Genomic DNA, 52,770 nt, shown 5'->3' on the forward strand with positions numbered 1-52,770 from the left:
GTCACGAAGCCCGCGCACGGGCTCCCCGCCTCGGCCGGTATCCGGGCTGGCGGCGTTCCGGCTCGCCTTCCCGCGCGAGACATGCGCAGTGGCCTGCGCCCGCGTGCGAACCGCACACGCCGAGCGCACCCGAGCCGGCCTGCATCGTCCGATGCGGCCGCTTACCGTTGCGGGGGCAGCGCAGGTTGGCGGCTCCTGGCGGAGCCCGCGCCCTGCTTCCCGTTTAACCGCGCGTCGCACGCGCGAGCACCGAGGCGGCGCCAAGTTTAGGAGCGGGCAGCGAGAGCGTCAAGAAAGCGGTCCGCGCGATGCGCGACCGACATATTCGCGGCAAGAAGCGGGGGTGTTACGACTGGAAACGTTACATATGTCGGAATGTGCGTTATTCCGCGCTAAAATGCTGGGTCTTTAGAGGACGCAGCAGATGCTCAACGAACTCGAAACCTTATCTCAAAATATTGGCCGACTGATTGCGCTGAACCAGCGCTATCACTCGGAACGGCTCGCGCTCGAGGAGCAGGTCGCGCAACTGCGCGCGGAAGCGGACACGGTGCGTAGCGAGCTCACGCAGCTGCGCGAGGAACGCAACGCGCTCGCGGAGGAACGCGACACGCTGTCGGCGAAGATCGACGACGCGCAGGTCAAGCTGAACGCGATTCTCGAGAAGCTGCCGCGCACGAAGAGCGCGGCGGAAGCCGACAACCAGCTCGACCTGCTGGATGCGCAGTCGCGCACCGATAGCGACGACGCAGCCAGCCACGGAGAACATGCATGAGCACCAAGCAGATCGAAGTCTCGATTCTCGGCCAGGCCTACCGGCTCGCCTGTTCGGCCGAGACCGAAGCCGCGCTGCTGGAAGCCGTCGCGCGCGTCGACGCGGAAATGACGAAGATCCGCTCGAACAGCTCGGTGCGCGGCACCGACCGCATCGCCGTGATGGCGGCGCTGTCGCTCGCGTCGGAACTGCTGCGGCTGCAGCAGAGCGTGCGTCACGGTGAAGCATTTCCCGCGGAAGAAATCCGGCGTACAATGCGCCAGATGAATGAACAGCTCGGTGCGGTGCTCGCACAGCACGAGACGCAGTAACCCGAATCGATGCGTCGATTTCCCTTGATCTCCACGGGCAACGGTGGTCAAATTGGACGCAGAGATTCACAGTTTCACAGTTTTGTCAGCTTCCCTGCCTGGTTCGCCAAGGTCATATATTCCTTGAACCAATGCCATGTGCACGGTTGCGGAAATTTGTAGCACGGGCGCGCGCGTCACTCTGTCTGATGTACCCGAAGTGCTGCTAACTGCGACCAATTCTGAACCCCAGGTTCAGGATGCCGGCCTAGCGGCCAAGGCGGGGGCCTATCCAACGGCATCGGGTGATCCCGATGCCGTTTCCTTTTCCAGGGTCTGTTTCTGCATCGATCACGATCCATGCAATACTGGCTGATGAAGTCCGAACCGGACGAAGCGAGCATCGACGATCTCGCTCACGCGCCGCAGCGCACGCTGCCGTGGACCGGCGTGCGCAACTATCAGGCGCGCAATTTCATGCGCGACACGATGCAGATCGGCGACGGCGTGCTGTTCTATCACTCGAGCTGCCCCGAGCCCGGCATCGCGGGCCTCGCCGAAGTGTCGTCGACGCCCTACCCCGATCCCACGCAGTTCGATCCGAAGAGCCCCTATTACGATCCGAAGTCGACGCAGGAAACGCCGCGCTGGCTGCTCGTTGACGTGCGCTTCGTGAAGAAGGCGGCGCTCGTGCCGCTCGCCGCGCTGCGCGAATACGACGAGCTCGCCGACATGCGCGTGCTCGCCAAAGGCAACCGGCTGTCGATCACGCCCGTCACGCGTGCCGAATGGCGCTTCATCACCGAACGGCTGATGAAGTGAGCGCGAACGGGCGAACGTCAAATTTGGTCAACGCACGACCGCCCGTCCGGAACTCGCGGCGCGGTCGCGCAGCCTAAGCAACCGCTGCCGGCCAATCGGGCCGGCTGTCGTTTTTTCGTCGCGCGGCCCGCCCGCGTCGCGCACGCGCGATCCGCGTGCGCGCCCTCGCACAAGGAGTCCAACAATGACCAAGAAATCCGCACTCGCGCTGTCGCTCGTTCTCGCCGCCGCCGTTCCCGTCGCGCTGACGCTCGCGTCGCCCGCGGCGCGCGCGCAGGCCGTCAACCCGCACTTTCCGGAGCCGTCGGGCGTGCTGTCGCTGTCGTCGCAGGCCAGCGCCGAGGTGCCGCAGGACATCATCCACATCACGCTGTTCTACGAGCAGCAGGCAAAGGACCCGGGCAGCCTGACGTCCGCGCTGAACCAGCGCGCCGACGCCGCGCTCGCGCAGGCGAAGGGCGTGCCGGGCGTCACTGCGCACACGGGCGCGTTCTCAGTCTATCCGAGCACTGACCGCGACGGCAGGATCTCCGCATGGCGCGGCCGCACCGAGGTCGTGCTCGAATCGCGCGATTTCGCCGCAGCGTCGAAGCTCGCGGGCCAGTTGTCGAACCTGATGCAGGTCGCGAACGTCGAGTTCTCGCTGTCGCCGGAAGCGCAGCGCGCGGCCGAGCAGAAGCTCACGACCGAAGCGATCAAGTCGTTCCGCGTGCGCGCGGACGAAGCCGCGAAGGCGTTCGGCTACAACAACTATTCGATTCGCGACGTCAACGTCGGCAGCGGCCGCAACGTGCAGCCGTATCCGCGCATGATGGCGATGGCGGCAGCACCGATGGACAGCGCGAAGATGAGCGCGCCGATCGCGGTCGAAGGCGGCAAGGCGACCGTGTCGGTCACGGTCAACGGCTCGGTGCAGATGAAGTAACGCAAGACGCTCGAGCACATCGGATGCGAAAACGCCGGCCCAGTGGCCGGCGTTTTTCGTTGGTGCGTCAGTCGCGCGATCGCATCACGCGGCCGCGGCCGCCGCACGGCGGCGGTATGCCCAGACCATCAGCGCGACGCCCGCGAGGATCATCGGCAGCGACAGCCATTGCCCCATCGACAGGCCGAGCGCAAGCAGCCCGAGGAAGTCGTCCGGTTCGCGCGCGAACTCGACCGTGAAGCGCGCGAGACCGTAGCCGATCAGGAACAGCGCGGATATCGCGCCCATCGGCCGCGACTTGCGCGAGAAGAAGAACAGCGCGAAGAACAGCACGACGCCTTCGAGCGCGATTTCATAGAGCTGCGAAGGATGGCGCGGCAGCATCTGGTACTGCATGAACACGTCGGCCAGATGCCACTTCGCGACGAGCTCCGGATGCGCGGGCAGCCAGGCCGCATCGTCGCGCATCGCGCCCGGGAACAGCATCGCCCACGGCGAATTCGGATCGGTCACGCGGCCCCACAGCTCGCCGTTGATGAAGTTGCCGAGCCGGCCCGCCGCCAGCCCCGTCGGCACCATCGGCGCGACGAAGTCGGTGACCTGCAGCCAGTGGCGCTTGCGCTGCCATGCGAACAGCATCATCGCGAGCGTCACGCCGAGAAAGCCGCCGTGAAACGACATTCCGCCTTCCCATACCTTGAAGACGTCGAGCGGATGTGCGAGGTAGTAGCCCGCCTTGTAGAACAGCACGTAGCCGAGCCGGCCGCCGAGCACCGTGCCCAGCACGCCGTAGAACATCATGTCGTCGATGTCCTTCACGGTCCAGCCCTGCGCGGCCACATGCGGCGGCTTCAGGCGCAGCCGGCCGACGACGATCGCCGCGATGAACGCGACGAGATACATGAGCCCGTACCAGCGCACGGCCAGCGGCCCGAGATGGATCGCAACGGGGTCGAAATTCGGGTGAATGATCATGGGTTAGCGGTGAAGTTTTCGAATTCGGCGCGGCGCGCGCATCTGCGTCGCGTCGCGCATTGGACGGCGCCGGCGCGCCATCGTTCGCGTCATGCGCGGACGAACGCCCGCGCGCGCACGATGTCGATGAAGCCGGCCAGCACGGGGCTGACGTCGCCGGTGCGCCACACGAGGCCCGTCTCGACGACGGGCGCGCCGTTCGCGAGCGGCCGGTAGACCACGCCGGTGCGCCGCAGGTTACGCAGCGATTGCGGCACCAGTGCGACGCCCATGCCGGCCGACACGAGGCTCACGATCGTCTGCATCTGGATCGCTTCCTGGCCGATGCGCGGGGTTGCCCCCGCCGCGCCGTAGCAGCCCGTAATGATGTCATAAAAGCCGGGCGCCAAACGGCGCGGAAAGATCACGAGCGGCAGCGCGGCGACGTCGGCGAGCCGCACCGGCTCATCCTCGGGCGCGTCGGCCAGTGCTTCGGCGGCCGGCATCGCCAGCACGAGCAGCTCGCGCACGACCGGCAGGTACGACAGCTCGGCCGCATGACGCGGCGGCACCGGCGGAATGATCAGCCCGGCGTCGATCCGGCCGGCGGCAAGCTCCTCGATCTGCACGTCGCTGGTCGCCTCCTCGAGCTGCAGCCGCACCTGCGGATAGCGCGCGCCGAACGCGCGCAGCAGCGACGGCAAGAGCCCGTAGTCGGCGGTCGACACGAACGCGAGCGCAAGCGAGCCGGTCTCGCCGCGCGCGAGACTCTGCGCGCGCGGCGGCAGCGCATCGGCCGCCTCCAGCAGCCTGCGCACGTCCGGCAGCAGCGCCGCGCCGACCGCGGTCAGCGCGACCGAGCGCTTGGTACGGACGAACAGCGCGACGCCGAGCAGGTCCTCGAGCGCGCGGATCGCCTGCGACAGCGGCGGCTGCGTCATCGACAGGCGTGCCGCCGCTCGGCCGAAATGGCGCTCCTCGGCGACGGTCACGAAATAGCGCCACTGGCGCAGATCGGGGGTCAGGTCAGGCATCGGACAGTGATATGAAAATCGACCTAATAGGCTATGAATAATATATTGGACACGCGCAAACGGACATTGCATTCTTGCCTCAGCGAGTCGATGCGTCGCATCCGGATGCACCCGCCGACGTCCCCACCAACAAGGATGGAGTCCCCCATGTCATACAACCGCCGCTCGAGGAACATCACGCAGGGCGTGGCCCGTTCGCCGAACCGCTCGATGTATTACGCGCTCGGCTACCGGAAGGAAGATTTCGACAAGCCGATGATCGGCATCGCCAACGGCCATTCGACGATCACGCCGTGCAACGCGGGCCTGCAGCGCCTGTCGGACGCGGCGGTCGCGGCCGTGAAGGACGCCGGCGCGAATCCGCAGATCTTCGGCACGCCGACGATCTCGGACGGCATGTCGATGGGCACGGAGGGGATGAAGTATTCGCTCGTGTCGCGCGAAGTGATCGCCGACTGCATCGAAACCTGCGCGCAGGGCCAGTGGATGGACGGCGTGGTCGTCGTCGGCGGCTGCGACAAGAACATGCCGGGCGGGATGATCGCGCTCGCGCGCCTGAACGTGCCGGGCATCTACGTGTACGGCGGCACGATCCGCCCGGGCCACTGGAAGGGTCGCGACCTGACGATCGTGTCGTCGTTCGAGGCGGTCGGCGAGTTCACCGCGGGCCGGATGTCGCAGGAGGATTTCGAAGGGGTCGAGCAGAACGCGTGCCCGACGACGGGCTCGTGCGGCGGCATGTACACCGCGAACACGATGAGCTCGTCGTTCGAGGCGCTCGGCATGTCGCTGCTGTACTCGTCGACGATGGCGAACCCGGACCAGGAAAAGGTCGACTCCGCGGCCGAATCGGCGCGCGTGCTGGTCGAAGCGGTCAAGCAGGACCTGAAGCCGCGCGACATCATCACGAAGCAGTCGATCGAGAACGCGGTGTCGCTGATCATGGCGACGGGCGGCTCGACCAACGCGGTGCTGCACTATCTGGCGATCGCGCACGCGGCCGAGGTCGACTGGACGATCGACGATTTCGAGCGCATCCGCAAGCGCGTGCCGGTGATCTGCGACCTGAAGCCGTCGGGCCAGTACGTCGCGACCGACCTGCACCAGGCCGGCGGCATTCCGCAGGTGCTGAGGATCCTGCTCGACGCCGGCCTGCTGCACGGCGACTGCATGACGATCACGGGCCGCACGCTCGCCGAGGAGCTGAAGGACGTGCCGAGCGCGCCGCGCGCGGACCAGAAGGTGATCTTCCCGATCGCGCAGGCGCTGTACAAGGAGGGCCACCTCGCGATCCTGAAGGGCAATCTCGCGGAAGACGGCGCGGTCGCGAAGATCACCGGCCTGAAGAACCCGGTCATCACGGGCCCGGCTCGCGTGTTCGACGACGAGCAGAGCGCGCTGGAAGCGATCCTCGGCGACCGGATCCACGCGGGCGACATCCTCGTGCTGCGCTACCTCGGCCCGCAAGGCGGCCCGGGGATGCCGGAAATGCTCGCGCCGACCTCGGCGATCATCGGCAAGGGCCTCGGCGAATCGGTCGGCTTCATCACCGACGGCCGCTTCTCGGGCGGCACCTGGGGGATGGTGGTCGGCCACGTCGCGCCGGAAGCATTCGTCGGCGGCACGATCGCGCTCGTGCAGGAAGGCGATTCGATCACGATCGACGCGCACAAGCTGCTGCTGCAGCTGAATGTCGACGACGCCGAACTGGCGCGCCGCCGCGCCGCGTGGAAGCAGCCGGCGCCGCGCTACACGCGCGGCGTGCTCGCGAAGTTCGCCGCGCTCGCCCGCCCGGCGAACCAGGGCGCCGTCACCGGCTGACGTCCGGCCGGGCCGAGATGCGGCCCTGATTGATCGCACGCAAAGGGAGCACGAAAAACGCGTGCTCCCTTTGCTTTTATAATGCCCGGGAGTCAAGCCGGCGGTGCCTGCCGGCGGAGAACGGCATGAAACAGATGATTTTGCGTGCGACGCTCCTGGCCCTGCTGCTCGGCAGCACGGCTGCACACGCCGCAGAAGCGGACGGCCTCGCGCTCGCACAGCGCAAGAACTGCATGGCCTGCCATGCGGTCAGCAAGCCGCTGATGGGCCCGTCATTCCACGATATCGCGGGCAAGTACGCGCCGCGCAGCGACGCGAGCGACTACCTCGCGCAGGTGATCGTGAAAGGCAGCGTCGGCGTGTGGGGCAGCGTACCGATGCCCGCCAATACCCAGCTGACGGGCGCCGAAGCGCACGCCCTCGCGAACTGGGTGATGTCGCTGAGATAAGGCCGGCCGGCCCGGTCAGCCCAAATGTCCGGTGCGGCGGCGCGCGATCTCGTCGTCGACCGCGTCCCGCACCCAATCCATCACTTCGGTCTCGAGCGCCAGCGCCACTTCGCGCGTGATCTGGCTGACGAGCCACGCCGTATGGTCGTGCAGCGCATCGCGGCAGCGCGCCTCGATCGCGTCCCGCCCTTCCCCGGTCAGGTAATTCGTCAGACGATCGCGCAGCCGCTCGGCGATGTGCTGCGCGTCTTCCGGCGTCAACGCTGCCGCGATCGCGGCAGCCTGCGTCGCCATCTCGGGCACGCCCGCCTGCGGGACCGGCGCCAGTTCGACGACCGGCACCTCCGGCGTCGGCACCGGCTGGACCACGACCGTCGCGGGGTCGGCTTCGATGTCGGCAGGCGCGGCCGCCTCGGCCGGTCGCACCGTCTCCGCCGCAGCCTCCGGCGCCGCCGCGACCGGATTGCCCGGCGCGATCACGTCGGTGAGCACCGGAATCGCCGCGTCGTCCTGCGGCAACCCGGCCTCAGGCCGGCGCGCGGGCGCCGGATGGCCCGGCACCAGCACGTCCGTCAGCATCGGGATGGAGGAGGTTTCGGCTTGTCCCACGGTGATACTCCGTCGACTGCCGGGCTAGCTGCCCTGCTTGTAGTTGTTCAGCGCATAACCGCGATCGCGATAGAAGCGGTAGCGCTCGCGGCCCGCGGCCAGTTCGGCCGGCTCGTTGCCGACCACCTCGAGCAGCCGCTCGAAGCGCGCGAACTGCGCGGGCACCGCCGCGCCGAGATTCAGCAGCACCTGGTGATGCGGCACCTTGTCGAGATCGGCGGCCAGCACGATCGGCGTGTCGGCCGCATGCTGGCTGTCGATCCCGCAATGCGGGATGAAATCGAGCGGCGAGAACGTCCAAAGCCGCTCGTCGAGCGCGCGCAGCCGCGCGGGCTCCGCGAGCACGACGACCGACTGCCCGGCCTGGTAGGCCTTGCGCAGCAGCCGGCACGCGTAAGCGAGCGAATCGCCGACGTTCGTGTGGAAATCGATCCGCGTCATCGCCCGCCCGCCCGCATTGTCGACCACGCTGCCATCACTGGCCGGCGCGGTCGATCAGGAATTGCGCGAGCAGCGGCACCGGACGGCCGGTCGCGCCCTTCGCCGCGCCGCCCTTCCACGCGGTGCCCGCGATGTCGAGGTGCGCCCACGGGTAGCTGTCGGTGAAGCGCGACAGGAAGCACGCGGCCGTCACGGCGCCGGCCGGACGCCCGCCGATGTTCGCGAGATCCGCGAAGTTCGACTTCAGCTGGTCCTGGTATTCGTCGTCGAGCGGCATGCGCCATGCCGGATCGTTCGCCTCGCGCGACGCGTCGAGCAGTTCGCCCGCGAGCGCGTCGTCCTTCGAGAACAGGCCGCTGTTGTGGCCGCCGAGCGCGATCACGCAGGCGCCCGTCAGCGTCGCGACGTCGATCACCGCGGCCGGCTTGAAGCGCTCCGCGTAGGTCAGCGCGTCGCACAGGATCAGGCGGCCCTCGGCGTCGGTGTTCAGCACCTCGATCGTCAGCCCCTTCATGCTGGTGACGATGTCGCCCGGCTTCGTCGCGTTGCCGCCCGGCATGTTCTCGCAGGTCGGGACGATCGCGACGACATTGATCTTCAGGCCCATCTCCGCAACCGCGCGGATCGTGCCGAGCACCGAGCCAGCGCCGCACATGTCGTACTTCATCTCGTCCATGCCCTCGCCCGGCTTCAGCGAGATGCCGCCCGTGTCGAACGTGATGCCCTTGCCGACCAGCACGACCGGCTTGGCCTTCGCCGCGGCGCCCTGGTAGTGCAGCACGATGAACTGCGCCGGCTCGACCGACGCGCGCGCGACTGACAGGAACGAGCCCATCTTGAGCGCCTGGACCTGCTTGAGCCCGAGCACCTCGGCCTTCAGGCCCCAGTCCTTCGCGAGCTGCTTCGCGGTGTTCGCGAGATAGGTCGGCGTGCAGACGTTGCCCGGCAGGTTGCCGAGATCGCGGGTCAGATCCATCCCGTTCGCGAGCGCGACGGCCTGCTTGACCGCGACCTTTGCGGCCTTCTCGTCGGCCGGATCGACGCTGAACACGATGCGCTTCAGCGCATGCGACGCCGGTTCCGGCTTGCTCTTCAGCTGCGTGAAGCGATACGTTTCGTTGCGCAGCGCGAGGATCGCCGCGCGCACGCCCCAGTCGGAGCCGCGCTCGTCGACCGGCAGCTGGGCCAGCGTGAAGGTGACCTGAACGACCTTGGTCGCGAGCAGCGCGCGCCATGCGGCGGTGACCGCGTCGTTATAGGCTTTCTGATTGAAAGCATCCTGCTTGCCGAGGCCGACCAGCAGCACGCGCGACGCGCCGATGCCTTGCACCTCGTGCAGGAACAGCGTCTTGCCGCGCTTGCCGTCCATGTCGCCGGCCTTCACGACGCGGGAGATCAGCCCCTTGGTCGCCGTATCGATGTCGAGCGCGGCGCCCGACAGCGTCTGCGCCTCGAAGATGCCGAGCACGATGCAGTCCGACTTGCCGGTCAGGAACCCCTTCGACTCACCTTTGCTCCAATCACAGCCTTTTATGCTAAAGTCCATCGCGCTTGTCCTCGGATAAAATCTGGGCTAAGGATGAAAGCCGCAATTATCCGCTATTTTTCCCGTGGCGGCGCGAGCGCCTGCCCACGCGTGCGCAGCTTCCCGCCCTCTTCTCTTCAAGAATGATCTTCGAACGCTCCCTCCAGCGCGAGCTTGCGTATACGGCTGGCGCCGTGTTCATGGTGCTGCTCACGATCATGCTCACGACGATGATGATCCGCATCGTCGGCTACGCCGCGTCCGGTGAAATCGACCCGAAGGACGTGCTCGTGCTGATCGGCCTCACCGTGATCGGCTACCTCGCCGTGATGCTCGTCGTCACGCTGTTCGTGTCGATCCTGTTCGTGCTGACCCGGTGGTACCGGGACTCCGAAATGGTCGTCTGGCTCGCGTCCGGCGTGAGCCTGACCCGCCTCATCAAGCCGATCGGCGTGTTCGCGACGCCGATCATCCTGCTGATCGCGTTCTTCGCGTTCGTCGGCTGGCCGTGGTCGAACCAGCAGAGCAAGATGATCAGGGCGCGCTTCCAGCAGCGCGACGAGATCTCGCTGCTCGCGCCCGGCCAGTTCCGCGAATCGGCGGCGAGCCACCGCGTGTTCTTCATCGAGAAGATGTCGCCTGACCAGAGCAAGGTGCAGAACGTGTTCGTCACGTCGACCGAGAACGGCAAGGTCAACGTCGTCGTGTCGCAGACGGGCCACACCGAGACCACGAAGAACGGCGACCGCTTCGTCGTGCTCGAGGACGGCCGCCGCTACGACGGCTCGCCCGGCCAGCCGAACTTCAAGATCATGGAGTTCGAGCGCTACGGCGTGAAGATCATGAGCAAGCCGGTCGTCAACGTGCAGACGACCAACAGCACGCCGACGCTCGAGCTGCTGCGCAACCCGACGCGCGAAAAGCTCGCGGAATTCGCATGGCGCGCGGGGCTGCCGCTGATCGCGATCAATCTGATGGTGCTCGGCATCCCGCTCGCGTACCAGAACCCGCGCCGCAGCCGCACGATCAACCTCGTGATGGCCGTGCTGATCTACCTGACCTACTCGAACCTGCTGAACGTCGTGCAGGCGCAGATCGAGCAGGGCAAGCTGTCGTTCGGCGTCGGCCTCGTCGGCCTGCACGTGATCGTCGCGGCGCTCGTCGGCTTCATCTTCTGGCTGCGGGTGCGCAACCGCCCGCTGTTCACACGCGCGCTGTTCAGCCGCTCGACGGGAGCATGATCGATGCGGCTCTTTGAAAAGTACTTCGCGCGGCAGATCTACGTCACGTTCGTCTTCATCCTGTTCGCGTTCTCGGGCCTGTTCTTTTTCTTCGACCTGATCAGCGAGCTGAACTCGGTCGGGCACGGCAACTACAAGTTCGGCTACGCGGTGCTGCGCGTCGCGCTGCAGACGCCGTCGCGCTTCTACGAGATCATCCCGGTCGCCGCGCTGATCAGCGCGATCTACGTGTTCGCGCAGATGGCCGCGAACTCGGAATTCACGATCTTCCGCGTGTCGGGCCTCGCGACCAACCAGGCGCTGCGCTCGCTGCTGAAGATCGGCGTGCCGCTCGTGATCGTCACCTACCTGATCGGCGAATTCGTCGGCCCCTACGCCGACCAGCTGTCCGAGCGCGTGCGGCTGCAAGCGCTCGGCGCGTCGGTGTCGTCGAACTTTCAGTCCGGCGTGTGGGTGAAGGACACGCTCACCGCGCGCGACAATGGCGAGCAGGTCACGCGCTTCGTCAACGTCGGCAGCCTGTCGCCGGATTCGACGATCAGCAACGTGCGGATCTACGAATTCGATTCGAAATTCCAGCTGCAGAACGTGCGCATCGCGCAGACGGGCCGCTACGAGGCGCCCGGCCACTGGCTGCTGACGGGCGTCACCGAGACCGAGCTCACGCCGATCAAGCCGATCAGCGGCCAGCCCGCCGACGCGCTGAACCCCGTGTACCGGTCGCAGCAGGTCACGCTGCCCGAGTTCCGGCTGCGCTCGGACCTGACGCCGCAGATCCTGTCGGTGCTGCTCGTGTCGCCGGAACGGATGTCGCTGATCAACCTGTTCCGCTACATCCAGCACCTGAAGGAGAACCAGCAGGACACGCAGCGCTACGACATCGCGCTGTGGCGCAAGCTGCTGTATCCGTTCGCGGTGTTCGTGATGCTGGTGCTGTCGCTGCCGTTCGCGTACCTGCATACGCGCGCGGGCGTGGTCGGCGTGAAGGTGTTCGGCGGCATCATGCTCGGCATGAGCTTCCAGCTGCTCAACACGCTGTTCTCGCACATGGGCACGCTGAACACATGGCCCGCGCCGCTGACGGCGGCGCTCCCCGGCCTGCTCTATCTGGGGCTCGGCCTGTTCGCGCTCAAATGGGTCGACCGGCACTGAGCGCCGGCCTCGCGACGGAGTTCGACATGGATTCGCACGGCATCGTCCTGTTCGCTCACGGCGCCCGCGATCCGCGCTGGGCGGAGCCGTTCGAGCGGCTCGCCGCGCGGCTGCGCGCCGCGCGCGGCGCGCCCGCTTCTTCCGTGTCGCTCGCGTTCCTGGAGCTGATGACGCCGTCGCTCGACACCGCGGTCGCCGCGCAAGTGGCGGCCGGCTGCACGCGCATCACCGTGGTGCCGGTGTTCCTCGGCCAGGGCGGCCACATCCGGCGCGACCTGCCGCAGCTCGTCGATGCATGCCGCGCCGCGCATCCGGGCATCGAGATCCGCTGCGCGACCGCGGTCGGCGAGGACGACGGCGTGCTCGATGCGATCGCGCGCTATTGCCTCGATCAGCTGGACGACGGCGCGTAAGCGCTGCGCATGCCCCACATGCCGCACAAGAAAAAAGCGCTGGCCAACAAAGCCAGCGCTTTTTCGTTTCGGACGCCCTGCTCCGCTCAGGCCGCGTCGCGCATCCTGCCGGCCCGTTTCGCGTGCTCTCCGCGGTCGGCAAACGCATCGCCGATCATCAGCAGGCTCGGCTGCGCCGGATCGAGCCACGCCTGCGCCGCGCCCGCCGCCATCTCGGCGAGCGTCAGCGTCAGGGTGCGCTCGCGCGCGGTGCTGCACGCTTCGACGATCGCGACCGGCGTCGCAGGCGCGCGGCCCGCGTCGATCAGCTCCTGCGCGATGCCCGGCGCGCTGTCGCGGCCCATGTAGTAGACGATCGAATCGGCGCGCGCCGCTTCGCGGATCTCGTCGCTGCCGGCCGCGCGGCTGTGCGTCGCAAACGCGACGCTGCGCGCGACGCCGCGCAGCGTCAGCGAGCGCTTCAGCGTCGCCGCGCCGGCCAGCGCTGCGGTGATGCCCGGCACGATCTCGTAGTCGATGCCGGCCGCTTCCAGCGCACGCATCTCTTCGTCCGCGCGGCCGAACAGCATCGGGTCGCCGCCCTTCAGCCGCACGACGCATGCATGCTCGCGCGCCGCATCGACGATCTGCTTGTTGATGAACTGCTGCGCGGTCGAGCGCTGCCCGCAGCGCTTGCCGACCGCGATCCTGCGGGCGTTCGGCGCGTAGTCGAGCATCGCGGGCTCGACGAGCGCGTCGTGCAGCACGACGTCGGCCTGCGCGAGCAGCCGGGCGCCGCGCACCGTGATGAGGTCCGCCGCGCCCGGCCCGGCTCCGATCAGATATACCTTGCCCATATTTATCGCTTCGCTTGTCCGCGAGCGCCGGCATCGGCCCGCGCCGCCCGACAGGCGGCGCGGCTCGCCGCGCAGTTTACCGATTACGCCGAGAACGCCCGGATCATGCCCGCGGCGACCGTGTGATGCGTCGCCTCGTCGATCAGCACGAACGCGCCCGTGCCCGGATGCGCGTCGTACGTGTCGCACACGATCGGCTTCTGCAGCGTCAGCGCGACGCGGCCGATATCGTTCATCTTCAGCTCGTGACGGTCGGTCGCGTGCGACAGCGTGTGCACGTCGAGCACCTGCTTGACCGCGCCGATCTTCGCGAACACCGTGCTCGTGGTCTGCTTCAGCAGGTACTTGCGCTGCGGCGACAGCGGCGCTTCGTCGAACCAGCACAGGTCCGCCTCGAGCTTCTTCGCCGGCGCGACCGCTTCGCCCGTCGCGACGAACATGTCGCCGCGCGACACGTCGACGTCTTCCGCGAGGCGGATCGTCACCGTCTGTCCAGCGAACGCCTGTTCGACGGCCGCGGTGCCGCCCGGCACCGGCGCGATGATCTCGGCGACCGTCGCGGTGCGGTTCGACGGCAGCACGACGATCTCGTCGCCGACCTTCACTTCGCCCGACTCGATGCGGCCCATGTAGCCGCGGAAATCGTCGGCCGAGCTGCCGTCCTGGCGCGCGACCCACTGCACCGGGAAGCGCAGCGCATCATGCGCCTGCGTCTCGACGGGCAGCGACTCGAGCACGTCGAGCAGCGGCTCGCCCGCGTACCACGGCATGCGCTCGCTCGCGCCGACGATGTTGTCGCCCTTGAGCGCCGACACCGGCACGAAGCGCACGTCGGCGATGCCGAGCTGCTGCGCGAGCGCGACGTACGCGTCGCGGATCTCGTTGAAGCGCGCTTCGCTGTAGTCGACGAGGTCCATCTTGTTGATCGCGACGATCACGTGCTGCAGGCCGAGCAGCTTGACGATCGCGCTATGGCGCTTGGTCTGCGGCAGCAACTGCACGACGCCGTTCTCGACCGTGATGCGCGTCGCGTCGATCAGGACGATCGCCGCGTGCGCGGTCGACGCGCCCGTCACCATGTTGCGCGTGTACTGCTCGTGGCCCGGCGTGTCGGCGATGATGAACTTGCGCTTCGCGGTCGCGAAATAGCGGTACGCGACGTCGATCGTGATGCCTTGCTCGCGCTCGGCTTCGAGGCCGTCGGTCAGCAGCGCGAGGTCGAGCTCGTCGCCGACCGTGCGCTTGTTCTTCGCGCGCGACAGCGCGGACAGCTGGTCGGACAGCACGGCCTTGCTGTCGTACAGCAGGCGGCCGATCAGCGTGCTCTTGCCGTCGTCGACGCTGCCCGCGGTGATGAAGCGCAGCACGCCGAGGTCTTCGTTGTTCTCGATGATGCTCATGATGTGAATGTCCTCGTGTGCTTCAGAAATAACCTTGCTTCTTGCGCGTTTCCATCGCGGCCTCGGACGCCTGATCGTCCATCCGGGTCGCGCCGCGCTCGGTGATCTCGGTCACCGCCGTCTCGGCGATGATCTTCTCGACGTCGTCCGCGTCGCTCTCGACCGGGCACGTGCAGCTGATGTCGCCCACCGTGCGGAAGCGCACCTGCGCGATCTCGCTCGTCTCGCCTTCACGCATCGGCGTGAGCGGCGTGACCGGCACGAGCAGCCCGTTGCGGCGCACGATCTCGCGCTCGTGCGCGTAGTAGATCGACGGCAGCTCGAGGTTCTCGCGGGCGATGTACTGCCACACGTCGAGCTCGGTCCAGTTCGAGATCGGGAACACGCGCAGGTGCTCGCCGTTGTGCAGGCGCGCGTTGTACAGGCTCCACAGCTCCGGGCGCTGCGCCTTCGGATCCCACTGGCCGAATTCGTCGCGGAACGAGAAGATGCGCTCCTTCGCGCGGGCCTTCTCCTCGTCGCGGCGCGCGCCGCCGATCATCGCGGTGAAGCCGTGCTGCTCGATCGTCTCGAGCAGCGTGACGGCCTGCGCGGCGTTGCGCGAATCGGTCTCGCGGCGCAGCACGACGGTGCCGCGCTTGATCGAATCCTCGACGTGGCCGACGATCAGCTCTGCGCCGATCTCCTGCGCGCGGCGGTCGCGGAAGTCGATCACCTCGTCGTAGTTGTGGCCCGTGTCGATGTGCACGAGCGGAAACGGCAGCGACGTCTTGCGATTCGCGCCGAGGCCGAACGCCTTCAGCGCGAGATGCAGCACGACGACCGAATCCTTGCCGCCCGAGAACAGCAGCGCCGGCTTGCTGCACTCGGCGACCAGCTCGCGCAGGATGTGGATCGACTCGGCCTCGAGCCAGTCGAGGTGGCCCATGCGGCTGCTGTCGCCGGTGGGCGGGGCAAAGGCGGATTGCTCGAGCGTCGTGCTCATGATTTCAGTCCTTCTCTTCTGGGTTCGTGCCGCCCGCTTTCGCGGGCAGCGCAATATTTGGTCTTGTGTCGTTCAGTGCGCGGCGCTTGCGTCGGACGTCGCGGGAATCGGCGTGATCGTGATGTGCAGCCCGCATTCCTTCGTATCGCGCGACTCCCACCACCAGCGGCCGGCCCGGCTGTCCTCGCCGGGACGGATCGCCCGCGTACAGGGCTCGCAGCCGATGCTCGGATAGCCGCGCGCATGCAGCGGATTGACCGGCACGTCGAACGCCTTCAGGTACGCCCACACGTCGCTCTCCGTCCAGTCGGCGAGCGGGTTGTACTTCGCGATGCCGCGCGCGTCGTCGCGCTCTTCCTCGTGCAGCTCCGCGCGCGTGACCGACTGCTCGCGGCGCTGGCCGGTGACCCACGCATCGACGTCGGAGAGCGCGCGGTTCAGCGGCTCGACCTTGCGGATGTGGCAGCACGACTTGCGCAGCTCGACGCTCTCGTAGAACGCGTTCAGGCCGTGGTCGGCGACGTACTGGTCGACCGCGTCCTGCTGCGGATGGAATTGCTCGATCTCGTAGCCGTAGCGTTCGCGCACGCGGTCGATCATGCCGAGCGTCTCCGCATGCAGGCGGCCGGTGTTCAGCGAGAAGATGCCGATCGACACGCCCCTCGACAGGACCGCGTGCGTGACGAGCATGTCTTCCGCCGCAAGGCTGCTCGCGAACTTCACCTTCGGATGGCGCGCGGCGATCTGCGCGAGCAGCGCGTCGAGCCGTTCGACCTTCGCGGCGAGCTCCGGCGTCAGCGCGGTGGCGTTGGCGTCGCTCATGCGTTCACCTTGGCGTCGGGCGTCGCTACGTCAGCCGCCGCGCCGCGGCGGCGGAACAGCGGCGCGGGCTCGTCGAACGCGCCCTGGTAGCGCTGCGAGAATTCGCCGAATGCATTCAGCGCGTCGTGGATGTCCTTGTCCGCGCGCACCGCGAACGCGTCGAAGCCGCAGCGCGACATGTACAGCAGCTGGTCGCGCAGCACGTCGCCGATCGCACGGAGCTCGCCCGTCCAGCCGTGGCGCTCGCGCAGCAGACGCGCGATGCTGTAGCCGCGGCCGTCCGCGAAGCGCGGGAACTCGACGCCGATCAGCGAGATCGCGTCGAAGTCGGCGGCGAGGTCCGCCGGCTCGCTGTCCGGCGCGAGCCACACGCCGAGCTCGTCCTTCGTCTTCGCGGCGACGAGCGCCGCGCGCTCGGCCTGCCACAGCGCGAACGGCACCAGCACCTTGCCGGCCGGCAACGCGTCGACCGCGGGCAGCGCGCCGTCTTCCGCCGCGCGCACGACCTGCCATGCGTCGTCGATCACTGCGCGGTTCTTGATAATCGAAGCCATCTGCAAATTCCTTCTACCCGGTTGGTTACGCGTTCACCGCCTGGCGCGCCGCGTAGACGCGTTCCTTGAACGGCGCGATGCCGATGCGATCATACGTGTCGATGAAGCGCTCGCCGTCGGCGCGCGACTCGACGAACGTGTCGATCAGCTTCGCGATCACGTCCGGCACTTCCTCCGCCGAGAACGACGGGCCGATCACACGGCCGAGGCGCGCGCCGTTGTGGCCCGTGCCCTGCTCGCCGCCGAGCGACACCTGGTACCACTCGGCGCCGTCCTTGTCGACGCCGAGGATGCCGATGTTGCCGACGTGGTGGTGGCCGCATGAGTTCATGCAACCGGAAATGTTCAGCGACAGGTCGCCGAGGTCGTACACGTAGTCCAGATCGTCGAAGCGCTGCTGGATCGCCAGCGCGATCGGAATCGACTTCGCGTTCGCGAGCGAGCAGAAGTCGCCGCCCGGGCACGCGATGATGTCGGTCAGCAGGCCGACGTTCGGCGTCGCGAAGCCGGCCGCCTTCGCCTTTTCCCACACGGCGAACAGGTCGCGCTTCTTCACGTTCGCGAGGATCAGGTTCTGCTCGTGCGACACGCGCAGCTCGCCGAACGAATAGGCGTCCGCCCAGTCGGCGACCTGCTCCATCTGCTGGTCGGTCGCGTCGCCCGGGGCGATGCGATGATTCTTCAGCGACAGCGTGACGGCCGCATAGCCGGGCACCTTGTGCGGCGCGACGTTGCGCTCCACCCAGCGCGCGAACGCCTTGTTCTCGAGCAGGTGCTGCTCGAACGACGCGTCGGTGTCGGCGAGCTTTTCATAGACGGGCGGCAGGAAGTACTGCGACACGCGGTCGAGCTCCGCCTGCGTGAGCGTCGACGGGCCGTCCTTCAGGTGCTGCCACTCCTCTTCCACCTGCTGCGCGAACTTCGCGGGCGACAGCGCCTTCACGAGGATCTTGATGCGCGCCTTGTACAGGTTGTCGCGGCGGCCGTAGCGGTTGTACACGCGCAGCACGGCTTCGCAGTAGGTCAGCAGGTGCTGCCACGGCAGGTCTTCCTTGATCACCGCGCCGACGATCGGCGTGCGGCCGAGGCCGCCGCCCGCGAGGATGCTCGCGACCACTTCGCCCTGCGCGTTCTTCTTCAGGTAGACGCCGAGGTCGTGGATCTGCACGGCCGCGCGGTCGGCCTTCGAGCCCGACACCGCGATCTTGAACTTGCGCGGCAGCCACGCGAATTCGGGGTGGAACGTCGACCACTGGCGCAGAATCTCCGACCACGGACGCGGATCGATTTCCTCGTCCTGAGCGACGCCCGCGAACTGGTCTGCCGTGATGTTGCGGATGCAGTTGCCCGAGGTCTGGATGCCGTGCATCTGCACCGACGCGAGCTTCGCGAGGATCTCGGGCGTCTCCTCGAGCTTGATCCAGTTGAACTGGATGTTCGAGCGGGTCGAGAAGTGGCCGTAGCTGCGGTCGTGCTCGCGCGCGATGCGGGCCAGCATCCGGAGCTGGTCGCTGCGCAGGTTGCCGTACGGAATCGCGATGCGGTGCATGTAGGCATGACGCTGCAGGTACAGGCCGTTCTGCAGGCGCAGCGGACGGAACTCGTCTTCGCTCAACTCGCCCGACAGGCGGCGGCGCACCTGATCGCGGTACTGCGCGACACGCTCGTCGACGATCGTCTGGTCGTACTGGTCGTACTGATACATTCGGGGACCCCAGGGTTTTCGTGTTGACCGCGCGACGTCCTAGCCACGTCGCGCCCGAATCTCCGTTTCGCCGCCGAGCCCGGCCATCCGCGGGCCGGTGGATTGCTAATGACGAAAACAGATATCCATATTTGAAAAACTCCGGTGAATCGTAATAAACTCCCCTTATATTTCAAACGACTAAAAAATTCTGTTGATATGCGGAAGGGTTATAAATGAACCTGCACCAATTTCGCTTCGTGCGCGAGGCCGTCCGGCAGAATTTCAACCTCACCGAGGCCGCCAAGGCGCTGTACACGTCGCAGCCGGGGGTGTCGAAGGCGATCATCGAGCTGGAAGACGAGCTCGGCGTCGAGATCTTCACGCGGCACGGCAAGCGCGTGCGTTCGCTCACCGAACCGGGGCGGATCATTCTTGCGTCGGTCGAGCGGATCCTCCAGGAGGTCGAAAGCCTGAAAAGGGTCGGAAAGGATTACGCCGCGCAGGACCAGGGCAACCTGACGATCGCGGCGACCCACACGCAGGCCCGCTACTCGCTGCCGGCCGCGATCGCCGAATTCAAGAAGCGCTTCCCGAAGGTGCACCTGTCGATCCTGCAGGGCAGCCCGACGCAGGTCGCCGAGATGGTGATCCACGACCAGGCCGACCTCGCGATCGCGACCGAGGCGATCGCCGACTACAAGGAACTCGTGTCGCTGCCCTGCTTCCAGTGGCATCACGCGGCCGTGGTGCCCGCCGATCACCCGCTGCTCGAGCGCAAGACGCCGACGCTCGACGATCTCGCGCAGTACCCGCTGATCACCTATGACGACGCGTTCGCCGGCCGCAGGAAGATCAACCATGCGTTCGCGCTGCGCGGGCTGTCGCCGGACATCGTGCTCGAGGCGATCGACGCCGACGTGATCAAGACCTACGTCGAGCTCGGCCTCGGCGTCGGGATCATGGCCGACATCGCGTTCAACCCGGAGCGCGACCGCAACCTGCGGCTGATTCCGGTCGGCCACCTGTTCGGCAGCAACGTCACGCGCGTCGCGCTCAAGCAGGGCGCGTACCTGAGGAGCTATGTGTATACGCTCGTCGAGCTGCTGTCGCCGACGCTGAACCGCAAGCTGATCGAGCAGGCGCTCAAGGGCGAAGCCGAGTCGTACGAGCTTTGACCGGCGGCCGGGCTGCTTGCCCGGTCCCGCATTTTCAGCGATAATGCGCCCTTTCGCCGCGCGCAATTGCATGCGCGCTCCGGAAAAGCCCAGGTGGTGAAATTGGTAGACGCAGGGGACTCAAAATCCCCCGCCGCAAGGCGTGCCGGTTCGATTCCGGCCCTGGGCACCAATACATAGTTTCAGGCAGTCCCGAGAATTCCCAAAACCCGCGTCAGCTCTAGGCTTTCGCGGGTTTTTCGTTTTCGGGAAGTCCTGAACGGGACCGGGGAAGCCCAAAAATTCGGGGGTAAGATTGGGGGTACGGCTTGCCGTTTTGGGGGTAAGCCGACGACAGGGACTCACACATGCTTTCAACACCCCTCACCGATCTCCGATGCCGTAACGCCCGCTACTCTGCCGGCGGCGCGGGTAACAAGCTGTTCGACGGCGGCGGCCTGTTCCTCGAGCTGCGCGCCAGCGGTGCGAAGAAATGGCGCCTGAAATATCGGTTCAACGGTAAAGAAAACCTGCTGACGTTTGGCGACTATCCCGCCGTGTCCCTTGCGGATGCCCGCACCAGGCGCGACGACGCCAAACGGACGCTCGCGGCCGGCCTCGATCCGGCCATGCAGCGCGACATCGCCCGGCACGATCAAACCGTCGCCGCCCAGAATACGTTCGAAGCCGTCGCGCGCGAGTGGCACGAAATGCAGCGCGGTAGCTGGACCGCTGACCACGCCGGCCGCGTTATGGATCGGTTCGAAAATGACGTGTTCCCGCATGTCGGCCAGCGGCCCATCTCCGAAATATCAGCGCCCGAGCTGCTCGCCGTGATCCGTCGTATCGAGAACCGCGGCGCGCTCGAAACCTCCCGCAAAACGCACCAGACGTGCGGACAGGTATTTCGCTACGCGATCGCGACCGGCAAAGCAGAGCGCGACCCGACGCCCGACCTACGCGGCGCGCTCAAGACGCGAGCTGTAAAAAACATGGCCCGCGTCAGCGAAGGCGAATTGCCGGAGCTACTGGCGGCGATTGACGCCTACGACGGCGACAGGCGAACCAAACTCGCGTTGCGCCTGCTGTCTCTCACGTTCGTCCGCACCGTCGAACTGCGCTTCGCAGAATGGTCGGAATTCGACCTGGAGCGCGCCGAGTGGCGCATCCCGGCTCCGCGCATGAAGATGCGGCAGCCGCACATCGTGCCACTATCGAGGCAGGCGCTCGCCGTCATTCAGGCTATCCGCGACACGACGACGAACAAGCGCTGGCTGTTGCCGAGCCCGCGCAACCCGGAACAGCCTATCAGCGAGAACACGGTCCTGTACGCGCTGTATCGCATGGGCTTCCACGGCCGCATGACGGGGCACGGCTTCCGGGGGCTCGCCTCGACCATCCTCAACGAACGTGGCTTCAATCCGGACTGGATCGAGCGTCAGCTCGCGCACACGGAGCAAAACAGCATCCGGGCCGCGTACAACCATGCGCAGCACCTGCCGGAGCGGCACCGCATGATGCAGTGGTGGGCCGACTATCTCGACCAGCAGCGCGGGGCGAACGTGATCCCGCTGCACCCCGGATCGGCCAGCGCCTGACCCGCCGCCGACAGCTTTCCACGCGCGGGCCTGTGCGTTTTTGCCTTTCGCGCGTGGCGGCGCGCGGCGGGGCGCTTTTCCGCGCTGCTGACGGGCTCGCGGCGACGCGGGCACCTCTACACCTTGCCGCCTCTCTACCAGCCGCACCAGCAGGCCGCCATTCCGACCCTCCCCCTCTTCCAAAAACGCTCGCCATAAAAATGGGCCTGAACGTGCGGTCCCAAACGGACCTCGCCAGAGATAAACACCCCTCCCCCTGTTGAGCCGACCGACCGGGCCGCCCGCGCCCGGTGCGTGATGCCGTCCGCCGTCGATTGCATACCAAGTCGCAACAATGCCGAGCCGCTCCTAACTCTACGGAACATCACCGCAGACACGAAGAATTCCTTACACGACAAGGCTCTGACGGATTCGATAGCCGTCCCCGTCGTCCTCTTCTCCCTCCTACCTATCCATTTTTCGCGGTGACATTGGTGACTTCGGTGACGCGCCTATAAGCATTTGATTCAATTGAATCTTTTCTGTCCGATCGATGGTGACAGAGTTTTTCGGCTTGGTGACTCTGGTGACAGGCGGTCTGGATTGTTGCCTCATTGGCAAGAATGCGTCCGGCTTCGCGTCACCGCGCCTCCTGCTGGATCATCTCCGCCACAACCGCCAACCGCGCAAAAAGAATCCGCCCGTGCCGCCACCGCCGCACCGAGCGATTCAAGCCTGCTCGGCCTGAATTCGATTCGCCCTACGGGCGGAACCCTGAATAGAAAAACGGCCGGGACACGCCACCATTCAGCAACGCATCCCGGCCGCCCTCAAGCGACGCTGGCAATCAGGCCACGGATATATCGAAGATCGACGGAAGCACGTGATAAGCGCGGATACGGCCCAATCCCGGTACGCGAACCTGCATGTCCGGCCGGCCGTTGCCCGTCGTCATCAGCACATTGCATTCGATCAACGTGCGCGCTACGGCACGGTGATCGAAGCCTCGACACACTTCCTCACGGAATACCTCCGGCAACACAAAGAACTCCATTTCCGTCTGCTCTGCATCGGCGTCGGATATTTGCTCACCGAACTCGCTCATGTACTCCTGATTCGTGTTGACCGACCGGCCGCCCTTGACCATCCGCTTATAGCCCGCACGGTGCATCACGTTCGCTCGCCGGTCGTCGGTCGATCGCTGCATCCAGATAAAGCGCGCGTCGCCGTGTGCCTCGAAGAATGCCCGGACCTGGCGTAGCATGGCGATCGTCTCGGCGTTCCCGTGACTGCCGCGCAGCGTCAGCCACGACTTGAACACCGCTTCCGCTGCCGCCATCGACGCCCCTTCGTTCCAGCCGGTGACGCCCGCTTGCGTTGCCAGCTCGCCCGCCGCACCGACCAACGCGAAGCGCTGCGCAACGCGTGCGACCTGACCATGCGCACCGTCCGGCACCCACGCATCAACAAGGCTCGCGATCATGGCGGCCAGCACGTCCGGTATCTGCTCGGCGTTTTCCGATGCATGCCGAATAAACGCAATGCCGGGCTCGCCGTAATATTGGGCTGCTGCCCGCACGATGTGATCGGCAAGCGCCTTGGCGGAGTGAAATTGATGCAGGGTTTCGAACATGCCGAGTCCGTGTCCGGCATCGGCCGGAATGGTCGCGAGCCGCACGCCTTGCCCGGCCTTGGCCGCCTTGCTCGCCTCGCCCATGATCGCAACCAGGTCTTTTTCCCCGCTCGACAAAAACAGCAAGCGCCACGTCGTGACCGGTTTCGCTGTCGCCGTGCGCGTCGCTCGCCCCTTGCCGGCCTCGTTGCCGATCATGTAGACAATATCGCCAACCTCTTTCGGGTCGACCTGTCCAATTTCATCGAGGATCAGCAACGTATCGGAGTGCTGCGCAGCCGTCGACTCCATCGCATTCCCCGTTGCTCGCCAGCTCCGCAGAAAATCCCGGCCGCCGAACACAGACGCGGCCACACGTAGCGCCGTTGTCTTACCCACCGTACTGTCGCCCATGAGGTGAAAGCCGCCGGATTGCTGCCCGGACGCGGCCAGAAGCGCGCCCGCGAATGCACACGATACGCAGAACATCAGGCGACTGTTATCGATGCAGAGCGCGGCCACCTCCCGCCGCCAATCGTCAAGCGTGCCGCGTTGCTTGAACGGGCTTTCGACCATGCCATCGGTCTGAAAAATCGTCAGCTCGCTTCCGGCTCCGATGGTTTGATCCGGCAACACGAACGCATCGCCATGCCAGCCGACACGCCCCGTGCAGCGGGCACGCTCGGCCGTGCGTGCACTCTGGATATACGTCGCGAGCAACTGTTTCGCGTGCGCCGTGGGCGCGATATTCAGCCCCATGTCCATCAGCACGGCGCGATATTCCGAACCGTCGCCGGCCAGCATCCGGCGCGGCATCGCCCAATGTTTCGGCTTCCCGTCCCGATCGGAGAATTCGAGCAAGACGCCCCATTCCGTGTTCGCTTCGTTCCGCGTCTCCGCGACAATTTCCAGCGGCTCACAGATCCATTGCGGCGGAAGCGCGTCCCCCTCTTTGTTCACGCCGAAATACCACACGCCTTTTTCGTCGACCGTGAACCGCGACTGGCTATCGGCAGGGGCGCGGGCGTTTTTCGGGCGCTTGGCGGGCTTCGCGGCTTCGACTGGCGCATCAGTGTCGCCGGACGCTCGCGAACCGCTTGCCGGGGCCGCAGCGCGCACGCACGCCGCCACGGCATCCGACCCGCGATGCGCGGCCAAATCATTGAAATCCGTACCAGCGGCAGGGCGATCCGGGCCAAAGTCCGGAACGGCCACCGCACCGCCGACCGCCTCGGCCGCCGCCCGGGCCTTGGTGACGCCCGGATTACGGGGCGTCGCGTGATCGTCATCCGCACATAGCACGATAGCGGCATCGGGATACCGGCAACGCAATGCCGTCGCGACGGCCAGCAAATTCCCGGCATCGAACGCGACGGCCGCCGGCACCCCCGTCGACGCCGCGAGCGTTGCACACGTCGCGTAACCCTCGCCAACCAGCACCGTTGACGACACGTCGCCGCCGACCAGGGCGAAGCTGCCGGATTTACGGCCGTTCGGGAGAAATCGCTTTTGACCGTCCGCCAGAATAAATTCCAGCGTCCATAATTCGCCGGCCGCGTCTCGAGCCGGAACGATCAGCGCCCCATCGCACGCCGCATCACCGATGCATAAATCGCCACGGTAGACGCGCAGCTCGCCGGCCGCGATTTGTTTGCGAACGAGGTAGGGGTGATCGGCCGGCGCGGACTCGGCCGCCTCCCAAATCGACGCGGCGAGCGTTGCCGTTTGGCGTTGCTTGGATGCGATGCCCTTTTTCTCGGCCTCTTCGCGGGCGGCGCGGGCCGCCTGCTGGCGCTTGCGCTCCGCCGGAGCCACGGGCTTTGCCTTGTGCGCACGCGGGTCAAAGCCGCTTTGCTTGGCAAGGTGGAACAGTGTATTGACCGTGATCCTACCGCCCTTGAACGACTTCCACACGTCGCGCACGTCGGCCGCCTTATAGCTGCTCGCGCCTTGGCTCCACTCGTCCCAGGCGGCGAACGCTTCGTCGCCAAACTCCGCCTTGAGCGCCATCCCGACCTTTTGCCACGTCTCGCGGTCATCCGGCGGGATATAGCCGAGCGCGATGCGAGCGCGCTCGAATTCGGATATGGATTCGTTACTCATAAATTCCTGTGCTCGGCGCACCGGGCAGCCATACGATAAGTAGTACTAATCGCATGGCATACCTTTCCGCGCGTCAATGTCGCCTGTGCCGCTACTTGCGGCCCGGCGTTCCGTTTTGCATGTCGTGCGCGTATCCGTACAGGCCGATCGCGTCCGACAGCAGCGTCGTGATCGCGCTCATTGCCGACCGGAACACGGCCGCATCACCGGAGCTACCGGTTTCCACCGCCGTCTCAATCGCGGCGGCCAAATCCCGCGCTTGCGTCGCGCGGATCGTCGCCTCATCAAACACGTCCGTCACGTCGCCGCCATGCATCAACAGCACACGTGCATCGCAATAGCCAGTCAGCGGCGGGAAATTGGTCCGTTGCATGGCCGCCCCTTAGTGAGTCGTGCGCGGATCGCGCGTGACGATGCCAAGGGCCGCAAGCGTATGCTGCTGAATACGGCCCATCAGGCCAGCCGTGAAGGCGTAGCGGCTTTCGTTGAGGCGACGCGCATCCATGTCGCCATCCGCCCGCATTCCGGCCGCCATCGTTTGCACGAATTGTTCGGTCTGGTACGCGGCATAGTCGTGCAGGCGCACCGAGCCTTTCAGTTCCAGCCACGCATCCGCCGTCACCGCTCCGAGCGTCACGGCAAATTGCAGCGCAATCGGCGCACCGGTATCGAGCGGCGGCGCGTTGTCGAAACCCTCGATAACCGCGGTTCGAATATGCTGGCCGTCCATTACGCATTGCTCCCATCGTTTGAATTCGTGTCATCGAGCGCATCGACCACTTGGCCCGACAGCTCGGTCGCAAGGAAGATCACGTCCGTCAGAAACCCATCGGGGACGTAGTTCAATTCATCGAAACGCAGGGTTGAAACGACCTGCAGTAACGACTCCAATTGACGGGCACGAGTCGCGGCAAGGCCATGCTTGTTCGTATAACCCGGAAGGGAAACGACCAAATCGCCGTCCGGTCCGGTTGAAATTTTGCGGCGCACGCCTCGATCACGCATGGCAGACCTCCCCGTCACGACGTTGCAATTCAAGTGCGAGCGGTTCCGCCAGTTCGAGCACGTGACGGAGCATGCAGCGGGTCGGCACATCGCAATCGAACGCGTCATCCGGCAGGGCCGCATGCAGCGTCTTGACGATGTTGTGGATCTTCCACGCGCTATCCATCAATTCAAAATTCGTCGGATTAGCCATGACGCACCTCCGCGCCCGTGGCCGCACCGGATACCAGCTCCGCGACGCCGCCGGCAACCTCTGCCGCCAACATGCCAGCAAGCCACAGGACATTTTCGCGATGATGCGGATTCATGCCGTCGAAGGCCTCCCACCCATCACCGGCGAGCATCGCCAGCAACGATTCGAGCTGCCGCGACCTGGCGGACACGTAGTCAGCGACCGCGCTGAAGTTCGCGAGATCGACGCAAATACCGTCGGGGTGCGCCGAAATTTGGACGTTATTGACCATCGCGCACCTCCGTCCGGGCGAGCGAAGCAACGGCCGAAAGAGCCGCGCCGGTAATGTCGAGCGCGTCTTGATAGGTCGGTGCGAGCGCAGCGGCGCGCAAGGCGTCTGCAACGATTCGATTGATGTGCGATTGGAAATTGCGCCCGGTATGGGCGTGCCTGGACTGGCGCATGTTGCGGCCTCCTTTTGCTGGATAGGAAGCCTGCCGTCTATCGGCCAAGATAGGGGTGGCAGGCGCAAGGCATTGGGGTTGGCCGACCGGTGCAAAAGGAAACCGGCACACCCGAAGGTGTCCCCTCAACCAAGGCCCGCCATAGGAAATAGGCGCGCGAAGGCGTACGGACGAAAAAATACCGCCATTGCGGCGGTCGTCCGCCTTTTGCATACCGAGCGGCCAAGCCCGAATCGCTGTTGTCTCAGCGATGCGCATAGGATACTGCGCAAGGCGGCGCAACGCAAACCGGCAGTGTGACGCACCAGCCGGAAGGCCATCGGCCGATCCGCGACGGAACGGCACGGCGTCATCGTGTTTTCGAGCGCGGATCAATGCGGCACCTCCGCATCGGTCAAATCGCCCGGCGCTGCGCCGCACGCAGTGGCTGTCGGCTTCACCAACGCCGACAACTCCGCCAGGAACGATTCGACCGCGTAGAGGAAGCCACCCACATAGGCCTCTTCAACCTGCTCGAAAGCGTAGCGCCCTGGCTCCGTAACAGGCGGTGACGCATGCTCAAGCACCTTGCGATAGCGGCCCGCCTCGCGGCGCAGCGCGGCGTGCAGTGGCACCCGATATTCGGAAGCCAGCCACACGCGGCCAGCTCGTTCGCCTGCCGCAATATGCACCCGTTGCCACGACGCAAACCACATATCAATGCTCGCGCGGTCCGCTACACCATCGATCGCGCCGGCAAGAGTTTCGATAGCCTTTTTGACGCTCGCGGCTTTCTTGTTCGGACGCCCCTTAGCCATGCGCGACTCCCGAGCCGGCCCCGCGCTGCTGATCGATCAGACCACGAATCCACGCATCTATTTCCGCTTCGCGCCACGCGACAGCACGCGCACCGACCTTGACGTTTTGCGGGAACTGGCCCGCAGCCATACGCCGATAGACTTCGCTCTTGGAAAGACAGGTGCGGGCGATAACTTCGCTCGCAGGAATCAAGCGCTCCGGCACGCGCGCGGGCTCTAGAAAATTAACGTGCTGCATACTCCCTCCGGTATTGAATTCCCACGGGACTGCATGGGACAACCGGAGTATCTGGCGGCGGCGGGGTTCATAAAATTCCCACCGACCGGCCAATTCCCCTGTTTATGCGATGACTGGGTATTTATTCTTTTTTCTTCGGACGCCCGGCCCGCAGCCTGACGTTCGGCATAGCTTCCCGATACCACGCCTTCAACGTCTCCGATGTGTAGTTCATTGTCGATCCGAAGCGCCGATTCGCAGCGTGTACCAATTCAGCCACGTTCCGAACGGGGCCGCACTCGTCGCGAGCCCAAGTCATGAAACGCCTTTTATCAACCTGATCCCCCCGCCGGATATAGCCCTGCCGAGATCGTTCAAGCCGCTCCACAAGCGTCTTTTGGTCTTCGCGACAGGCCCGGATAAATCGAAGGCGCTCCTCGTCGCGCATCGAACCCGATGCCGCAGCAATGACAATTGCACGCATCACGTCGAATCCGAAATCCGGATGCCCCAGCAGTTCCCCGACCCGGCCTCGATCCCCAGCGAATACAGCCTGCAACATATCCATAGCAAGGCCGCGCGGACGATGCCGCTCAATCTGCATGCGCGTCTGCTCAATGAGCGAATAGTGCCGCCCGGTTTTCGGATTTATCGTCGGCAGAGGATCGACTTCTACCGGAACCCCGTCGATCATCTCGATTCCGAAAATATGGTCTATTGGTTTTGGCAATGGCATTCGCTCATCTCTCAATAATTGCGGGCACGGCGCGTATAAATCGCTATACGATGCCTGTTCCGTCCAGCACCATGAAGCGCGTACGCCAACACTCCCGGAAGGTCGTAACGTTCGGCGTGCGCCCGCCGTTGAACACACGGGTTCCCCATGTGACGGCATCCCCGGAAACGCTCACCGTTCCAATTTCGAGGATGTCCCACAGCAACTGGTTCGAGTTGGACGACCCCCAGATATAGTGGGCCGACCAAAGCGCGGAGATCAGCACCGGACGACCGTAGGACTTGGAGCGATCCGGCGGGTTAGGTGCACCGGCCACGACCCATCCAAGGTCGTCGCCCATGTAGTTCTCTTGGATCACGTCGAGGACGCGATAGAACGGACTCGTCGCATCAGCAATCAGCGATCCACGTTCATCGAACACCTGCAAACCGAAATTGCTGGAACTGGCGGGCACCTTCGAGAATACGAAGAAGCGCACCATCGCTTGTTGTGTCGTGATCAGGCGCACCGTGAATTGACGCCCGTTACCATCGAGCGCCCCGGCGTCCCAAAGCGCAACGCCGATGCCCGGATCAGCGTGGAACGCGTATAGAGGCTCGTCGGCCGCGAAGGTGAAAGAGCATATCCAATACTCGCCGTAAAACTGCCTCCCGTGTCCGTCATTCCAGACAGTTGGAACCCTCGTTCGCTGAGAAACACCAGACATGGACTGTACAAGTTGGTAGTTCGGCGTCAGGCCGTCAATCTGAAAGACGCCACTATCGGAGAATGCTTGGAATCCAGCTGTCATCAGAACACTCCGTAGATGAGCCACCCTGTGACGGGCGTTCGGTAGCTGTTCCCTCCGTCCGTGCTGTACCGCCATCGCACGCCGCGTGCATCAATATCGATCACGGGAACAGGGGCATTCATAGAGATGTGTTGAAACAGCCAGTCCGGCATAAAGGACCAGAAGGGCTGGCCGGCCGACAGATCCACATCAATTCCGCCATCCGTTCCGTTGAGCTTCTGGATACCGCGTAATCTCCCGCAGCGTGTCGTTCCGTCGAGGACGAGTTGTCCCCGCTCATTCCAAATTTGCAGGCCTGCCGGCATATGTCCCCTCTCGTTGTTAGTTGGCATCAACGCCGACAAGCGGAAGATCAGGCCCACCAAAAGCGGCGTTCCTGGGGCAGGCCGCAGCGACACGCTCGGCGGTTGGGACGGTTCGATTGAGGTGCGATTGGGAAATGCGCGCGAGATAGGCGCGTGCTGACTGACGCATGGTGCGGCCTCCGATGGTTTCGATAGAACCCGGCTGCCGCTGTCAAACGGGGTGGCCGGGCACATGACAGGGTTGACAGACCGGCCCATCGGAAACCGGCGTGCGCGAGCGCACCCCCGCCAAGGCCCGACCATAGAGGACGTGCAATGACGCGCGGGCAAAAAAATACCGCCGTAAGGCGGTTGCCCGCCGATGGAATTCCGGCTGTCACCCCGGTTCGCTGCTGTCTCAGCGACGCCGTGAGGATACTGCGCCCGATCGCGCGACGCAAACCGGATAACCCGTGCGCAGACCCATGTACAAAACCGACCGGTTTTGTACACCCGTCGCCCACCCTGTTCAAAAGATAGCTTGATCTATTTTCGTTCACCCCTCATAATTCGTTCACCCCTTTTGAACAGTTTCCGCCATGTCCCGCACTTTCTGTTACGCCCGCGTCTCGACAAATGACCAGACCACCGAGAACCAGGTGCGGGAAATAACCGCGGCCGGCTTCGCGGTCGAACCGCAGCGCGTCGTATCGGAAACGGTAAGTGGATCCGTCGCAGCGGCGGAGCGCCCCGGATTCTCGCGGCTGCTGGATCGCCTCGAGCGCGGCGACGTGCTCATCGTGACGAAACTGGACCGCCTCGGCCGCAACGCGATCGACGTGCGATCGACCGTCGAACAGCTCGCGGCGATGGGTGTACGTGTGCACTGCCTTGCACTCGGCGGCGCAGACCTGACCAGCGCGGCCGGCAAGATGACGATGCAGGTCATATCGGCTGTCGCCGAGTTCGAACGCGACCTGTTGATCGAGCGGACGCAATCCGGCCTCAAGCGTGCGCAAGCGGCCGGAAAGCATTGCGGCCGGCCGCCGGCACTGAGTGACGCCGAGCGCGCAGCAGTGATTGCCCGCCTCGACGCTGGCGCAAGCGTTGCCTCTCTCGCGAAAGAATTCAATACGAGCCGACCGACGATCATGCGCATCCGCGACTCGCGCCCTGTTCCAGCAGCACGCTCACCGGAAGCCGAAGGGCTCGACCTGTATTGATCCTACTCGCGACGAAACATCACGATGCCGGCGACAGTTTCGGCGTCTTATGCAGCTCGACCCAGTAGCTGTTTATCTCGTCGTCGGGCACGTTGAAGCGCTGTAACCATGCCTCTGTTGCCACGCGAGTATTGAGTAACGGTGCGGTGCTGTTGATCGTGCCGCTTTGCAGAATGTCAGACTGTTCGGCCACGATCGAGCGCAGCGCGTGATTTACCAGCACGTACGCGGCTGGCGGCCCCGGAGGTATCCCTTTCCCTCTTGGCACTCCGGCGGCTGGTTCCGGGCCGGCTTGGATGATGAGACCGCCATTGTCGAACGACGTCTTGCGAAACCAGTCCGGTGGAAGCATCAGTTTGTCCGCGCCTCCGACCTGGCGAACAAAATCGGCATCGAGCGCCGTCAGCCAGTCAACCGTCTTGATCCTGTCACGCGTAACGATGGTCGCGTGTGCCATTGGGTTCCCGACATCGATACCGGGTCCGTACAGCCGCGACCAAAAATTCTCGCTCGCTTCGTTGGGCTCCCGCTCAGTGGGCGGGAGGTTTACGCCAAAACCAGCGTGCCCCCAAATGGTCGGCAATGCCTCAACGAACTCCGCAAACAGCCTCTCGAAAATGCCGGGGCACAACTGCAGGAACCCGCGCGGTACGCTGAATTTGAGGGTATCAAGCGCGTAATCAGCCTGCCAATCTTCAAAGCAAAACACACCGAACGAAAAGAAGCCCGCCGCAAGCTTATGGTCGGCGCTCGTCGTTTCCGAAACAACGAGTGCGCTGCTCGACTGGTCTAGCGCCAAGCTCGGGAATTTACGCGCCTTGTCAAAAGCAACCGGGCTCTTACCTTCCTCGTAGAACCAGCGCATCGGACCGGCGCGCGGCGGCTCCGTCCCGGCCGCCCTGGCGTAGACCTTCGCATATTCATCGAGGGCCGCCATGTAGCTGTCGTAGCACTTCACCAGGGCGTCACGCACCGGCTTGGTATATCCGTCCTTGAAGTACACCACGCCCCGGACGACAAGAGCTGCGCCGACTATCGCCTTTTGGTAAGGGGGCTCATAGAGCCCAAAGGGCAAGGTGTCTTGTCGTCGCGGGTCATGAGCCCATGCGACCAATTCGTCTTTCGTCATGATCTTTAAGGGAAGGCGGCACCAGGGGCGAGCGATCCGGGATTTACCGGGGGTGGCAGCCCGAAAGGCCCAGCAGTATTCCCACCTGGGTTTATGCCGAACAGCTCATCCGTATCGGATTGGGTCTGTGCCGACCGGGCGGGCTTGCCCTTCGGCTCTTCGTCATTGCACGGACAATCTGCCCGCCTGAGCGAGACATACTTGCTATCGTCGCCCGCAATCCGCTTGTACGATATTTCTTGCCCGTAGCCGAAACCGTCATCGAACTTCATTTCGACCACGGCTTTGATATTCGATTGTACGGGAGGCTGGCTAGGGTCATTCACGATGACCACATCAGGGCGGCGAATCTGATCGAGTCCGGCCTTTTTGCCCTTGATGTAGCCGCCGAGTTTGCCGGGCCATTTCTCCTGAATCCAGCCCAGCAGGCCGCCGACCGGCGTTAGCGGATCATCATCTTCCATGATCGGCACCGGAGGGGCTGGGGGTTTCGGTCGCATGTCATACGGTACTTCCGGCAAATATTCAGTCGGCTTCCCGGTCATGACCCTAGAAGTCGTGTTCGCGAAATTCAACCGTTCCGCTACGCATTTCTGCCTGAGAATCCGACTTCCTTTTTTTGTCGCGATAGCGACGCCGATGCGACCACATTTGCACATGAGGTCGCAAAGTTGCTTTTTCTCGTCCGGCGACAGTCCACGACGCGCACCTACAACAGTCGTTCGCCCCTCGCCGCCTCCCGATCCCCCGACCGCCGAACCACCCGAATACGGGCCGCTCATGCTTCGCTCGCGCCAGCAGCTCCGGCCGAGCCCGATTGATTGAACGTCAACGACGACGCCTGATTGCTGTTGAGCCAGTCCGTGTGGCCGTTCGCATCCGTCGTGCCTTGGATCGTCTTGCCGTCCGCCGACGTGACGCGGTAGGGATGATTGGCGAGCGGTGCGCGCGTCTCGTCGTCCACGAGCTGGAAGCGTCCGCGATATGCGCCATCGTCTTGCGCGACATTCTGTGCGATTACGCTTTTGCCAGCACCGACCGACCCGCCTCCCCCTGACGTTGGCTCTACCGTCGCCATGCCTTGCGATGCGATCAGCGTAGCGCCGCATGCAGTCTTGTCGCCTTCGGTCGCTACGGCTCGGCCGCCGAACGTCATGCTGCGAACCCGGACGCCAACAATCGGGTAGACGCCGCCACACTTCGGGCACGACACCATGTCGCCTTCGAGCGCGAGCGGCTTCCCGAAAACAATGTTGGTCGACGTGCAAGCCAGCACGCGGCCACCGTGGGAAGTCGTGTCACCTTCCCGAATGAACGCCGAACTCATGCCGAATCCTCGGTGGAAAATGTGCGGCGACTGTAGCACGTGCCGAATAAGGGACTCCCTGTCAAAGTTACCGGGCAATCAAAGGTCGGCGCGCGCGTTGGCGGTGGGCGCGGGCAATCTTTCGCGCAGCCTGTACCAGTCCGGGGGCGTCCCGTACCCCCGCATCGCCAAGCCTGACACGGTTTTCCGGGGAAAAAACGACCGGCGAGCCCTTGTAACACCGTCGCAAAATCGGCAGCGTCACCAACCTGTCACCAGAAATATGTGTGTTTTGGTGACACACTTGGTGACAGCGAAACCCGCATGGGAAAAGGCGCTCCGGAATATTCGGAGGCCTGTCACCAATGTCACCAGCATTTTTTATTTCCGGCGGGGCGCACTGCCGCATAACTCCCAGCGAAAGCGCGCGGGGGTACGATTGGGGGTACGACAACAATTGGTAATCGATTAATTTCCCGTCAAATAAGGCTCTGCGAGATATTTAGCGTGTGCGGCCCTGGCACCATCAAATCCCTTCAAAGCCTTATCAGCCAAGGCTTCCCAGCCTTCCCGCACGCGTTTCTGTGGTAATTTCAGCGGAAGTTGCCGTCCTGCGAAGCGACGCCTGGGCCCGCACACCTTCATCTTGAAGAACCGTCGTCCCGCGCGGACGCCCGGCATGTCCGGCGCCGATGCGCCGCGGCCTGCGGCGCTACTGCGCAAGAAAACCGTCACGATCAACCTCAAGACCTCTGACGTTGGCCAGGCGGCCCACACGAGGCCCGACGAGAGAAGACCCAACGATGCCCAGTGATCACGGAGCGCTTCGCCGGCATGAGAAACCGCCCGCGTCGCCGGTACGCCGGTACCTCGTCGTGGCCGGTACTGCATTGATCCTGGCCGGGCTGGGATGGGTGCTCGTCAGCGTCATCCAGCCAGCGTTGCGCCATACGATCGTCATTACGACGGGCGCCGACAACGGCATCTATCGCGGCTTCGCAGATCGCTACGCCGCGATCCTCAAGCGCGACGGCATCACGCTCGATATCCGCAGTTCCTCCGGCTCGATCGAAAATTACGAGCGGTTGACGAGGCCCGACAGCGAGTACGAAGTGGGTTTCATTCAATCGGGCACGACGACGCCGAAGGAGATGGACCACCTGCAGACAATCGCCGCGGTCTCGTATGAGCCGATCTGGGTGTTCTATCGTGGCAACACGACGGTCGACCGGTTGTCGCAACTGCGCGGCAAACGGGTGGGCATCGGCGTGCCCGGCAGCGGACTGCTCAATGTCTCCCTTGTCCTGCTCGGCTATAGCGGCATCACACGGGACAATACGACCCTCGATCAAGTGGACGCGGCCACCGCCTATCAGCGCCTCGAGCACGGGGAGCTGGATGCCGCTTTTTTCATCGGCCGGCCCGACGCGCCGATGCAGCAAACCTTGCTCAACAGCGACCTGAAGCTGATGAGTTTCGCGCAAGCAGACGCCCTCGCGCAGAAGTTTCCATCCCTGTCCAAGATCGTCTATCCGCGCGCCTCGACCAGCGTCGCCGACGATCGGCCGCAGGCAGACGTCACCCTGCTGGCCGCCACGGCGCTGCTCGTGGCGAGAGACACGCTGCATCCTGCCTTCGTCTATCTGCTGCTCGATGTCGCCAAGATGGTCCACGGCCACGAGGACTACTTCACCCCGATCGGCACGTTCCCCAACCTGAATACCGAGGAATTTCCGATTGCGGACGAAAGCACGCGCTACTTCAAATCCGGCCGTCCCTTCCTGCAGCGCTACCTGCCATTCTGGCTGGCCAGCTTTATCGAACGACGCCTGCTCGTCCTGGTTCCTTTCGCAGCATTGCTCCTGGGCCTGTTGCAGGCATTGCCGCGCATGGTGGAGGCGCATTTGAAAAAGCGGCTGCTGATTTGCTATGGGGAGCTCAAGCTGCTGGATGACGCAATCTGGGCCAACCGGCAGCCGACCCGCGACCAGATCGCGCGCTGGAGCCAGGAAATCGATGACATCGATGCGCACGCCAGTCAGATGCGCATGCCGAAGCGCTACTTTCGGGACCTGTACGCGCTCAAGCAGGCGATCGGTGTCGTAAGAGAGCGCATTTCCACCGAAATCAAACGCCCCTCCTCCGCCGCCACTGCGCGCGGCACTGAAAGACAGTGACGTCCCAAGCGCTTGCGCGCTCGCAGCGCAACGCACCGGCTTGCCCGATGGTCCAAGCAACAGGCACAACGCAGCACGGAGGCGGCCTATGTCCCTGCGAGCAACGTCGAAACGAATCTGCGCGGGTATGCTGGCGTCCGCGCTCTGGTTCGCGCTGTACGGCTGCGACATCCTGAGCCAGCCGCCCGTGCCGGACTGGCCGGGCCCGCACGCCCCCTATCCGTTCCCGGACAACGTCCCGCATCGCACCGAATGAGCGCGCGGCGCACGCGCCTGCCGCATCACGCCGGTCAGCCGCCGCGCGCCCGTTCCCCCAGCGCATCGCCCATCAGCTCCGCGAACCACTCGATGAACGCATTGAGCCGGCGCGACCGGTGCCGGCGGTGCGGATACACGGCCGACACGTCCATCGGCGCAGCCCGGTAGCCCGGCATCACCTCGACGAGCGCGCCGCTGGCGAGCAAATGCGCGACGTCGAAGCGCGGAATCTGGATCAGCCCCATCCCCGCGATGCAGCTTGCGATGTAGGTCTCCGCGTTGTTGACGATCACGCGGCTCGGCAGCGCGAACTGACGCGCCGCGCCGTGCTCGCACACTTCCCACGGCAGCTCGCGTCCCGTCGTCGGCGATGCGTAGCCGACCGCGCGGTGCCCGTGCGCGAGCGCATCGGGATGCTCGGGCACGCCGCATTCGCGCAGGTAGCCCGGGCTCGCGCAGTTGATCAGCACGAATTGCCCGAGCGGCCGCACGACGAGGCTGCTGTCCGCGAGCCGGCCGACCCGGAGCGCGCAGTCGACGCCCTCCTGCACGAGGTCGATCGAGCGGTCGGTGGAGCCGAGCGACAGCTGCAGCTTCGGATGACGCCGGAACAGCGACGGTAGCGCGGGCGCGATCACGCGGCGCGCGATCCGGCTCGGCACGTCGACGTTGAGCCGCCCGACCACGTCCCGGTCGCGGCCGCGGAACAGGCGGTCGAGCTCGTCGGCCTCGGCGAGCAGGCGCCGGCCGCGCTCCAGCAGCAGCGCGCCGTCGGCGGTCAGCTGCACCTGCCGCGTCGTGCGATGCAAGAGCCGCGTGCCGAGGCCCGCCTCGAGCTGCTGGACCGCCGCCGACACGGTCGCGCGCGGCACGTCGAGCGCGTGCGCCGCCTTGATGAAGCTGCCCATCTCGGCAACCTGAAGGAAGATCCTGACCTGGTCCAGCTTGTCCATCGGCAAGAAGCGTGGGTTCGGGCGCCCGCAGTGGTCCGGCGCGCCGGATGCGAAAAATGCGCGCGGCCGTGATGCCCGCGCGCCCGTCCATTGTCCACGCAAACCGGCCATTGCGGTGCGCGGCCTCGCCCGGCCGATTACTTGGTCGTATAGCCGCCGTTGATCAGGATCGTCTGGCCGGTGATCCACCAGCCGTCGGTCACGAGGTGGCGGATGAACGGCACGACGTCCTCGATGTCGGTCAGGCCGGTCTTGCTGAACGGCGACAGCGCCGCGGCCGTCTTGTGGTACGCGACCGCGTCGGCGCCTTCGGCCGGATAGAAGAACGGCGTGTCCATCGGGCCCGGCCCGACGGCCGTCACCGAGATCCCGCGCGCGCCGTACTCCTTGGCCGCTGCGCGCGTGAAGTGCTCGACCGGCGCCTTCGCGCCCTCGTAAGCGGCGTAGAACGGCGTGAACGCGCCGAGCAGGGACGTCACGAGCGTGACGAGCTTGCCGTGATCCTCGAGATGCCGCCCCGCTTCCTTGATGAAGAAGAACGCCGACTTGCTGTTGACCGCGAACATCTCGTCGTATTCGGCCTCGGTGATCTCGGTGATCGGCTTCTTCAGCACCTTGCCGACGGTGTTGATCGCGATGTCGATCCTGCCGAAGCGCTGCTTCACCGCGTCGAACAACTGCTCGACCGCGCCGGCCGTCGTCAGGTCGGCCTGGAACGTCGCGGCGTCGGCGCCAGCCGCCCGCACCGCGGCGGCCGTTTCCTCGGCCTGCGGCTGCGTCGCCGCGCTGTTGTAATGGATCGCCACCGCCTTCGCGCCGTGGCCCGCCAGGTCCCGCGCGATCAATCCACCGAGGTTCTTGGCGCCGCCTGCGATCAGGACGACCTTGTCTGCGAGCGTGTGAGTGGCCACGGTTGACTCCTTTCTCGTTGAACGAAGCTCCGAGTGTAGGCAGGTCCGCGCCGCAGGTCAGCCGGCCGGGGCTGGATGGATTATCCAGAAATTCGAGCCAATCCGGCGCCCCACGCGCACGCTCAGCGCGCGTGACGCTCGGCGTCGATCCTGCCGAGCAGCCACTGCATCCCGGCCAGGTGCTGCTGATCGTGGCTGCACAGGTAATGGACGAGCCCGCGCACCGTCAGCGCGCCGTAGCCGTCGAATTCGCCGGTGCGCGCCAGCTGGGCCGGCGTGAGGCGCGACACGATGTCGACCGTCCGGCGCCGGGCGTCGCGAAACGCGGCGAGCACGTCGGACGCGCCGGCATCGTCGTAGCGCCGCTCGATCGCGAGCGCATCGCTGTCGAGCGACACGAGTCGCGGCCGATCCTCGTCGAGCATCCGGCGCAAGCGCACGTGATACCCGTCGATCTCGATGTCGCGCACGTGGCAAAGCTGCCCGAGCGGCGAAAACCGTTCGCTCGGAATTCCTTCCCAGTCGCCGGGCGTCCAGCGTGCGTACCCGTCGGGCACCGCCGCGTAGTGGGCTTCGAGCAGCCGGGGAAAATCGGCGAGTGCGTCAAGCGTCGTCGGGTTCATGCGAGCGTCTCCGTGTCGAATGCGGGGGCAGCGGACGCCGCCCCGCCACCGTGGTCATTTCACGCTGAAGCGGTACGTGCCTTGCGTGCGGTGTCCGTCCGTCGCGACGGCCACCCATTTGACGGTATAGCCGCCCGCCCCGAGCACGGACAGCGGCACCGTCATCCGCTTGCGGTTCGCGGCCTCGATGTTCGCCTTGCCGTCCGACACCGTTTTGCCGGCGCCGTCGACGACGACGATCGAGCTGAAGGCCGGCTCGAGCGGCTCGGTGAAGTCGAGCGTGACGGCGGTCGGTGCGACGGCCAGCGCGGCGTTGGCCGCCGGATCGGATTTCGCCGGCCGCGCATGCGCGAATGCGGCCGTCGACACGGTCGCGGCGAGCGCGACGGCGGCCGCCTTGCGGCCGAGGGAGAGCAGATCGAAAGTCATGTTCTTGTTCGTGATGATGGATCGGATGCCGCGCGTGCGAACCGCCCGCGGCGCTCCGGCAGCTTACCAGCGCGCGCGCCGTCGCGCCGGGGAGCGGGCGCCGCTTGATAGAATGCGCGCGCTATGGATCTCGAAAGCATTCTCTTCACCCAGGGCTTCGGCTCGCGCCGCCAGTGCCGCGGCCTCGTCGAGGCGGCGCGCGTCGCGGTCGCCGGCGCGCCCTGCACCGACCCCGACGCCGAATTCGACACCGACGGCCTGGTCTTCTCGGTCGACGGCGTCGCGTGGCCGTTCCATGCCCGCGCGTATCTCGCGCTCAACAAGCCGGCCGGCTACGAGTGCTCGCGCGATCCGCAGCATCACGCGAGCGTGTTCAGCCTGTTGCCGCCGCCGCTCGTCGCGCGCGCCGTGCAGTGCGTCGGCCGCCTCGACCAGGACACGACCGGCCTGCTGCTGCTGTCCGACGACGGCCAGTTCGTTCACGCGTACACGTCGCCGAAGCGCAAGGTGCCGAAAACCTACGTCGCGACCGTGCGCCACCCGCTCGACGACGCGCAGCTGCACGCGCTGCGCACGGGCGTCCAGCTGCACGGCGAGCCGAAGCCGATCGCCGCGGTCGCGGCCGACGCGCGCGACGCGCACGTGCTCGCGCTGACCGTGCTCGAAGGCAAATATCATCAGGTGAAACGGATGGTCGCGGCGGCGAGCAATCGCGTGGAGGCGCTGCACCGCGAAAGCATCGGCGGATTCGCGCTGCCGGCCGACCTCGAGCCGGGCGCCTGGCGCTGGTTGAGCGAGGCCGACCTGGCGTCGCTGCGCAATACCGTCAAAACCCTGTAAGGGAAAATCCGCACGACCGTTCGACGATCGGCCGCGCAGCGGCCGCCCGATCCCCCGCTATACTCGAATTACAAGCTGTTACGAGCAGCGATGCTGGGGAGACATCATGCACATCACCAATTCGATCTACCTGTCCTATCTGATGATTGCGTTCGCCGTGGTCGGGTCGCTTGCGATCGGCGGGCTGCTGGCCTTCATGCGCGCGACGCACAAATACCATCCGAACCTGATCGGCGCGCTGATCGGCGCGTTGCTCTGCTTCCTGCTGATCGAGGCGTTACCCGCGCTGACCTGACGCACCGCCGGGCGCGAGCGTTTGAAGGAAATCGTCTACGGTCGGATAGCGCAACGTCACGCACAATTCGCGCTTGAGCCGTGCGTTGGACAGCCGCCGCGACTCGCGCATGAACGACAGCAGCGTCGGCTCGAGCAGGCGCTCGGCGTCGGCGCGGCTCACGCGCGGCGGCGGCGGCAGGCCGAACACCTGCGCGACCCGGTCGAAATACTCCCCCATCCGCAGTTCGCTGTCGTCCGACGCGTGCACGGCGCGCGACGGCCTGCCGCGCGCGGCCGCGCGCAGCAGGATCATCGCGAGGTCGTCGGCATGGATGTGGTTCGTGTAGACGTCGTCGGCCGGCGCAAGCGCCGGCGTGCCGCGTTCGAGGCGCGCGAGCGGCAGCCGGTTCGCCGCGTAGATGCCGGGGATCCGGACGATGCGCGCCGACAACCCGCCGCGCACGGTCGCGGCGCGTAGTTGCCGCTCCGCCGACACGCGGCGCAACGCGCGCGGATTGGCGGGATTGAGCGGATGCGTTTCGTCGATGCGCGCGCCGCCGCAGTCGCCGTATACGCCGGTCGTGCTCGCGTAGACGAGCGTGGGCGCGCGAAGACCGTCGGGTACAATACGCGCTGCCCGCGAGGGCGTGCCGGCCTGCCGCAGCGCCGCGCGCGCGGCCCGCAGCCTGCCGGATGCCGGCGCGGGCTGCGCGAGCCGCCGCCCGGGCACGGTCAATGCGGCAACGAGCGCACGCGTGCGCCGGTCGTCGCGGCCGTCGGGCTGCGGCGGCGCGAGATGCAGGATCGTGCGCGGAGCAAGCCCCGCGAGGCGGGCCAGCGTCGACGGTCGGTCAAGGTCGCCGACGATCGGCGTCGCGCCCGCGGCGCGCAGTTCGTCACGCCGGGCCGGATGGCTCGTCAGCGCGACGATCCGCCGCTCGCCGCGCCGCGCGCGCCATTGCGCGATGCAGCGCAGGCCGACGTCGCCGCAGCCGACGATCAGCACGCGCGGACGGCGCAGGATTCGTGTCGCGATCATGATGTTTGCGAAATCAGTAGCCACCGTTGCGCAGCGCGCAACGGGTTGCATTGTAGCTGCCGTGCGCAACATGCACGGTCCCCACATTTTGTACTAGTTGGTTCTATGGCATTCAACGTCACTCTCAAGCAAAGCGGCCGGCAATTCCAGGTCGAGTCGGACGAAACCGTGCTGGCGGCCGCGCTGCGCCAGAACGTCCATCTGCCGTACGGCTGCAAGAACGGCGCGTGCGGCTCCTGCAAGGGGCAGATCGTGTCGGGCCAGATCGAGCAGGGCCCGCACGCCGCGTCGGCGCTGTCCAACGACGAGCGCACGCGCGGCCTCGCGCTGCTGTGCTGCTCGAAGGCGCAATGCGATCTCGAGATCGACGTGCGCGAGATCGCCGGCGTCGACGGGGTGCAGGTCAAGAAGCTGCCGTGCCGCATCGCCGCGCTCGAGCGCAAGGCCGACGACGTGATGGTGCTGAAGCTGCAGCTGCCGGCCAACGAACGCCTGCAGTACCTCGCGGGCCAGTACATCGAATTCATCCTGAAGGACGGCTCGCGCCGCAGCTACTCGATGGCGAACGCGCCGCACGAGGAAGGCCCGATCGAGCTGCACATCCGCCACATGCCGGGCGGCAAGTTCACCGACCACGTGTTCGGCGCGATGAAGGAGCGCGACATCCTGCGCTTCGAGGGCCCGCTCGGCACGTTCTTCCTGCGCGAGGATTCGGACAAGCCGATCGTGCTGCTCGCGTCGGGCACCGGCTTCGCGCCGATCAAGGCGATCATCGAGCACGTGAAGCACCGGGGCATCACGCGTCCGATGACGCTCTACTGGGGCGCGCGCCGCAAGAAGGACATCTACCTCGCCGAGCTCGCCGAGCAATGGGCGAGCGAGATTCCGAACTTCAGGTTCGTGCCGGTGCTGTCCGAACCGGACGATGCCGACCAGTGGACCGGCCGCACCGGCTTCGTCCATCGCGCGGTGATCGAGGACCTGCCCGACCTGTCGGCGCACCAGGTCTACGCGTGCGGCGCGCCGGTGATGGTCGAGTGCGCGCAGCGCGACTTCACCCAGCATCACGGGCTGCCCGCGGACGAGTTCTACGCGGACTCGTTCACGAGCGCCGCCGATCTCGCGCATCCGGTCTGAGCCCCGGCCGGCTCCCGCGCCCCGCACGCCGCCGCGACACATTTGTTGCATTGCGGCGGTTTACAGTGGGACGCGGGATGCCGTATGCTTGCGCACATGAACCGCTTCCTGTCCACTCTCCGACGTCGCCGCTCGCCGCTCCGCCTGGATGCCGCCGGCTCGTCACGGACTCGCGCGTAACCCTCTACCCGTTACGCACAAGCTGTTCGAACCACCCAGCCACGGCAACTACCGTGGCTTTTTTATTGTCCTTTTCCCTTTGACCGCCAGCAGGAGTCTGCCGCCATGCCCCTGAACGATTATCCGATCGACTCGCTGATGTACATCACGACCCGCCCCGACATCGTGTTCACGCACGGCAAGGGTTCATGGCTCTACGATCACACCGGCAAGCGCTATCTGGATTTCATCCAGGGCTGGGCGGTCAACAGCCTCGGCCACTGCAACGACGGCGTCGTCGAGGCGCTCAAGTCGCAGGCGGAAAAGCTGCTGAACCCGTCGCCGGCGTTCTACAACGAGCCGATGGCGAAGCTCGCGGGCCTGCTCACGCAGCACAGCGCGTTCGACAAGGTGTTCTTCACGAACAGCGGCGCCGAAGCGAACGAAGGCGCGATCAAGCTCGCGCGCAAGTGGGGCCGCAAGTTCAAGGACGGCGCGTACGAGATCATCACGTTCGACCACAGCTTCCACGGCCGCACGCTCGCGACGATGTCGGCGAGCGGCAAGCCGGGCTGGGACACGCTGTATGCGCCGCAGGTGCCGGGCTTCCCGAAGGCCGAGCTGAACAACATCGAGTCGGTCGAGAAGCTGATCAACGGAAAGACCGTCGCGGTAATGCTCGAGCCGATCCAGGGCGAAGGCGGCGTGATCCCCGCGACGCGCGAATTCATGCGCGCGCTGCGCGCGCTGACGAAGCAGCACAACCTGCTCCTGATCGTCGACGAAGTGCAGAGCGGCTGCGGCCGCGCGGGCACGCTGTTCGCGTACGAGCTCGCCGACATCGAGCCGGACATCATGACGCTCGGCAAGGGCATCGGCAGCGGCGTGCCGCTCGCGGCGCTGCTGTCGAAGGCCGACGTCGCGGTGTTCGAGGCCGGCGACCAGGGCGGCACCTACAACGGCAACCCGCTGATGACGGCGGCAGGCTATTCGGTGATCTCGCAGCTCGTCGCTCCTGGCTTCCTCGAAGGCGTGCGCGCGCGCGGCGAATACCTGAAGCGCAAGCTGCTCGAGCTGTCGGAAGAGCGCGGCTTCGAGGGCGAGCGCGGCGAGGGCCTGCTGCGCGCGCTGCTGCTCGGCAAGGACATCGGTCCGCAGATCGTCGAGAAGGCGCGCGAGATGCAGCCGGACGGCCTGCTGCTCAACGCGGCGCGCCCGAACCTGCTGCGCTTCATGCCCGCGCTGAACGTGACGACCGAAGAAATCGACCAGATGATGGCGATGCTGCGGTCGATTCTCGACACACTCTGAGGAAATCCGCGCGATGGATGCCGCCGCCGATGACGTTGCGATCCGTCCGTTCGATCGCGCCGATACCGACGCCGTGCTCGCGGTCTGGCGCGATGCGTTCCCTCAGTACAGCGAGACGGACGCGCCGCCGCACCGCGATCCGCTGCGATCGATCGAGCTGAAGCTCGCGACGCAGCCGGAGCTGTTCTTCGTCGCGGTCAGCGGCGCGCGCGTCGTGGGCACGCTGATGGCCGGCTTCGACGGGCATCGCGGCTGGCTTTACTCGTTCGGCGTCGCGCACGATGCGCGCCGGCTCGGCGTCGGCCGCGCGCTGGTCGCCCATGCGGAGGCCGCGCTCGCCGCGCGCGGCTGCCTGAAGGTCAACCTGCAGGTGCTGCCCGGCAACGACGACGCGTGCCGCTTCTACGCGGCGCTCGGCTACCGGGTCGAGGAACGCATTTCGTTCGGCAAGACGCTGCCGGCGGCGTGACGCGAACGCCGGCAGCGTCGGCGGCCGGCCTCACTGCGTGATCGGCTCCGCGCCCGGCAGCGGATTGCCGAGCGCGTCGGTCGGCACTGTCTGCTGTTCGAACGCGGCGAAATACGCGGCCCACTGCGTATCGCTCACGCGCACGATCAGCGCGCCGTCCTGCCAGATGTCGTTGTGGTCATTTTGGTCGTCGCCCGCGCGATGCAGGAAGTGCGGGCCCGACGAACCCTGGTTCATGTGCGTGTCGTGGATGCCGTTGCCTTCGACATACGTGCGGCCGAACACGACCACATCGAGCCCCTGCGACTGCGCGGCATCGACGAGCCGCAGCAGCGACGGAATCGGCTCCGGGTGCTCGCTGCCGTCCATCACGTCGCTCGCGCGCCACGCGCCGGTCTCGTTCAGGATGTCGCTGCGCAGGTAGTCGAGCGCGGGCAGCGCGGCCTGCCCCGTCAGATCGGCATAGCCCTGCGTTGCGCCAGCGAGCGTCTGCGTGATCGGGTGGTGGAAATCGTAGACGAGCTTGTAGTTCAACAGGTCGTCTGCGTCGTTGGTGCCGACGTTGATCGCGACATCCCAGTCGCCATCCGGCAGCGCGAGCGTCAGGTGGATGTGATACTGGATCTCGCTGCCGTGCGGCAACGCCTTCAGCCCCGCCACCGCCTTGACCTTCGCCTTCACGAAACCGTAATCCAGGCTCATGCGTGTTCTCCGTGTGCCGATGGACTTCCCATGGTACGCCGCGTGCATGTCGATTTGCGGACGGCCGGTCGCGGACGGCGCGCGCCATGAAAAAAGGCCGTCACGGCGAACCGTGACAGCCTTTCGCAAGCCCTTGCGCGCCGCCTGCGGCGACGCGCGGGGCCCGTTCATTCGCCCAGATACGCTGCCCGCACCTTCGGGTCGTCGAGCATCTTCTTCGCGTCGCCTTCCATCGTGACCGTGCCCGAATCCATCACGTAGGCGCGGTCGGCGGCCTGCAGCGCGAGGCGCGCGTTCTGCTCGACGAGCAGCACCGTGATGCCCTCCTTCGAGATCGTGCGCACCACTTCGAAGATCTTCTCGACCATGATCGGCGACAGGCCCATTGACGGCTCGTCGAGCAGCAGCAGCTTCGGCTTGGAGAGGATCGCGCGCGACATCGCGAGCATCTGCTGCTCGCCGCCCGACAGCGTGCCGGCAAGCTGCGTCGCGCGCTCCTTCAGGCGCGGGAAGAAGCCGAACATCCGGTCGACGTCGCGCTTGATCTGCTCCGTGTCGTTGCGCAGATACGCGCCCATCTGCATGTTCTCGATGATCGACATCCGCGCGAAGATCCCGCGGCCTTCCGGCACCATCGCGAGGCCGCGCTTCAGCAGTTCGTGCGTCGGCACGCCCTTGATCGACTTGCCGTCGTACTCGATGTCACCCGCCGAGAACGGCTTCAGGCCCGTGATCGCCTTCATCGTCGTGGTCTTGCCTGCGCCGTTCGCGCCGATCAGCGTCACGAGCTCGCCCTGACGGACTTCCATGTCAACGCCCTTGACGGCCTGGATGCCGCCGTAGTTGACCTGCAAGCCCTTGATTTTCAACATTGCCGCTGCCATCAGTGCACCCCTGCGCCGAGATATGCCTCAATCACCTTCGGGTCCTTCTGCACGTCCTGCGGCAGACCCTGGGCGATCACCTTGCCGTAATCGAGCACCGTCATCCGGTTGCACAACCCCATCACGAGCTTCACATCGTGCTCGATCAGCAGGATCGTGCGGCCGTCCGAGCGGATCTTGTCGAGCAGGCGCGTCAGCTCCACTTTCTCCGTCGCGTTCATCCCGGCCGCCGGCTCGTCGAGCGCGAGCAGCTTCGGATCCGTCGCGAGCGCGCGCGCGATTTCCAGGCGGCGCTGGTGACCGTACGACAGGTTGCGCGACGTGTAGTCCGCGTACTGCAGCACGCCGACGTATTCGAGCAGCTCGATTGCGCGCTCCTTGATCTCGCGCTCTTCCTGGCGTTCCGCCGGAGTCTGGAACACCGCGCCCAGCAGCCCATGCTTGGTCCGCACGTGGCGGCCCACCATCACGTTCTCGAGTGCCGTCATCCCGCCGAACAGGCGGATGTTCTGGAACGTCCGCGCAATGCCCGTCTTCGCGACCTGGTGCACCGCGGTCGGCTTGTATTCCGCGCCGTCCAGCCTGAATTCGCCGGAGTCCGGCGTGTACAGGCCCGTGATCACGTTGAAGAACGTCGTCTTGCCGGCGCCGTTCGGGCCGATCAGGCCGTAGATCTCGCCTTCCTTGATCTCGAGGCCGACGTCGGACAGCGCCTGCAGGCCGCCGAAGCGCTTGTTCACGCCTTTCACGGACAGTCGGATTTGCTTGTCGCTCATGTGTGTTTCTCCTTCCGCTGTCAGTCCGTTATGCGCGCGCCGACTTGGCGCTGCGCTTCGCCAGTTTCGCGATCTTGTCCTCATGCTTCGGCGCCGGCCACAGGCCTTCCGAGCGGTACAGCATGATGACCACCATCGCGAGGCCGTACAGCGCCTGGCGGATCACTTCGGTGTCCACGATGTCGTGGCCGAAGATCGCATGCTGCAGCGGGCTCATCGTCGAACGCAGGAATTCCGGGAAGATCGCGAGCAGCACCGCGCCGAGGATCACGCCCGGGATATGGCCCATGCCGCCGAGCACCACGCAGGCCAGCACGACGATCGACTCCCAGAACGTGAACGATTCCGGCGACACGAAGCCCTGGAACGAGCCGAACATCGCGCCCGACAGGCCGCCGAACGACGCGCCCATCGCGAACGCGAGCAGCTTCACGTTGCGGGTGTTGATGCCCATCGCCTTCGCCGCGATCTCGTCCTCGCGGATCGCCGCCCATGCGCGGCCGATGCGCGAGTGCTGCAGGCGCGTACAGGTCCAGATCACCAGCAGCGCGCACAGCACGAACAGGTAGTAGTACATGTAGACCGACGGCAGCTGGATGCCGAACAGCGAGTGCGTCTGCGCGAGGCTGAAGTCGCCGGCGTGCACCGGATCGATCCCCGTGATCCCCTTCGGGCCGTTCGTGATGTTCACCGGACGGTCGAGGTTGTTCATGAAGATCCGCACGATTTCACCGAAGCCCAGCGTGACGATCGCGAGGTAGTCGCCGCGCAGCCGCAGCGTCGGCGCGCCGAGCAAAATCCCGAAGATCGCGGCGATCGCCATCGCGATCGGCACGATGATCAGGAACGGCACGTGCAGCCCGCCGGGCGCGAGGTTCGCGATCCACTCGAACTGCGTGGTCAGGTGCGGCGAGCTCAACAACGCCGCCGTGTATGCACCCACCGCGTAGAACGCGATGTAGCCCAGGTCCAGCAGGCCGGCGAAGCCGACCACCACGTTCAGCCCCAGCGCGAGCATCACGTACAGCATCGCGAAGTCGAGCACGCGAACCCAGTAGTTGCCGCCGGCCGCGCCGATGATGATCGGCGCGGCGATCACGAACGCCGCGGTGAGGATCCCGATGGTGACGGTCTTCGCGGTGTTGCGTTCTTCGACGAGCGTCGTCGAGGTTTCGATCGGTTGAATGGATGTCATGTTGTTGCTCCCCTTCCGTTACGCGCGGTCCGCGACACGTTCGCCCAGCAGGCCGGACGGACGGAACACGAGGACGATGATCAGCACGATGAACGCGAACACATCCTGGTAGTTGCTGCCGAACACGCCACCCGTCAGATTGCCGATATAGCCGGCGCCCAGCTGCTCGATGAGACCGAGCACCACCCCGCCGACCATTGCGCCCGCGAGGTTGCCGATGCCGCCCAGCACCGCGGCCGTGAAGGCCTTCATGCCCGGGATGAAGCCCATGTAGAAGTGCACGTTGCCGTACTCCGACGCGATCATCACCCCGGCGAGCGCGGCGAGCGCCGAGCCGATCATGAAGGTCGCCGAGATCACGAAGTTCGCGTTCACGCCCATCAGGCTGGCGGTGTTCGGGCTTTCCGCGATCGCGCGCATCGCGCGGCCGAGCTTGGTCTTGTGCACGAGCAGCAGCAGGCCGCCCATCACGAGGAACGCGACGGCGATGATCACGATTTCGGTCATCGAGATCACGGCGCCGGGCGTCGTGTCGGTGGCCTTGATCACGTTGATCGGGTCGGTCGGCAGCAGCTGCGGGAACGGCATCGGGTTGCGCGACCAGATGATCATCGCGGCGGTCTGCAGCAGGATCGACACGCCGATCGCGGTGATCAGCGGCGCGAGACGCGGCGCGCGGCGCAGCGGCCGGTACGCGACCCGCTCGATCGTGTAGCCGACGGCGGCGCACACGATCGCGGCGATCCCCAGGCCGATCGTCAGTGTCGCGACGTTGCCAAGCTGCGGGAAATGGTTCTGCAGCACGGTGATCGCGGAGAGCGCGACCATCGCGCCGATCATCAGCACATCGCCGTGCGCGAAGTTGATGATGCCGAGAATGCCGTACACCATCGTGTAGCCCAACGCGATGATGGCGTAGACACTGCCGAGCACCAGCCCGTTGAGGATCTGCTGGACGAAAATATCCATTTAAAGCTCCTTGGCCCGTGCTGCCGGATGAGGCTGCGCCCCGCGGGTAAGCGAGGAATCACGTCGTCTCGGCGGCACTGCGGGTACTAGAAAAGACCGGTAAGGGTGGATCGTCCCGGCGTGCGCCGCCCGGCCTGTACAGCCGGACCTGCCGCCGGAGCGGATACGGAAACGGCACCGCACTGTTCCGGCGCCGTCACGAGTCCCGTCGCTACATCGTCACGACATCGAGGACGGTTTTCTTTGCCTCCTTGAAGTCGTAGAGCGTAATCGCCCCCTCTTTCAGATCGCCGTTCGGGGCGAATGCGATGCGACCGATCACCCCGCGGTAGTCGGTCGACGGCATCGCAGCCAGCACCTTGGACGCCTCGATCGAGTTGGCGCGCTTCATTGCATCGACGATCACGTAGACCGCGTCATACGTGAACGGCGCGTAGATCTGCACCGGCGTGTGGAAACGGTCTTCATACTTCTTCTGGAAGTCCGCCCCTTTCTCCATCCGCGACAGGGCGAGCCCCGCCTCCGAACAGATCAGGTTCTGCACCGCGTTGCCCGCGAGCTCGACCACCTTGTCGGTACACACGCCGTCGCCGCCAAGGATTTTTGCTCCGATACCGAGCGCCATCGCCTGCTTCGCAAACGGGCCGCCCGTCGCGTCCATGCCGCCGTACATGATGACGTCGGGATGGTCGCGCTTGATCTTCGTCAGGATCGCCTTGAAGTCCGTCGCGCGGTCGTTGGTCGCTTCGCGCGCGACGATCTGCGCGCCCGCCGCCTTGACGGTCTTCTCGAATTCGTCGGCAAGCCCCTTGCCGTAGGCGGTCGCGTCGTCGACGACCGCAAAGCGCTTCGCGTGGAGCGCATGCAGCGCGTAGTTGGCGAGCGCAGGGCCTTGCTGCGCGTCCGTCGCCACGACGCGGTAGGTGGTCTTGAACCCCTGCTTCGTATAGTCGGGGTTGGTCGAGGATGGTGAAATCTGCACGATGCCTGCGTCGCTGTAAATTTTCGACGCCGGGATCGACACCCCCGAATTGAGGTGCCCCACTACGGCCACGACCCGGTCGTCGACCAGCTTCTGTGCAACTTGCGTGCCCGCCTTCGGATCGGCCGCGTCGTCCTCGGCGACCAGTTCCAGCCGAACCGGGTGCGCGTCGATCGTCAGGCCATGCGCATTGATTTCCTCGATCGCCAAACGTGCCCCGTTTTCATTGTCCTTGCCGAGATGCGCGATGCTGCCCGTCAACGGGGCGGCATGACCGATCTTGACGACGCGCACGTCGCTGGCCGGCGGTGCCGCGGACGCCGCAGCCTCCTTGCCCGCCCCGTCGTCGCTCTTTTTGCTGCAGGCGGCGAGCATTGCAACCGCTGCGGCGACGGACACGGCGTAAGCCAACTTCACATGCATTAAATAGGTCTCCTGCGCCTTGCCAAAACCAGGTTCCAAGGCCACTCCGGCCTGAAAACGGGCGAATTGTAACTCCATTTATAGAACGCCAATATTCCTGATTTGATGGGGTTTTCCTGCATTGCAACCAATTTTGAGACAAGGGCTTGGCGACAAATAGCAACCCGGTTGCACCAACTACGGGAATATCGGTTGCGATTGCGATTTCGACGTGTAAAAAAAAGCGCGCCGTGAGGCGCGCTTCGATGTACCGCTGTGTGTGGCGGGTCAGGCCGCGGGCGGCAGGTTCAGGCCGCGTGGCAGCGGGAACGACACGCTCTCCTCGATCCCGTCGAGCGCGCGAACGTTGCGCACGCCGAGTTCGCGCAGACGCGCGATCACCGCCTGGGCGAGCACCTCGGGCGCCGACGCGCCGGCCGTCACGCCGATGCGGCGCTTGCCGGCGACCCACGCCGGATCGATCTGGTCGGGTGCATCCACCATGTATGCCGCGACACCGCGCTTCTCGGCCACTTCGCGCAGCCGGCTCGAATTCGAGCTGTTCGGGCTGCCGACGACGATCACGACGTCGCACTGCGGCGCCATGAACTTCACCGCGTCCTGGCGGTTCTGCGTTGCATAGCAGATGTCCTGCTTCTTCGGCTCGCGGATGTTCGGGTACTTCGCCTTCAGCGCGGCGATGATCTCGGCCGCGTCGTCGACGGACAGCGTCGTCTGCGTGACGAGCGCGATGCGCTCCGGATCGGCGAGCTCGAGCTTCTGCACGTCCTCGACGCTCTCGACGAGATGCATCCCGCGCTCGACCTGGCCCATCGTGCCTTCGACTTCCGGGTGCCCCTTGTGCCCGATCATGACGATGTCGACGCCATCCTGGCGCATCTTCGCCACTTCGACGTGCACCTTCGTGACGAGCGGGCACGTCGCGTCGTAGACGCGCAGCCCGCGCACGCCGGCTTCGTCGCGCACCGCCTTCGATACGCCGTGCGCGCTGAAGATCACGGTGTTGCCGGACGGCACTTCCTCGAGTTCCTCGACGAAAATCGCCCCCTTCTTCTTCAGGTCCTCGACCACGTACTTGTTGTGGACGATCTCGTGGCGCACGTAGATCGGCGCGCCGTACATCGCGATCGCGCGTTCGACGATCTCGATCGCGCGATCGACCCCCGCGCAGAAGCCGCGCGGCTGGGCCAGCAGGATTTCGGCGTCGGCGGCGACGGTCTGTCCGGACAGCGTATCGGTGGTGCTCATGATTACAGGATCCCGATGATTTTCACTTCAAACGTGAGCGCTTGGCCCGCGAGCGGATGATTGAAGTCGAACAGCGCCGAGGTTTCGCCGACCTCCTTCAGCACCCCTGCATATCGACCGCCGTCCGGCGCGTTGAATTCGATCAGGTCGCCCGGCGTGAAGTCCTCGCCGATCATCCCGTTCTCGCGCAGCGTCTTGAGCGTCACGCGCTGGAGCATGTCCGGATTTCGGGGTCCGAACGCCTGTTCGGGCGCTAGCTGATAAGTCGAATGGTCGCCCACCCTGAGCCCGACGAGAATCTGTTCCAGCGAGGGCGCCAGCTGCCCTGCGCCGAGCAGCAGCGTCGCGGGCTTGTCGGAAAAGGTGTTGACGATGTCGGCGCCGTCGGCCAGTGCCAGCCGGTAGTGCAGCGTGACGTGCGAACCGGGCTTCACTTCGGAAAGATCGATGAGGCTCATGAATTACTCGTTCAGTCGGCGCCCGATGCGGCCGCGAGGCCCGGCGCAAAACCGGTATTGTAAGTCACCTGAGCGCGCAAGGCGGAAAGTGCGACGACGTTGCACAGGCCTGCCTGCCCGCCACAATGGAGAATCAACCATGCCGCAACAATTGTCGCCCCTCCCCGAATGCCGCGACGCCGCCGATGCCGCGCCGCGCGCGTCCGGGCAGCCCAAGCGCGGCGCGGCGCGCGCGAAACGGCCCGACCTGCCGCGCGAGCGGCTGCTCGAGCGCGGGCCGGCCGCGCTGTCCGACGACGAGCTGATCGTGCTGCTGCTCGGCAACGGCGTGTCCGGCCACAACGTATTTGACAGCGCGCGTGCGCTGCTCAAGCAGTTCGGCAACTCGCTGCGCGGGCTGCTCGACGCGACCCCGGCCGATTTCCGCGGCCACCCCGGCATCGGCGAAGCCCGCATCGCCCGGTTGTCCGCGGTCGCCGAGCTCGCGCGGCGCGCGCTCGCGGAGAAGGCGCGCGAGCATCTGCTGATCGATTCGCCCGGCGCGGTCGAGGATTACCTGCGCCTCGTGATCGGCACGCGCCCGTACGAAGTGTTCATGACCCTGTACCTCGACGCGCGCCACAGCCTCGTCGACAGCGAGGAAAGCGCGCGCGGCTCGCTGACGCGGATGGCCGTCTACCCGCGCGAGATCGTGCGCCGCGCGCTGTCGGTGAACGCCGCCGCGCTGGTCGTCGCGCACAATCACCCGTCGGGCGCGGTGCAGCCGAGCGCGGAGGACCGGCGCCTGACCCGCGTGCTGCGCGACGCGCTCGCGCTCTTCGACGTGCGCCTGCTGGATCATGTCGTCGTCGGCGCGACCGATACATTCTCGTTCGCACGCGCCGGCTTGCTGTAAACTATGCCGGGCCGCGCAGGCCGGTCCTGCCGAAGCCCGCACCAGACGGGCTCCGGCGGGCAGCGCACGCGCGCCACGACGGCACGCTGAAATTACGTTTGATTTTCCTGAACTTTTTCTGCTAGAATCGCCGTCTGTCTTTTTTCCAACCAGTTCTAGCCATCGAAGGGCCTTGTCTGTTAAGGGCTTGGGCGTTCTGAGTGCAGCTATGGATCACGTGGCTGCTCGATGAGAACCTTCACCGGCGATCGAACCCCGAATTTAGCGTATTAGGAGTGCTCTCATGGCACGCGTATGCCAAGTAACTGGGAAAGCGCCGATGAGCGGCAACAACGTTTCCCACGCAAACAAC

Annotated in this window: 60 protein-coding genes, 1 tRNA gene, 1 other RNA gene and 1 riboswitch (1 of these 63 running past the window's edge); of the genes, 23 read left to right on the forward strand and 39 right to left on the reverse strand. The window is 65.6% G+C overall.

The genetic code is table 11. The features are described 5' to 3' along the window. Positions 1-15: 15 nt before the first annotated feature. A riboswitch (cobalamin riboswitch) is annotated at positions 16-269 on the reverse strand. A gap of 155 nt (positions 270-424) precedes the next feature. The 5 genes from ACFIMZ_RS15100 to ACFIMZ_RS15120 all read left to right on the forward strand — a co-directional run bounded on the left by ACFIMZ_RS15100 (position 425) and on the right by ACFIMZ_RS15120 (position 2,812). After that, positions 425-775, forward strand: coding sequence for an ATPase (locus ACFIMZ_RS15100; RefSeq protein WP_010090985.1), 351 nt, complete (start codon positions 425-427; stop codon positions 773-775). Beyond that, positions 772-1,086, forward strand: a complete 315-nt coding sequence (locus ACFIMZ_RS15105) for a cell division protein ZapA (protein WP_010090984.1) — start codon at positions 772-774, stop codon at positions 1,084-1,086. Before ACFIMZ_RS15100 ends, ACFIMZ_RS15105 begins: the two co-directional genes overlap by 4 nt. An 88-nt stretch (positions 1,087-1,174) precedes the next feature. Next, positions 1,175-1,356: non-coding RNA, 6S RNA (gene ssrS, locus ACFIMZ_RS15110), on the forward strand. 69 nt (positions 1,357-1,425) lie between these two features. After that, positions 1,426-1,887, forward strand: coding sequence for an EVE domain-containing protein (locus tag ACFIMZ_RS15115; RefSeq protein ID WP_431820208.1), 462 nt, complete (start codon positions 1,426-1,428; stop codon positions 1,885-1,887). A gap of 184 nt (positions 1,888-2,071) precedes the next feature. Next, on the forward strand, positions 2,072-2,812 hold the full coding sequence (locus ACFIMZ_RS15120; protein WP_431820209.1) for an SIMPL domain-containing protein: 741 nt from the start codon (positions 2,072-2,074) through the stop codon (positions 2,810-2,812). Between the two features lie 84 nt (positions 2,813-2,896). On the opposite strand, the gene lgt is transcribed toward ACFIMZ_RS15120, so the two are convergent. Both lgt and ACFIMZ_RS15130 read right to left on the reverse strand, forming a co-directional pair. Then, positions 2,897-3,787, reverse strand: coding sequence for a prolipoprotein diacylglyceryl transferase (lgt, locus tag ACFIMZ_RS15125; protein WP_431820210.1), 891 nt, complete (start codon positions 3,785-3,787; stop codon positions 2,897-2,899). 89 nt (positions 3,788-3,876) lie between these two features. Continuing rightward, entirely contained in the window at positions 3,877-4,800 is a 924-nt protein-coding gene (locus ACFIMZ_RS15130) for a LysR substrate-binding domain-containing protein (protein ID WP_431820211.1), read from the reverse strand. Positions 4,801-4,947: 147 nt separating this feature from the next. Between ACFIMZ_RS15130 and ilvD the strand changes: the two genes are divergently transcribed. After that, positions 4,948-6,621, forward strand: coding sequence for a dihydroxy-acid dehydratase (gene ilvD, locus ACFIMZ_RS15135; RefSeq protein ID WP_431820212.1), 1,674 nt, complete (start codon positions 4,948-4,950; stop codon positions 6,619-6,621). A gap of 125 nt (positions 6,622-6,746) precedes the next feature. Beyond that, positions 6,747-7,070, forward strand: coding sequence for a c-type cytochrome (locus ACFIMZ_RS15140; protein ID WP_431820213.1), 324 nt, complete (start codon positions 6,747-6,749; stop codon positions 7,068-7,070). 15 nt (positions 7,071-7,085) lie between these two features. Here ACFIMZ_RS15140 and ACFIMZ_RS15145 read toward each other — a convergent pair whose 3' ends face one another. The 3 genes from ACFIMZ_RS15145 to ACFIMZ_RS15155 are packed head-to-tail and all read right to left on the reverse strand — an operon-like array spanning position 7,086 to position 9,666. After that, positions 7,086-7,679, reverse strand: a complete 594-nt coding sequence (locus ACFIMZ_RS15145) for a DUF2486 family protein (RefSeq protein ID WP_431820214.1) — start codon at positions 7,677-7,679, stop codon at positions 7,086-7,088. A gap of 24 nt (positions 7,680-7,703) precedes the next feature. Further along, positions 7,704-8,120, reverse strand: coding sequence for a DNA polymerase III subunit chi (locus ACFIMZ_RS15150; protein ID WP_431820215.1), 417 nt, complete (start codon positions 8,118-8,120; stop codon positions 7,704-7,706). A gap of 34 nt (positions 8,121-8,154) precedes the next feature. Continuing rightward, positions 8,155-9,666, reverse strand: coding sequence for a leucyl aminopeptidase (locus tag ACFIMZ_RS15155; RefSeq protein ID WP_059932932.1), 1,512 nt, complete (start codon positions 9,664-9,666; stop codon positions 8,155-8,157). A 122-nt stretch (positions 9,667-9,788) separates the two neighbouring features. Here ACFIMZ_RS15155 and lptF point away from each other — a divergent pair, with 122 nt between their 5' ends. Genes lptF through ACFIMZ_RS15170 form a run of 3 tightly spaced genes read left to right on the forward strand, consistent with a single transcriptional unit; the run spans position 9,789 to position 12,451 of the window. Then, positions 9,789-10,886, forward strand: a complete 1,098-nt coding sequence (gene lptF / locus ACFIMZ_RS15160; protein ID WP_431820216.1) for an LPS export ABC transporter permease LptF — start codon at positions 9,789-9,791, stop codon at positions 10,884-10,886. A 3-nt stretch (positions 10,887-10,889) separates the two neighbouring features. After that, positions 10,890-12,038 (forward strand): LPS export ABC transporter permease LptG, encoded by a 1,149-nt coding sequence (lptG, locus tag ACFIMZ_RS15165; RefSeq protein WP_431820217.1) that lies wholly within the window; start codon positions 10,890-10,892, stop codon positions 12,036-12,038. 26 nt (positions 12,039-12,064) lie between these two features. Continuing rightward, on the forward strand, positions 12,065-12,451 hold the full coding sequence (locus ACFIMZ_RS15170) for a sirohydrochlorin chelatase (protein ID WP_431820218.1): 387 nt from the start codon (positions 12,065-12,067) through the stop codon (positions 12,449-12,451). 86 nt (positions 12,452-12,537) lie between these two features. On the opposite strand, the gene cobA is transcribed toward ACFIMZ_RS15170, so the two are convergent. The 6 genes from cobA to ACFIMZ_RS15200 form a co-directional block, all read right to left on the reverse strand. Further along, on the reverse strand, positions 12,538-13,287 hold the full coding sequence (gene cobA / locus ACFIMZ_RS15175; protein WP_431820219.1) for a uroporphyrinogen-III C-methyltransferase: 750 nt from the start codon (positions 13,285-13,287) through the stop codon (positions 12,538-12,540). An 83-nt stretch (positions 13,288-13,370) separates the two neighbouring features. Further along, positions 13,371-14,687: a sulfate adenylyltransferase subunit 1 gene (locus ACFIMZ_RS15180; RefSeq protein WP_431820220.1), complete on the reverse strand. Its 1,317-nt coding sequence runs from the start codon at positions 14,685-14,687 to the stop codon at positions 13,371-13,373. Positions 14,688-14,709: 22 nt separating this feature from the next. After that, positions 14,710-15,672: a sulfate adenylyltransferase subunit CysD gene (cysD, locus tag ACFIMZ_RS15185; RefSeq protein WP_431820221.1), complete on the reverse strand. Its 963-nt coding sequence runs from the start codon at positions 15,670-15,672 to the stop codon at positions 14,710-14,712. 72 nt (positions 15,673-15,744) lie between these two features. Next, positions 15,745-16,494, reverse strand: coding sequence for a phosphoadenylyl-sulfate reductase (locus ACFIMZ_RS15190; RefSeq protein WP_431820222.1), 750 nt, complete (start codon positions 16,492-16,494; stop codon positions 15,745-15,747). Continuing rightward, positions 16,491-17,048: a DUF934 domain-containing protein gene (locus ACFIMZ_RS15195; protein WP_431820223.1), complete on the reverse strand. Its 558-nt coding sequence runs from the start codon at positions 17,046-17,048 to the stop codon at positions 16,491-16,493. The genes ACFIMZ_RS15190 and ACFIMZ_RS15195 overlap by 4 nt, the downstream gene beginning before the upstream one ends. A 25-nt stretch (positions 17,049-17,073) precedes the next feature. Continuing rightward, the gene (locus ACFIMZ_RS15200) at positions 17,074-18,753 is read right to left on the reverse strand and encodes a nitrite/sulfite reductase (RefSeq protein ID WP_431820224.1); all 1,680 of its coding nucleotides are present in this window, start codon (positions 18,751-18,753) and stop codon (positions 17,074-17,076) included. A gap of 215 nt (positions 18,754-18,968) precedes the next feature. Between ACFIMZ_RS15200 and ACFIMZ_RS15205 the strand changes: the two genes are divergently transcribed. The 3 genes from ACFIMZ_RS15205 to ACFIMZ_RS15215 all read left to right on the forward strand — a co-directional run bounded on the left by ACFIMZ_RS15205 (position 18,969) and on the right by ACFIMZ_RS15215 (position 21,487). Continuing rightward, positions 18,969-19,910 (forward strand): CysB family HTH-type transcriptional regulator, encoded by a 942-nt coding sequence (locus tag ACFIMZ_RS15205; protein WP_059612809.1) that lies wholly within the window; start codon positions 18,969-18,971, stop codon positions 19,908-19,910. Between the two features lie 87 nt (positions 19,911-19,997). After that, positions 19,998-20,082: transfer RNA gene (locus tag ACFIMZ_RS15210), tRNA-Leu, on the forward strand. Positions 20,083-20,257: 175 nt separating this feature from the next. Continuing rightward, complete coding sequence (locus ACFIMZ_RS15215) at positions 20,258-21,487, forward strand: tyrosine-type recombinase/integrase (protein ID WP_431820225.1); 1,230 nt, start codon at positions 20,258-20,260, stop codon at positions 21,485-21,487. An 826-nt stretch (positions 21,488-22,313) separates the two neighbouring features. On the opposite strand, the gene ACFIMZ_RS15220 is transcribed toward ACFIMZ_RS15215, so the two are convergent. The 12 genes from ACFIMZ_RS15220 to ACFIMZ_RS15275 all read right to left on the reverse strand — a co-directional run bounded on the left by ACFIMZ_RS15220 (position 22,314) and on the right by ACFIMZ_RS15275 (position 29,724). Next, positions 22,314-25,166 (reverse strand): DUF927 domain-containing protein, encoded by a 2,853-nt coding sequence (locus ACFIMZ_RS15220; RefSeq protein ID WP_431822507.1) that lies wholly within the window; start codon positions 25,164-25,166, stop codon positions 22,314-22,316. Between the two features lie 106 nt (positions 25,167-25,272). Then, entirely contained in the window at positions 25,273-25,554 is a 282-nt protein-coding gene (locus tag ACFIMZ_RS15225) for a hypothetical protein (RefSeq protein WP_431820226.1), read from the reverse strand. Positions 25,555-25,563: 9 nt separating this feature from the next. Continuing rightward, a complete protein-coding gene (locus tag ACFIMZ_RS15230) occupies positions 25,564-25,911 on the reverse strand; it encodes a hypothetical protein (protein ID WP_431820227.1) in 348 nt (115 codons plus the stop codon). Beyond that, on the reverse strand, positions 25,911-26,186 hold the full coding sequence (locus ACFIMZ_RS15235) for a hypothetical protein (RefSeq protein ID WP_431820228.1): 276 nt from the start codon (positions 26,184-26,186) through the stop codon (positions 25,911-25,913). Before ACFIMZ_RS15235 ends, ACFIMZ_RS15230 begins: the two co-directional genes overlap by 1 nt. After that, positions 26,179-26,379 (reverse strand): hypothetical protein, encoded by a 201-nt coding sequence (locus ACFIMZ_RS15240; protein WP_431820229.1) that lies wholly within the window; start codon positions 26,377-26,379, stop codon positions 26,179-26,181. The genes ACFIMZ_RS15235 and ACFIMZ_RS15240 overlap by 8 nt, the downstream gene beginning before the upstream one ends. Beyond that, on the reverse strand, positions 26,372-26,650 hold the full coding sequence (locus ACFIMZ_RS15245; RefSeq protein WP_431820230.1) for a hypothetical protein: 279 nt from the start codon (positions 26,648-26,650) through the stop codon (positions 26,372-26,374). The genes ACFIMZ_RS15240 and ACFIMZ_RS15245 overlap by 8 nt, the downstream gene beginning before the upstream one ends. Continuing rightward, entirely contained in the window at positions 26,640-26,822 is a 183-nt protein-coding gene (locus ACFIMZ_RS15250; protein ID WP_431820231.1) for a hypothetical protein, read from the reverse strand. The genes ACFIMZ_RS15245 and ACFIMZ_RS15250 overlap by 11 nt, the downstream gene beginning before the upstream one ends. A gap of 371 nt (positions 26,823-27,193) precedes the next feature. After that, positions 27,194-27,619: a hypothetical protein gene (locus ACFIMZ_RS15255; protein WP_431820232.1), complete on the reverse strand. Its 426-nt coding sequence runs from the start codon at positions 27,617-27,619 to the stop codon at positions 27,194-27,196. Beyond that, on the reverse strand, positions 27,612-27,857 hold the full coding sequence (locus ACFIMZ_RS15260; protein ID WP_431820233.1) for a helix-turn-helix transcriptional regulator: 246 nt from the start codon (positions 27,855-27,857) through the stop codon (positions 27,612-27,614). Before ACFIMZ_RS15260 ends, ACFIMZ_RS15255 begins: the two co-directional genes overlap by 8 nt. Positions 27,858-27,978: 121 nt before the next feature. Beyond that, positions 27,979-28,572, reverse strand: a complete 594-nt coding sequence (locus ACFIMZ_RS15265; RefSeq protein WP_431820234.1) for a hypothetical protein — start codon at positions 28,570-28,572, stop codon at positions 27,979-27,981. Positions 28,573-28,615: 43 nt separating this feature from the next. Further along, entirely contained in the window at positions 28,616-29,362 is a 747-nt protein-coding gene (locus ACFIMZ_RS15270) for a hypothetical protein (protein ID WP_431820235.1), read from the reverse strand. Then, complete coding sequence (locus ACFIMZ_RS15275; RefSeq protein WP_431822508.1) at positions 29,362-29,724, reverse strand: hypothetical protein; 363 nt, start codon at positions 29,722-29,724, stop codon at positions 29,362-29,364. The genes ACFIMZ_RS15270 and ACFIMZ_RS15275 overlap by 1 nt, the downstream gene beginning before the upstream one ends. Positions 29,725-30,245: 521 nt before the next feature. On the opposite strand from ACFIMZ_RS15275, the gene ACFIMZ_RS15280 reads away from it, so the two are divergent. After that, a complete protein-coding gene (locus ACFIMZ_RS15280) occupies positions 30,246-30,869 on the forward strand; it encodes a recombinase family protein (protein ID WP_431820236.1) in 624 nt (207 codons plus the stop codon). Positions 30,870-30,888: 19 nt separating this feature from the next. Here the strand turns inward: ACFIMZ_RS15280 and ACFIMZ_RS15285 are convergent, their stop codons facing one another. Genes ACFIMZ_RS15285 through ACFIMZ_RS15295 form a run of 3 tightly spaced genes read right to left on the reverse strand, consistent with a single transcriptional unit; the run spans position 30,889 to position 33,325 of the window. Continuing rightward, positions 30,889-31,998, reverse strand: a complete 1,110-nt coding sequence (locus ACFIMZ_RS15285; RefSeq protein ID WP_431820237.1) for a type VI immunity family protein — start codon at positions 31,996-31,998, stop codon at positions 30,889-30,891. 5 nt (positions 31,999-32,003) lie between these two features. Further along, positions 32,004-32,780 (reverse strand): nuclease, encoded by a 777-nt coding sequence (locus tag ACFIMZ_RS15290; RefSeq protein ID WP_431820238.1) that lies wholly within the window; start codon positions 32,778-32,780, stop codon positions 32,004-32,006. Then, the gene (locus ACFIMZ_RS15295; RefSeq protein WP_431820239.1) at positions 32,777-33,325 is read right to left on the reverse strand and encodes a PAAR domain-containing protein; all 549 of its coding nucleotides are present in this window, start codon (positions 33,323-33,325) and stop codon (positions 32,777-32,779) included. The genes ACFIMZ_RS15290 and ACFIMZ_RS15295 overlap by 4 nt, the downstream gene beginning before the upstream one ends. Before the next feature lie 782 nt (positions 33,326-34,107). On the opposite strand from ACFIMZ_RS15295, the gene ACFIMZ_RS15300 reads away from it, so the two are divergent. Then, positions 34,108-35,481: a TAXI family TRAP transporter solute-binding subunit gene (locus tag ACFIMZ_RS15300; protein WP_431820240.1), complete on the forward strand. Its 1,374-nt coding sequence runs from the start codon at positions 34,108-34,110 to the stop codon at positions 35,479-35,481. Positions 35,482-35,569: 88 nt separating this feature from the next. Next, positions 35,570-35,737, forward strand: a complete 168-nt coding sequence (locus tag ACFIMZ_RS15305) for a hypothetical protein (protein WP_431820241.1) — start codon at positions 35,570-35,572, stop codon at positions 35,735-35,737. A 34-nt stretch (positions 35,738-35,771) separates the two neighbouring features. Here the strand turns inward: ACFIMZ_RS15305 and ACFIMZ_RS15310 are convergent, their stop codons facing one another. The 4 genes from ACFIMZ_RS15310 to copC all read right to left on the reverse strand — a co-directional run bounded on the left by ACFIMZ_RS15310 (position 35,772) and on the right by copC (position 38,655). After that, positions 35,772-36,692 (reverse strand): LysR family transcriptional regulator, encoded by a 921-nt coding sequence (locus tag ACFIMZ_RS15310; RefSeq protein WP_431820242.1) that lies wholly within the window; start codon positions 36,690-36,692, stop codon positions 35,772-35,774. Positions 36,693-36,829: 137 nt separating this feature from the next. Beyond that, the gene (locus ACFIMZ_RS15315; protein WP_431820243.1) at positions 36,830-37,603 is read right to left on the reverse strand and encodes an SDR family oxidoreductase; all 774 of its coding nucleotides are present in this window, start codon (positions 37,601-37,603) and stop codon (positions 36,830-36,832) included. A gap of 122 nt (positions 37,604-37,725) precedes the next feature. Beyond that, positions 37,726-38,226, reverse strand: coding sequence for a DinB family protein (locus ACFIMZ_RS15320; protein ID WP_431820244.1), 501 nt, complete (start codon positions 38,224-38,226; stop codon positions 37,726-37,728). Positions 38,227-38,280: 54 nt separating this feature from the next. Beyond that, positions 38,281-38,655: a copper homeostasis periplasmic binding protein CopC gene (gene copC, locus ACFIMZ_RS15325; RefSeq protein ID WP_431820245.1), complete on the reverse strand. Its 375-nt coding sequence runs from the start codon at positions 38,653-38,655 to the stop codon at positions 38,281-38,283. A gap of 123 nt (positions 38,656-38,778) precedes the next feature. Between copC and ACFIMZ_RS15330 the strand changes: the two genes are divergently transcribed. After that, positions 38,779-39,495: a pseudouridine synthase gene (locus tag ACFIMZ_RS15330; RefSeq protein WP_431820246.1), complete on the forward strand. Its 717-nt coding sequence runs from the start codon at positions 38,779-38,781 to the stop codon at positions 39,493-39,495. 106 nt (positions 39,496-39,601) lie between these two features. Next, complete coding sequence (locus ACFIMZ_RS15335) at positions 39,602-39,790, forward strand: hypothetical protein (RefSeq protein WP_431820247.1); 189 nt, start codon at positions 39,602-39,604, stop codon at positions 39,788-39,790. Here the strand turns inward: ACFIMZ_RS15335 and ACFIMZ_RS15340 are convergent. After that, entirely contained in the window at positions 39,773-40,810 is a 1,038-nt protein-coding gene (locus ACFIMZ_RS15340) for an NAD-dependent epimerase/dehydratase family protein (RefSeq protein ID WP_431820248.1), read from the reverse strand. The genes ACFIMZ_RS15335 and ACFIMZ_RS15340 overlap by 18 nt on opposite strands. A 105-nt stretch (positions 40,811-40,915) precedes the next feature. Here ACFIMZ_RS15340 and ACFIMZ_RS15345 point away from each other — a divergent pair, with 105 nt between their 5' ends. The 3 genes from ACFIMZ_RS15345 (at position 40,916) to ACFIMZ_RS15355 (ending at position 43,886) form a co-directional block, all read left to right on the forward strand. Beyond that, entirely contained in the window at positions 40,916-41,947 is a 1,032-nt protein-coding gene (locus ACFIMZ_RS15345; protein WP_431820249.1) for a CDP-6-deoxy-delta-3,4-glucoseen reductase, read from the forward strand. Between the two features lie 285 nt (positions 41,948-42,232). Beyond that, positions 42,233-43,417, forward strand: coding sequence for an acetylornithine transaminase (locus ACFIMZ_RS15350; RefSeq protein WP_431820250.1), 1,185 nt, complete (start codon positions 42,233-42,235; stop codon positions 43,415-43,417). 13 nt (positions 43,418-43,430) lie between these two features. Further along, positions 43,431-43,886, forward strand: coding sequence for a GNAT family acetyltransferase (locus ACFIMZ_RS15355; protein WP_431820251.1), 456 nt, complete (start codon positions 43,431-43,433; stop codon positions 43,884-43,886). 30 nt (positions 43,887-43,916) lie between these two features. Here ACFIMZ_RS15355 and ACFIMZ_RS15360 read toward each other — a convergent pair whose 3' ends face one another. The 8 genes from ACFIMZ_RS15360 to ACFIMZ_RS15395 all read right to left on the reverse strand — a co-directional run bounded on the left by ACFIMZ_RS15360 (position 43,917) and on the right by ACFIMZ_RS15395 (position 51,523). Then, positions 43,917-44,588 carry a DUF2278 family protein gene (locus tag ACFIMZ_RS15360; RefSeq protein ID WP_431820252.1) on the reverse strand — a complete coding sequence of 224 codons (672 nt, stop codon included), beginning with the start codon at positions 44,586-44,588 and terminating at the stop codon, positions 43,917-43,919. Between the two features lie 167 nt (positions 44,589-44,755). After that, entirely contained in the window at positions 44,756-45,472 is a 717-nt protein-coding gene (locus ACFIMZ_RS15365; RefSeq protein ID WP_431820253.1) for an ABC transporter ATP-binding protein, read from the reverse strand. After that, positions 45,472-46,248 carry an ABC transporter ATP-binding protein gene (locus tag ACFIMZ_RS15370; protein WP_010090950.1) on the reverse strand — a complete coding sequence of 259 codons (777 nt, stop codon included), beginning with the start codon at positions 46,246-46,248 and terminating at the stop codon, positions 45,472-45,474. Before ACFIMZ_RS15370 ends, ACFIMZ_RS15365 begins: the two co-directional genes overlap by 1 nt. Positions 46,249-46,276: 28 nt before the next feature. Beyond that, positions 46,277-47,443 carry a branched-chain amino acid ABC transporter permease gene (locus ACFIMZ_RS15375; RefSeq protein WP_431820254.1) on the reverse strand — a complete coding sequence of 389 codons (1,167 nt, stop codon included), beginning with the start codon at positions 47,441-47,443 and terminating at the stop codon, positions 46,277-46,279. A gap of 18 nt (positions 47,444-47,461) precedes the next feature. After that, positions 47,462-48,412: a branched-chain amino acid ABC transporter permease gene (locus tag ACFIMZ_RS15380; protein WP_431820255.1), complete on the reverse strand. Its 951-nt coding sequence runs from the start codon at positions 48,410-48,412 to the stop codon at positions 47,462-47,464. Positions 48,413-48,623: 211 nt separating this feature from the next. Continuing rightward, entirely contained in the window at positions 48,624-49,817 is a 1,194-nt protein-coding gene (locus ACFIMZ_RS15385) for a branched-chain amino acid ABC transporter substrate-binding protein (protein WP_431822509.1), read from the reverse strand. Positions 49,818-50,084: 267 nt separating this feature from the next. After that, positions 50,085-51,065 (reverse strand): 4-hydroxy-3-methylbut-2-enyl diphosphate reductase, encoded by a 981-nt coding sequence (ispH, locus tag ACFIMZ_RS15390; RefSeq protein WP_431820256.1) that lies wholly within the window; start codon positions 51,063-51,065, stop codon positions 50,085-50,087. A 2-nt stretch (positions 51,066-51,067) separates the two neighbouring features. After that, positions 51,068-51,523: an FKBP-type peptidyl-prolyl cis-trans isomerase gene (locus tag ACFIMZ_RS15395; RefSeq protein ID WP_010090945.1), complete on the reverse strand. Its 456-nt coding sequence runs from the start codon at positions 51,521-51,523 to the stop codon at positions 51,068-51,070. Between the two features lie 139 nt (positions 51,524-51,662). Here ACFIMZ_RS15395 and radC point away from each other — a divergent pair, with 139 nt between their 5' ends. Both radC and rpmB read left to right on the forward strand, forming a co-directional pair. Continuing rightward, on the forward strand, positions 51,663-52,418 hold the full coding sequence (gene radC, locus ACFIMZ_RS15400) for a RadC family protein (RefSeq protein ID WP_431820257.1): 756 nt from the start codon (positions 51,663-51,665) through the stop codon (positions 52,416-52,418). Positions 52,419-52,701: 283 nt separating this feature from the next. Then, positions 52,702-52,770, forward strand: the beginning of a protein-coding gene (gene rpmB, locus ACFIMZ_RS15405) for a 50S ribosomal protein L28 (RefSeq protein WP_004186391.1). Its footprint extends 165 nt past the window's final position; only the first 69 of its 234 coding nucleotides appear in the window; it begins with the start codon at positions 52,702-52,704; its stop codon lies off the right edge, out of view.

Origin of the sequence: Burkholderia sp. F1 (assembly GCF_050813845.1) — a bacterium.
Classification (GTDB): Bacteria; Pseudomonadota; Gammaproteobacteria; order Burkholderiales; family Burkholderiaceae; genus Burkholderia; species Burkholderia ubonensis.

What these genes read in the sequence shown, in the direction of transcription:
- ACFIMZ_RS15100 (WP_010090985.1), top strand. Translation starts at nt 425, where the DNA reads ATGCTCAACGAACTCGAAACCTTATCTCAAAATATTGGCCGACTGATT.
- ACFIMZ_RS15105 (WP_010090984.1), top strand. Translation starts at nt 772, where the DNA reads ATGAGCACCAAGCAGATCGAAGTCTCGATTCTCGGCCAGGCCTACCGG.
- ACFIMZ_RS15115 (WP_431820208.1), top strand. Translation starts at nt 1,426, where the DNA reads ATGCAATACTGGCTGATGAAGTCCGAACCGGACGAAGCGAGCATCGAC.
- ACFIMZ_RS15120 (WP_431820209.1), top strand. Translation starts at nt 2,072, where the DNA reads ATGACCAAGAAATCCGCACTCGCGCTGTCGCTCGTTCTCGCCGCCGCC.
- lgt (WP_431820210.1), bottom strand. Translation starts at nt 3,787, where the DNA reads ATGATCATTCACCCGAATTTCGACCCCGTTGCGATCCATCTCGGGCCG.
- ACFIMZ_RS15130 (WP_431820211.1), bottom strand. Translation starts at nt 4,800, where the DNA reads ATGCCTGACCTGACCCCCGATCTGCGCCAGTGGCGCTATTTCGTGACC.
- ilvD (WP_431820212.1), top strand. Translation starts at nt 4,948, where the DNA reads ATGTCATACAACCGCCGCTCGAGGAACATCACGCAGGGCGTGGCCCGT.
- ACFIMZ_RS15140 (WP_431820213.1), top strand. Translation starts at nt 6,747, where the DNA reads ATGAAACAGATGATTTTGCGTGCGACGCTCCTGGCCCTGCTGCTCGGC.
- ACFIMZ_RS15150 (WP_431820215.1), bottom strand. Translation starts at nt 8,120, where the DNA reads ATGACGCGGATCGATTTCCACACGAACGTCGGCGATTCGCTCGCTTAC.
- ACFIMZ_RS15155 (WP_059932932.1), bottom strand. Translation starts at nt 9,666, where the DNA reads ATGGACTTTAGCATAAAAGGCTGTGATTGGAGCAAAGGTGAGTCGAAG.
- lptF (WP_431820216.1), top strand. Translation starts at nt 9,789, where the DNA reads ATGATCTTCGAACGCTCCCTCCAGCGCGAGCTTGCGTATACGGCTGGC.
- lptG (WP_431820217.1), top strand. Translation starts at nt 10,890, where the DNA reads ATGCGGCTCTTTGAAAAGTACTTCGCGCGGCAGATCTACGTCACGTTC.
- ACFIMZ_RS15170 (WP_431820218.1), top strand. Translation starts at nt 12,065, where the DNA reads ATGGATTCGCACGGCATCGTCCTGTTCGCTCACGGCGCCCGCGATCCG.
- cobA (WP_431820219.1), bottom strand. Translation starts at nt 13,287, where the DNA reads ATGGGCAAGGTATATCTGATCGGAGCCGGGCCGGGCGCGGCGGACCTC.
- ACFIMZ_RS15180 (WP_431820220.1), bottom strand. Translation starts at nt 14,687, where the DNA reads ATGAGCATCATCGAGAACAACGAAGACCTCGGCGTGCTGCGCTTCATC.
- cysD (WP_431820221.1), bottom strand. Translation starts at nt 15,672, where the DNA reads ATGAGCACGACGCTCGAGCAATCCGCCTTTGCCCCGCCCACCGGCGAC.
- ACFIMZ_RS15190 (WP_431820222.1), bottom strand. Translation starts at nt 16,494, where the DNA reads ATGAGCGACGCCAACGCCACCGCGCTGACGCCGGAGCTCGCCGCGAAG.
- ACFIMZ_RS15195 (WP_431820223.1), bottom strand. Translation starts at nt 17,048, where the DNA reads ATGGCTTCGATTATCAAGAACCGCGCAGTGATCGACGACGCATGGCAG.
- ACFIMZ_RS15200 (WP_431820224.1), bottom strand. Translation starts at nt 18,753, where the DNA reads ATGTATCAGTACGACCAGTACGACCAGACGATCGTCGACGAGCGTGTC.
- ACFIMZ_RS15205 (WP_059612809.1), top strand. Translation starts at nt 18,969, where the DNA reads ATGAACCTGCACCAATTTCGCTTCGTGCGCGAGGCCGTCCGGCAGAAT.
- ACFIMZ_RS15215 (WP_431820225.1), top strand. Translation starts at nt 20,258, where the DNA reads ATGCTTTCAACACCCCTCACCGATCTCCGATGCCGTAACGCCCGCTAC.
- ACFIMZ_RS15225 (WP_431820226.1), bottom strand. Translation starts at nt 25,554, where the DNA reads ATGCAACGGACCAATTTCCCGCCGCTGACTGGCTATTGCGATGCACGT.
- ACFIMZ_RS15230 (WP_431820227.1), bottom strand. Translation starts at nt 25,911, where the DNA reads ATGGACGGCCAGCATATTCGAACCGCGGTTATCGAGGGTTTCGACAAC.
- ACFIMZ_RS15235 (WP_431820228.1), bottom strand. Translation starts at nt 26,186, where the DNA reads ATGCGTGATCGAGGCGTGCGCCGCAAAATTTCAACCGGACCGGACGGC.
- ACFIMZ_RS15240 (WP_431820229.1), bottom strand. Translation starts at nt 26,379, where the DNA reads ATGGCTAATCCGACGAATTTTGAATTGATGGATAGCGCGTGGAAGATC.
- ACFIMZ_RS15245 (WP_431820230.1), bottom strand. Translation starts at nt 26,650, where the DNA reads ATGGTCAATAACGTCCAAATTTCGGCGCACCCCGACGGTATTTGCGTC.
- ACFIMZ_RS15250 (WP_431820231.1), bottom strand. Translation starts at nt 26,822, where the DNA reads ATGCGCCAGTCCAGGCACGCCCATACCGGGCGCAATTTCCAATCGCAC.
- ACFIMZ_RS15255 (WP_431820232.1), bottom strand. Translation starts at nt 27,619, where the DNA reads ATGGCTAAGGGGCGTCCGAACAAGAAAGCCGCGAGCGTCAAAAAGGCT.
- ACFIMZ_RS15260 (WP_431820233.1), bottom strand. Translation starts at nt 27,857, where the DNA reads ATGCAGCACGTTAATTTTCTAGAGCCCGCGCGCGTGCCGGAGCGCTTG.
- ACFIMZ_RS15265 (WP_431820234.1), bottom strand. Translation starts at nt 28,572, where the DNA reads ATGCCATTGCCAAAACCAATAGACCATATTTTCGGAATCGAGATGATC.
- ACFIMZ_RS15270 (WP_431820235.1), bottom strand. Translation starts at nt 29,362, where the DNA reads ATGACAGCTGGATTCCAAGCATTCTCCGATAGTGGCGTCTTTCAGATT.
- ACFIMZ_RS15280 (WP_431820236.1), top strand. Translation starts at nt 30,246, where the DNA reads ATGTCCCGCACTTTCTGTTACGCCCGCGTCTCGACAAATGACCAGACC.
- ACFIMZ_RS15285 (WP_431820237.1), bottom strand. Translation starts at nt 31,998, where the DNA reads ATGACGAAAGACGAATTGGTCGCATGGGCTCATGACCCGCGACGACAA.
- ACFIMZ_RS15290 (WP_431820238.1), bottom strand. Translation starts at nt 32,780, where the DNA reads ATGAGCGGCCCGTATTCGGGTGGTTCGGCGGTCGGGGGATCGGGAGGC.
- ACFIMZ_RS15295 (WP_431820239.1), bottom strand. Translation starts at nt 33,325, where the DNA reads ATGAGTTCGGCGTTCATTCGGGAAGGTGACACGACTTCCCACGGTGGC.
- ACFIMZ_RS15300 (WP_431820240.1), top strand. Translation starts at nt 34,108, where the DNA reads ATGCCCAGTGATCACGGAGCGCTTCGCCGGCATGAGAAACCGCCCGCG.
- ACFIMZ_RS15305 (WP_431820241.1), top strand. Translation starts at nt 35,570, where the DNA reads ATGTCCCTGCGAGCAACGTCGAAACGAATCTGCGCGGGTATGCTGGCG.
- ACFIMZ_RS15310 (WP_431820242.1), bottom strand. Translation starts at nt 36,692, where the DNA reads ATGGACAAGCTGGACCAGGTCAGGATCTTCCTTCAGGTTGCCGAGATG.
- ACFIMZ_RS15320 (WP_431820244.1), bottom strand. Translation starts at nt 38,226, where the DNA reads ATGAACCCGACGACGCTTGACGCACTCGCCGATTTTCCCCGGCTGCTC.
- copC (WP_431820245.1), bottom strand. Translation starts at nt 38,655, where the DNA reads ATGACTTTCGATCTGCTCTCCCTCGGCCGCAAGGCGGCCGCCGTCGCG.
- ACFIMZ_RS15330 (WP_431820246.1), top strand. Translation starts at nt 38,779, where the DNA reads ATGGATCTCGAAAGCATTCTCTTCACCCAGGGCTTCGGCTCGCGCCGC.
- ACFIMZ_RS15335 (WP_431820247.1), top strand. Translation starts at nt 39,602, where the DNA reads ATGCACATCACCAATTCGATCTACCTGTCCTATCTGATGATTGCGTTC.
- ACFIMZ_RS15340 (WP_431820248.1), bottom strand. Translation starts at nt 40,810, where the DNA reads ATGATCGCGACACGAATCCTGCGCCGTCCGCGCGTGCTGATCGTCGGC.
- ACFIMZ_RS15345 (WP_431820249.1), top strand. Translation starts at nt 40,916, where the DNA reads ATGGCATTCAACGTCACTCTCAAGCAAAGCGGCCGGCAATTCCAGGTC.
- ACFIMZ_RS15350 (WP_431820250.1), top strand. Translation starts at nt 42,233, where the DNA reads ATGCCCCTGAACGATTATCCGATCGACTCGCTGATGTACATCACGACC.
- ACFIMZ_RS15355 (WP_431820251.1), top strand. Translation starts at nt 43,431, where the DNA reads ATGGATGCCGCCGCCGATGACGTTGCGATCCGTCCGTTCGATCGCGCC.
- ACFIMZ_RS15360 (WP_431820252.1), bottom strand. Translation starts at nt 44,588, where the DNA reads ATGAGCCTGGATTACGGTTTCGTGAAGGCGAAGGTCAAGGCGGTGGCG.
- ACFIMZ_RS15365 (WP_431820253.1), bottom strand. Translation starts at nt 45,472, where the DNA reads ATGGCAGCGGCAATGTTGAAAATCAAGGGCTTGCAGGTCAACTACGGC.
- ACFIMZ_RS15370 (WP_010090950.1), bottom strand. Translation starts at nt 46,248, where the DNA reads ATGAGCGACAAGCAAATCCGACTGTCCGTGAAAGGCGTGAACAAGCGC.
- ACFIMZ_RS15375 (WP_431820254.1), bottom strand. Translation starts at nt 47,443, where the DNA reads ATGACATCCATTCAACCGATCGAAACCTCGACGACGCTCGTCGAAGAA.
- ACFIMZ_RS15380 (WP_431820255.1), bottom strand. Translation starts at nt 48,412, where the DNA reads ATGGATATTTTCGTCCAGCAGATCCTCAACGGGCTGGTGCTCGGCAGT.
- ACFIMZ_RS15385 (WP_431822509.1), bottom strand. Translation starts at nt 49,817, where the DNA reads ATGCATGTGAAGTTGGCTTACGCCGTGTCCGTCGCCGCAGCGGTTGCA.
- ispH (WP_431820256.1), bottom strand. Translation starts at nt 51,065, where the DNA reads ATGAGCACCACCGATACGCTGTCCGGACAGACCGTCGCCGCCGACGCC.
- ACFIMZ_RS15395 (WP_010090945.1), bottom strand. Translation starts at nt 51,523, where the DNA reads ATGAGCCTCATCGATCTTTCCGAAGTGAAGCCCGGTTCGCACGTCACG.
- radC (WP_431820257.1), top strand. Translation starts at nt 51,663, where the DNA reads ATGCCGCAACAATTGTCGCCCCTCCCCGAATGCCGCGACGCCGCCGAT.